We start from the raw sequence: 55,548 nt of genomic DNA, 5'->3' as shown, positions 1-55,548 counted from the left end.
TCGCCGACCGGCCAGGTCGGCTGCGCGGCGGGCGACTCGCCCACGGTCCGCGCCAGCGCTTTCTCGCTGTTGAACGTCGTGCGCACCGCGGCGGGACTGCCAGGTTTCGTCCGCATGTCTGCGCTGGACGGCACCGCCCAGGCGCATGCCCAGTACGTGGCGGCCAACGGCAGCGGCGGCTCCGAGGAGATCCCTGGCCAGCCCTGCTACACCGGTGCGGACTACGCCGCCCGCCTGGCGTCGGCCGGCGTCGCGACGGTCGACGTCTCGGGTGCGCGCTCCCGCAGCGAGAGCGTGCTGTCCTATGTGATGTCCGGCTCCGGCGACCCGGCGTCCTGGGACATGGTCAATGATCTGCTCAACAACCTCTACGGGCGCCTGCTGCTGCTGGACCCGCACACCCAGCAGCTGGGCATCGGCTTTTCGGCCCTGCCCGACGGGCCGCGCCGCGCCATGGTGGTGGACACCGCGCTCACGGCCGGCTCGGCCGGCGCGGGCAGCGGCGTCTGGGTCGTGTGGCCGCGCGATGGCGCCACCGGGCTGCCGGTGCAGATGCGCGCCTCCAACCTCAAGCCGCTGCCCGATGGCGTGACCGAAGGTTTTCCGGTGTCCCTGCATGCAGGGGACGAGGTCCAGATCAGCCGCTTCGTCATGGCCGATGCCGCCACGGGCACGCCGGTGCAGGCCACGCTGGTGACGGCGGCCAACGACCGCAACCTGCTGATGGGCCGCGGCGAGGCCGCCCTCGTGCCCGAGGCGCCCCTGGCCCCCGGCACCACCTACCGCGTCGAGCTGGACGGCCTGGTGGCCTCGCAGCCCATGCACCTGACCTGGTCCTTCGCCACCGCGCCCTGAGCCGGGCCAGGCCCGCGCCGATGAGGCACACTGCCTGCCCCGATGGCATGGAGGGCAGCGGATGGGCCTGGAGATCGAACGCAAATTCCTCGTCGTGGGCGAGGGCTGGCGCCAGCCGGCCGAGCGCCAGACGCGCTTCGTCCAGGGCTACCTGAACCGCGACCCCGCACGCACGGTACGGGTCCGCCTGGCCGGCGAACGGGGCTTCCTCACCATCAAGGGCGCCACCCGCGGCGCCACGCGCGCCGAGTTCGAGTACGAGGTGCCCGCCGCCGAGGCCCGCGAGCTCCTCGCGATGAGCGACGGGCCGGTGGTGGACAAGATCCGCCACCTCTGCGAGCACGAGGGCGACGTCTGGGAGGTCGACGAGTTCCTCGGCGCCAACGCCGGCCTCGTCGTCGCCGAGATCGAACTGCGGTCCGAGGCCCAGGCCTTCGCGCGGCCGGCCTGGCTGGGCGAGGAGGTCACCGGCGACGCCCGCTACGTCAATGCCAACCTGGCGGTGAAGCCTTTCTCGCGCTGGTGAGGCCAAGGGCCGGAATCGCCGCCCGCGACGCCGCCTGCGCCGGTCGGCGCCGCGCAGGAACGACGTTCGGAATTTCATACGCAGGCCACCGTTTCCAGGGACGATGCGCCGCATGGACCTGCTAGCGATGCCGCGGACGGCGCTCCGATTCCTTGCCGCCGCGCTGGCGGCCTCATCGCTGGCCGCCCGCGCCGAGCCGGCCGTGCTGGAGAAGGTGGAGGTCAACGGCCGCCACTACGACAACGCGGTCGGCAGCACTGACGCCGCGTCCGAAGGCACCATCCGCGCGGAGCTGCTCAAGAGCCGGCCGGCGCTGCGGCCCGGCGAGGTGCTGGAGTTCGTGCCTGGCGTCATCGTCACCCAGCACTCCGGCGACGGCAAGGCCAACCAGTATTTCCTGCGCGGCTTCAACCTCGACCACGGCACCGACTTCGCCACCACGGTCAACGGCCTGCCGGTCAACATGCCCAGCCACGGCCATGGCCAGGGCTACTCGGACCTGAACTTCCTCATCCCCGAGCTGGTCGACCACATCGAATACCGCAAGGGGCCCTATTTCGCCCGCAACGGCGACTTTTCCGCTGCGGGCTCCGCGGACATCGCCTACCGCCACACGCTGGACGAGAACTTCGCCGCGCTGACCCTGGGCCAGCGGCAGTTCCAGCGCTTCGTCGGCGGCGGCTCGGCCGCGCTGGGCGGCGGGCTGAAGCTGCTGGGGGCCGTGGAGGTGCAGCACAACGACGGTCCCTGGACGCTGCCCGAGCGCCTGCGCAAGAACAACGGCGTGGCGACGCTTTCGGGCGGCAGCCGGGCCGAGGGCTGGAGCGCCTCGTTGATGGCCTACGACGCCTCCTGGCGTTCGACCGACCAGGTGCCCGAGCGCCTCGTCGATGCCGGCACCTATGCCGGTCGGCCCTTCGGACGCTTCGACGCCATCGACCCCAGCGATGGCGGCGAGACCGGCCGCACCAGCCTGTCGGGCGAGTGGCACCGGGCCACCGACGGCCAGGCCACGCGGGCCTCGGTCTATGCCATCCACTACCGCCTCCGGCTCTTCTCCAACTTCACCTACGCCCTGGAGCGCCCGCAGCAAGGCGACCAGTTCTCGCAGCAGGACCGCCGCGACGTCTACGGGCTGAACGCCAGCCACGCCGTCGAGCACCGCCTCGGCGCGCTGTCCGCCCGGTCGGAAGTGGGCGTGCAAATGCGCCAGGACCGCATCCGCGTGGGCCTGTTCGACACCGTCGAGCGCCGCGTCACCGCCACCACGCGTGACGACGAGGTGCGCGAGACGCTGGCCGGCGTCTACGGCCAGACCTCGGTGGAGCTGACGCCCTGGCTGCGCGCCATCGCCGGCTTGCGGGCCGACCAGGGGCGCTTCCGCGTCCACAGCCTCACCGAGGCCGCCAACTCCGGAACGGCGTCCGCCCACCTCGTGTCGCCCAAGCTCGCCCTCATTGCTGGCCCCTGGGCGCGGACGGAGTTCTTCTTCAACGCGGGCCGTGGCTTCCACAGCAACGACGCCCGCGGCACCACGGCGACGGTGGACCCGAAGACCGGTGAACCGGTGGCCAAGGTGCCTGGCCTCGTCGCGGCGCGCGGCCTGGAGGTCGGCGCCCGCACCGAATGGTGGCCGGGCCTGCAAAGCTCGCTGGCGCTGTGGAAGCTGGACTTCGACTCCGAGCTCGTCTACGTGGGCGATGCCGGTGCGACCGAGGCCAACCGCCCGAGCCGGCGCCGCGGCGTCGAATGGAACAACCGCTACGTGCCGGCGCCCTGGCTGCTGCTGGATGCCGACTTCGCCTGGACGCATGCGCGCTTCGCCGACGCTGCGGCGGCCGGCGACCGAATTCCCAACGCGGTCGATAAGGTCGCCTCCGTCGCCCTGACGGTGCGCGACCTGGGGCCCTGGTCGGCCAGCCTGCAGTGGCGCTACCTGGGTTCAGGAGCGTTGGTCGAGGACGACAGCGTGCGTTCGCGCGCGTCGCTGACGACCAATCTGCGCGTCAGCCGCCGGCTGTGGCCGCGGGCGGAGCTGACGCTGGACGTCTTCAACCTGCTGGACCGCCGCGTCAACGACATCGAGTACTTCTACGAGTCGCAGCTGCCGGGCGAGGCCGCGCCGGTGGCCGACCGGCACGTCCACCCCGCCGAGCCGCGCACCGTGCGGCTCACGTTCAAGCAGGGCTTTTGACGGCCGTCACCAGGGCGGCGATTCGCTGATGGCTTCTTCGACCGGGGCGGGGAGGGCGGCGGGCGCCGCAGCCGGTGCCGCCGCGCCGGCGGCGAAGTCGTGCTCGCCGCCCAGGCCCTCGATGAGTGCCGGGATCAGTCGCCCCAGCTCGCCGGTGGCCAGGGCCGCATCGGCGTCGAAAGCCTCGTCGCCGCTGGCCTCGGGCCGGCCCTCGAAGGCCAGGTCCAGGAAGCTGATCTTCTTGATCGCGAACCCCTCGGTCAGCGTGAAGGCGACACGCTCGTTCCAGCTCAGCGCCAGCCGGGTGGGCATCTTGCCGCTGGTCAGGTGGGCGCGGACCTCGTCGATGTCCAGCGGGTGCCGCGCGTAGCGCACCACGGGCTTCTGCTCGTCGCTGCCCTTGAGCTCGCACTCGCGTTCGATCTGGAAGCCCTCGGGCGTCACGCCGTCCAGCAGCCAGGCCGCCATGCAGGCCGCCGGGCTTTCGGCCGTCTGCACCAGCTGCAGGGACAGCCCGGGGCTGGCCTGGATCAGCAGGGTGACGACTTCGTCGGCGCGGCTGCTGCTGCCGGCGTCCACGAAGAGCAGGCGCTGCTGGGGGGCGATCCAGACACGCGTGGCCGAGGACTTGGTGAAGGCGCGCGGCAGCAGCTCGTGCGTGGCCTGCTCCTTCAAGTCCTTGCGCGCCTTCTTGCCGGGCTTGCGGCCGGTGGCCTCCTCGATCTGCTCGGCCAGTTCGTCGACGCGCTCCTGCACGACGGACGAGGGCAGCAGGCGCTGCTCGCGCCTGAGCTTGAGCAGCCAGTGGCCGTCGATGACCTCCACGAGGGGCGCGTGCTCGACGCCGCGCGGCGGCGCCCAGCCGACGGCCAGGGCCTGGGTGGGCGTGCAGGGCAGGAAGGGCTCCTTGGCGAGCTGCTCGGCGAGCTGGGCGGCGTCAGTCTGCCAGCCTTCGCCGATGCGGTAGGTGATCAGGTTCTTGAACATGGGCTCGATACAAACGAGAAGCCCGCCAGCGGCGGGCTTGGGACAGAGGAGGGGATTGTCTCAGGCCCGGGCGGTCATTTCTCGTCCATGACCTGCCGCAGCAGCTTCTCGAAGACGTCCACCGACTGCCCGCCCTGGATGAGGTGGCGCTGGTTGACGACGATGGCCGGCACCGCATGGATGCCCTGGGCCTGGATGGTGGCTTCGTCGGCCTGCACTTCGTCGGCATAGCGGTCGTCGGCCAGTAGCTCGCGCGCCTCGGCCTGCGGCAGGCCGCTGGCCGTGGCGACCTCCAGCAGGGCGGCGGGGTCGGACACGTTCCGGCCTTCAGTGAAATAGGCCGTCAGCAACGCGCCCTTGAGGCGGCGTTGTACCGCGGGGCCGTAGGTCTCGCCGGCCCAATGCAGCAGGCGGTGGGCGTCGCGGGTGTTGTAGATGCGGCTGCGCGCCTGCATGCGGAACTCGAAGCCCAGGGCCGCGCCGCGCTCGCGAATGGCCTCGCGGGTGCCGGCCAGGGCGGCGGGGCTGGCGCCGTATTTCTCGGCCAGGTGCTCCTCGATGTCCTGGCCCTCGGGCCCCATGCCGGGGTTGAGCTCGAAGGGGTGGAAGTGCAGGTCCAGGCTCAGGCCAGGGATGCGCGCCGCGGCCGCTTCGAGGGAATGCAGGCCGATGGCACACCAGGGGCAAACGATGTCGGAGACGAAGTCGATACGCATGCGTGGGATTTTCACGGGGAGCCAACGACCCCGTCGTGCACAAGGTCGGGGCGTTCGTGATGGGGTTGCCGTTGATTGCGCCAGCGCATGTTCTGCGTCAGTCCCGTCGCCTGATAATCGTCCGGCAGCAGTTTCCGTGCCATGTCCTACAGCCTTTCCAAGAGATTCCGTCCGCCCCTGAGCGGCCTGTGCGCAGGCCTGTTGTCCGTCGTCTTGTCGACGGCGGCCCTGGGCGAGGAGGGGAGCGATCCCGCCGCCGCCAGCCTCAGGCTCAGCGGCTTCGGCAGCGTCGGCCTGAGCCATGTCGAGGCGCCGGCCGGCTGGGGCTATCGGCGGGAGATGACCCAGGGCGGCAGCGATGCGCGCTGGCGTGCCGACATCGACAGCCGGCTCGGCGCACAGGTGAACTACAGCGCCGGCCACCACGTGGAGCTGGTGGCCCAGGCCATCGCGAAGAAGCGCGGGCGCTACGCCGGCGACCTCGACGCCCTCGAATGGGCCTATGTCGCCTACCGTCCCGACGCGGACTGGACGCTGCGGGCCGGCCGCGTCAATCTCGATGCCTTCCTGATGGCCGACTACCGCAACGTGGGCTATGGCTTCACGGCTGCGCGTCCGCCGATCGAGCTCTACGGCATGCTGCCCACGACCCTCGATGGCGCCGACGCCGCACGCAGCTGGCTTCAGGGCGACACGCAATGGCGGGCCAAGCTGATGCTGGGCAGCGCCCATATCGGCGCCCCGCAACTGACCGTGCCGGGCCGCGTCCGGCATGTCGTCGGCGGCATGCTGTCGCGGGAGGAGAGCGGCCTGCTGGTGCGCGCCAGCGCGGCCCGCACGCGCATCGACTTCGATCTCGGCGCCGCGCAGCCGGCCCTCGACGCGCTGGCCCAGCTGCGCGCCCTGCCGCTGCCGGCCGTCGCCGAGCAGGCCCGCGCGCTGGGCGAGCGCCTGGGGTCTACCGGCTTCTGGGCCACTTTCCTCGAACTCGGCCTGCGGCACGAGTTGGCCGACTGGCAATGGAGCGCCGAGTTCGTGCGCATCTCGGCGGCGCCGATGATCAAGCTGTCGTCAGCCTACGCCACCATCGGCCGACGCGTGGGCGACTGGACGCCCTATGCCGGCTACGGCCGAACCCGCGATGCCATGCCGGCGCTGGCCGTGCCGAGTTGGCAGGCGGCGCTGGCCCCGGTCCTCGGGTTGCCTGCCGCTGGGCAGGCCCAGGCGCTCGCAACGGCCGTGGCGGCCAACGTCAACAGCTCGCGCCAGCAGCAGTCGGGCTGGTCGCTGGGCGCACGCTGGGACTTCCATCCCCAGGCCGCGTTGAAGCTGCAATGGGACCGCGTGCACGTGGAAGCGGCAGGCTCAGGTCTGTGGACCGGCGCCGATGGCAGGCCGGCGCATGCCAATGTCGCCACGGCGGTGGTGGACTTCATCTTCTGATGGTCGCCATGTTCCGCCGTCTCCTTCGCGTGGTCTGGCCGCTGCTGCTGCTGGCCACCGCCCTGCCGGCGCGCGCCGACTTCTACGTCGTCGTGCACACCTCCAATCCGCAGCGCAGCCTGACGCAGAAGGAAGCCGTCGACCTCTTCATGGGCCGCAGCCGTGCCTTCGCGAATGGCGATTTCGCGCTGATCTTCGATCTCCCGCGCGACCACCCCCGCCGCGCCGCCTTCTACCAGGCGCTCACCGGCCTGAGCGTGGCCCAGGTCAACAGCTACTGGTCGCGGCTGATGTTCTCCGGCCAGAGCGTGCCGCCGCAGTCGCTGCCCGACGAGGCGGCCATGGCGAGCATCCTGCGCCGCAATCCCAGCGCCCTCGGCTGGCTGAGCCGCGAACCCACCGAGCCCGGGCTGCGCGTGGTGCTGGTCCTCAAGGAATCCCCCGCCAAATGACGTCGATCGGCACGCCCCGCGTGCGCGGCACCCACAGCCTGCAGCTGCGCTTCATGCTGTGGGTGTTCGCCAGCGCCGCCCTGATCGCCGTCGTCGCGGCCACCGTCGCCTACCAGCTCGCCCAGGCGCGAGCCCTCGCCAGCGGACGCAGCAGCGTGGAGGCGCTGGCCACGGCCGTCGAGAAGACCCTGGCCATCGGTGCCTACGCGCAGGACGCCGTCCTGCTGCAGGAGGTGGCCGGCGGCCTGGCCCGCAACGAACTGGTCAACCGCGTGGAAGTGCTGGCCGCCGACGGCCGGGCGCTGGCCCAGGCACGGCGCCCGGGCGCCCCGGGCGACGCCCACGGCACGCTGCTGGCGCGGCCCCTGGTCTCGCCCTTCGATGCCAGGGAATCCCTCGGCCAACTGCGCGTCCACCTGAACGATGCCAAGGTGCAGGCCGACGCCGACCGCGAGGCCTACACGCTGGCGGCGGCCATGGCCGGCCAGGCGGCGCTGCTCGCCCTCATCCTCTACCTGCTCGCCGCGCGCATGGTGTCCCGGCCCATCGTGCGGCTGGCCAGCGCGATGCGGCGCACCGCGCCTGGCACCGGGGCCCACCTGGAGACCCCGGCCGCGCATGCGAACGACGAGATTGGCGTGCTGATCGCCGGAGCCAACACCCTGCTCGAAGCCAACGAGCGCCAGCTGCAGACCGAGCGGCGCCTGCGCGCCGAGGTCGAGGCCATGGAGGCGCAGTACCGCCAGATCTTCGACTCCAGCAGCGCCGGCATCTTCGTCATCGACGAGCGCGGCCGTCTCATCAACGGCAACCCGACGGTCTCGCGCGTCGTGGGCCTGAGCATGGACGCGCTGCGCAGCCTCAGCGAGGACGACTTCATCAGCCGCGTCTTCCACCGGCCCGACCTCGTGCGCCAGATGATCGACGAGGCGGTACGGCGCGGCGAGACGGTCTCGGCCGACCTGGAGCTCGTGCAGCACGGGGAATCGCGGCGCTGGGTGCATTGCCTGATCTCGGTGCAGCGAGCCGATGGCCAGACCGTGGAAGGGGTGATCTACGACATCACCGAACGCAAGAGCGACGAAAACGCCGTGCGCTACCGCGCCGAGCACGACGCCCTGACCGAGCTGAAGAACCGGGCGGCCGCCGAGGCGACGCTGGAGCGCTTCGTCAAAGAGGCGCGGGGGCGCAACGCGCCCCTGGCGGTGGCTTGCCTGGACCTCGACGGCTTCAAGCAGATCAACGACACCCACGGCCACCAGGCCGGCGACGAGGTGCTGGTGGCCTGCGCCGAGCGCATGCGGGCCGCGGTGAGGCGCTCGTCCGACCTGGTCGCCCGGCTCGGTGGCGACGAGTTCCTCATCGCGCTGCGCGACGTCGGGCCGGGCGATGCCGTGCTGGCGCAGGTGATGCAGGAGCTGGTGGCGACCCTGTCCCAACCCGTCCGCCTGTCCACGGGCCAGGAGGTCAGCGTCGGCGTCAGCATCGGCATCGCCTGCCTGCCCACGCACGGTGCCGACCCGCCCGGCCTCGTGCGCGCCGCCGACGAGGCGCTGTACCACGTCAAGCGCCATGGCAAGCAGGCGTTCGCGATCGCGCTGGCGAGCTGAAACCCGTGTGACGTGCGTGGCTTGGCGAGGCGGTTACCGTCGAGGCTTCGACAGCTTCAACGGACCATCCCGTGACCGAATCCTCCGCCTACACCCCGCCGAGCGTCTGGACCTGGACCCAGGCCAGTGGCGGCCAGTTCGCCAACATCAACCGCCCCGTCGCCGGAGCGACGCACGAGCGTGAACTGCCGGTCGGCCGCCACCCGCTGCAGCTCTATTCGCTCGGCACGCCCAACGGCATCAAGGTCACGGTCATGCTGGAGGAACTGTTGGCCCTGGGCCATGCAGGCGCCGAGTACGACGCCTGGCTGATCCGCATCCATGAGGGCGACCAGTTCGGCAGCGGCTTCGTGGCCGCCAACCCCAACTCCAAGATCCCCGCCCTGGTGGACCGCAGCGGGCCCGAGCCGGTGCGGGTGTTCGAGTCGGGCGCCATCCTGCTCTACCTGGCGGAGAAGTTCGGCGGCGCCTTCCTGCCGGCGGCGGGCGCGGCGCGTGCCGAGACGCTGAGCTGGCTGTTCTGGCAGATGGGCAGCGCGCCCTTCCTCGGCGGCGGCTTCGGCCATTTCTACGCCTACGCACCCGAGAAGCTGGAATACCCCATCAACCGCTATGCCATGGAGGTCAAGCGCCAGATGGACGTGCTCGACCGGCTGCTGGCCGAGCGGCGCTACATGGCCGGCGACGACTACACCGTCGCCGACATCGCCACCTGGCCCTGGTATGGCGCGCTCGCCAAGGGCCAGCTCTACGGGGCGGGTGAGTTCCTGTCGGTGCACGAGTACCGCCACGTCATCCGCTGGGCCGACGAGATCGCCAAGCGCCCGGCCGTGCAGCGGGGCCGCAAGGTCAACCGCACCTGGGGCGATCCGGCCAGCCAGCTGCACGAGCGCCACGAGGCCAGCGACTTCGACACCCGCACCCAGGACAAGCTCGCGCCATGATCACCCTCTACGACTGCGCCACCGCACCCAGCCCGCGCCGCGCGCGCATCTTCCTGGCGGAGAAGGGCGTGCCGCATGAGACCGTGCCCGTCGACCTGCGCAGCGGCGAGCAGCTGGGCGAGGACTTCCGCCGCATCAACCCGCAATGCACCGTGCCTGCGCTGGTGACGGAGGAGGGCGCAGTGCTGACCGACAACGCCGGCATCGCGGCCTACCTGGAGGCGCGCTACCCCGAGCCGCCGCTGCTGGGCCGCACGCCGCTGGAGCGGGCGGAGATCGCCAGCTGGCAATGGCGGGTGGAGTTCGAGGGGCTGATGGCCGTTGCCGAGGCGCTGCGCAACGGCAGCCCGGCGATGGCGGGCCGGGCGCTGCCGGGGCCGGTGGACTACGCCCAGATCCCGGCGCTCGCCGAGCGCGGCCTGGCGCGGCTGCAGCACTTCCTGGCCGTGCTGAACGCCCATCTCGAAGGCCGGGACTTCATCGCCGCGGGCCAGTTCAGCGTGGCCGACATCACCGCGGTCGTGGCCGTCGATTTCGCGCGCGTCGTGAAGGTCAGGCCGGGCGAGGCCCATCCGCACCTGCGGCGCTGGCGCGAGGCCATGGAGGCCCGCGGCACGATGCGCTGAGCCCGCCGCCGGCCCCTGGAGCCACGGCGGCTGGGGCACACTGTCGAGGTGAACTTCGTCTACCTGAAGATCCCCATGCCGCCCAAGGCCGGGCGGCATGAGCGCGAGGTGCATGCCGCGCTGGACCAGGCCCTCGACCAGGCGCTGGCGCAGGCCGGGCTGGGCTCCCTGCTGGGCTGGGGCCCTTCGCTGGCGCGCGACGCCGTCAGCGGCGGCCTCGAGCCGGCCTTCCACCGCGTCGACATCGAGGTCACGGACCTGTCGCCGGCGCTCGCGCTGCTGCGTGCCGAGCTGCTTCGGCTGCAGGCGCCGGCGCACACCGAACTGCACTACACCGTGGACGGCGAGGCGCTGCAGCAGGAGCTGGAGCCGCAGGGCTGGAGCGCGAGCCATCCAACCACGGCGGCGACGGCGCGCCGGCACCACGGCGGCTCTGCCGCACGGTGACCGCCGGCCCGGCGAGGCTCAGCCCAACTGCCGGTCGCTCGGCCGGGCCAGGTAGAACCACTCCGTCCCGGGCTGGGACTTCACGTTCGGGAAGACGATGCGGCCTTCGCTGGGCGCCAGCACGGCCTCGCCGCTGGCGCGGGTGCCGATGCGCTGGCCCTTCTCGATGGGATCGAAGCTCGCCCATTCACGCTCGAAGCGGTCGCCCATGTCCTCGCGGTCGATGACGTCGTAGAGCTGCAGCACCTCGGGGGGCTGGGCGGGGCGGTGGGGCTCGACGGCGCCCTCGTCCAGCATGCCGAGGAAGACCAGGGTGCGCAGGATGGCCAACCGGGCGACTTCGGGGCCGTTCGGGTCGAGGTGCTGGCCGCATTCCAGCGTGATCGCCCAGCCGCCGGTGGAGCGCATGTATTCGGTCGTGCCCACGCCGTAGTGGGGGTCGGAGATGAGCAGGGCGCGGCGCGAGCCGTCGTGCTCGCGCTGCTGGCGGCGCTGCAGGCCCAGGGCGTAGGTGGACAGCCAGCCTTCCACGATGCGCCCCACGCCCAGGCGCGCGGCCAGGGCCGATTCGGTGGCCTGCTGCGAGAAGGGCTCGAGCTCGCCGGTGTTGTCGCGCGGGCCGATCATCGCGAAGGCCGGGCCGTTGCCCTGGAAGCTGTGCAGGTCGAGGATGCCGTCGTGCTGGGCGATCAGCGGGCAGAGCACGCGGGCGATGCGGTCCTCGAAGTCATGGGCGATGACGGGCGGGCGCAGGTTGCGGTTGAGGTTGCGGTCGCCCTCGCGGCGGTTCAGCTGGTGGGCCAACGGGTTGACGATGGGCGTCAGGGTCAGGCTGCCGCGCAGCAGCGTCAGTTCGCCCGAGTCGAGCTGCCGGATGATTTCGGCCATCGCCTTCGTGCCATGCACTTCGTTGCCGTGCACGGCGCCGGTGACGAGCAGGCGCGGGCCGGGCCGCAGGCCGGCGAACTGATGGATGCGGAGGTGGGTCGGCTGGCTGGACATGGGGGTCAGGGCAGGAGCAGGGCGGAGGTGAGCGCCTGGTCGGCGGGGAAGACGCGGCGGGGCAGGTCGCCCGCGAGGCGGCCACCGTGGCAGGCGACCAGGCGGTAGAGGGTGGCGAAAGCGAAATCCGGCGGCGCCTCGCCGGCGCCCAGCACCAGCTCGCCGCCGCGGCGCACGGCATCGGCCAGGAAGGCCGGCAGGCGCAGGTGGTAGGGGTTGCGCTCGATCTCGCCGGCATGGCGTTCCAGGGCGGCGATGAGACGGGCCGTGTCGGCGATGCCGGTCTGCACCAGGGCGTTGGGCGCCTCCTGGGTGGACCAGAACTCCGTCAGCGCCAGCACCGTGTTGCTGCGCGCGGCGGCCAGGGCCTCGACGACGAGGTGGTGCACGCCGATGTGGCTGGGGTTGTCGTCGCGCGCGTGCGGCGCCAGCACGAGGGCCGGGCGGTGCTCGGCCAGCAGGGCGGCGATGGCCTGGACGTGCGAGCGCCACAGCGCCGGCTCACGCTCGGCAGTGTCGGGCCGCACGTCGGTCAGGCCGTCGGCGCCCGGCCGCAGGCACTCGAAGCCGAGCACGCCGCAGGCGTCGCGCAGCTCGGCCCAGCGCGCCGCGCGCCGCTCGGGGTTGCTGCCCAGGGTCACGGCGACGTTGGCGACCCGCCAGCCGGCCTCCTGCTTCAGGCGCAGGGGCAGGGCGCCGACGATGCATTCGTCGTCGGGGTGGGGGGCGAACACGAGGCAGCGCTGCGGCTGCGGTTCACGGCCCGGCGGGGCCTGGCGGTCGGGCGGCGGGCCGAGCAGGTCGGCAAAGCGGGTCAGGTGCTCGCGCCAGCGGGCGAGGTCGGCTTCCGGGGACATCCGGGCATCCTAACCAGCCCGGGTGCGTGCAGGCCATGTCGCCAGCAGCACGCCCGATAAGGCCAGGCCATAGGCCAGGGCCTGGGCGGCTGACAGGCTCTCGCCCAGGGCCAGGCCGATCAAGGCCGTGCTGATGGGCAGGAAGACCATGAAGACGCCCGCCTGGGCCGCCGGCAGGCCGCGCAGCCCGGCCATCCACAGCCACACGGTGACGACGCTGGCCGTGGCGGCGTAGTAGGCGAGCAGGGCCCAGTCGAGGGCGCGCGGCGAGGCGAAATCGAAGCTCAGGGCCTGCCACGCGGCCAGCGGCGACACCAGCACCAGCCCCCAGAGGTTGATCAGCGCGCTGATGCGCTTGGGGCCAAGGCCGGCCGTCAGCTTCTTGCCGATGACGACGTAGCAGGCCTCGCAGAACACGGCGGCCACGAGGAGCAGGGCACCGAGGGGCGTCGTTTCGGCGCCGCCCTGGCGGCTGGTGGCGACGAGGGCGATGCCGGCCACGGCGCAGGCGATGCCGGCCAGCGTGCGCCGGTTCAGGCGTTCGCCCAGCACGGCCCGGCTGAGCAGGGCGACGGCGGCCGGGATGCCGGCCATGATGACGCCGGCGACGACGGCCGAGCTCTGCCGCAGGCCGAAGAGCATGCAGATGGAGAACAGGAAGTTGCCGAGGAAGGACTCGAGGAAGAGCAGCCCGCGTGAGCGGGCATCCAGCGGCGCCTCGCCGGCCGGCTTCTTCAGCCAGGGCAGCATCAGCACCGCCGCGAAGCCGAAGCGCAGGCCGGCCAGCAGGAAGACCGGGAAGGCCGCGACGAGCAGCTTGGACAGGCCCACGTAGCTGCCCACGAGGCTGGTGCTGGCCGCGAGCAGCAGGTAGGCGCGCCAGGGAACGGCGTGGGGATGACGATGCAAGACCGGTCCAGGGCTCAATCGATCCGCAATGCGATGAACTGCGTGAACTGGGCCGGATTGAAGTTGTTGTCGGAGACGAGGATGAGCGTGCGCTTGCCGTCGACCATGGGGCCGAAGCTGATGCCTTCGATGTTGTCCAGGGCCAGCACGCTGCCGTCGTCGTTCTTCAGCGAGGACAGGTCGAGCAGCATGGTGCGCTTCACCGGCACGACCTCGCGGCCCTTGATGCTGGCCCAGCCGGACACGTCGGTGGCGCCGCGGGTGTCGATGCGGTAGAGCTTGATGGTGTTGCCGGTGGGCTGGCGGGTGAGGGCCGCGACGCCCGGCGTCATGGCGCCGACGGCGAAGGCGCGCTCGATGACGATGAACTCGTGCGCCGACAGGGCCAGCATGTCGGGTACGCCGTTGGTGGCGAAATCACCCGCGCGGGCCGGTGCGAAGGGCAGGGCGCCGACCTCGTAGACGTACTCGGCGCCGGCCTTGCCGGTGTCGAGGTCGAAGGACAGCATGCGGGCCCGGCTGCCGCGTCCCACGGCCGTGGGCAGGCTGTCCTGGGTCAGGCCGTTCTCGGACATGGTCCATACCGTCTTGCCGTCGGGCGTGATGGCGATGCTCTCGAAGGCGAGGTTGTTGTAGACGCCCATGTCGCCCGCTGCCAGGCCGCCCGCGCTGCCCATGGGGTGGTAGTAGGCGGGAACGGGGAATTCGCCGGCCGGCCGTCCGTCCGGGTGCATGCGGCGCACGGTGGGGTTCTGCATCGCGCCCGACACGCGCTGGCCCTCGTTGGACCAGTAGATGAGGTTGCGCCGGGTGTCCAGCCGCAGGCTTTCGGGGTCGACCTTGTTGCGGCCGAAGGGCTGCCCGTCGAGGTCGAGGATGGTGGTCATGTCGACCACCGTGACGCCGGCCCCGCCAGGGTCGGCGCTGCGGCGGAACTTGGCGAGATCCAGCGTCAGCTCGTAGAAGCGGGCCGGGCCGCGGTCGCTGCGGTCATCGGAGATGGCCAGGTAGCGGCCGGTGTCGGGCACGTAGTCGATGCTCGACAGGCCGCCCATGGGCCGGCCGCGGAAGCTCGCGCTCGTCGGCACGATCTGCTGACCGAGGTAGGTCAGCGTCTGCGCCAGGGCGGGCAGGGCGGCCAGCAGGCCGGCAACGAGGGCCGCGGAGCGGGCGGCGCGGCGGGCGAACGACGTCATCGAGCGGTGCGGCCTTGCCTCATGCCGCCCGGCGCAGGGCGCCGCGCAGGGTGTCGATGATGCGCTCGATGTGGCTGCTCTCGATGATCAGCGGCGGCGACAGGGCGATGGTGTCGCCGGTGGTGCGGATGAGCAGGCCCTTGTCCCAGCAGTCCAGGAAGACGTTGAAGGCGCGCTTGGCCGGCTCGCCGGGCAGGGGCTTGAGCTCGATGCCGCCGACCAGGCCGATGTTGCGCACGTCGATGACGTTGGGCTCGTCGCGCAGCGAGTGCAGGGCCTTCGCGAACTCGTCCTCCATGCGGGCGGCGCTGGTGAGCAGCTCGCCGTCGGCGTAGGTGTCCAGCGTGGCGATGCCGGCGGCGCAGGCCAGCGGGTGGGCCGAGTAGGTGTAGCCGTGGAAGAACTCGATCAGGTGCTCGGGCCCGGTCATGAAGGCGTCGTGGATCTTCTGCTGGGCGAACACCGCGCCCATGGGCACGCAGCCGTTGGTGATGCCCTTGGCCACGGTCATCAGGTCGGGCGTGACGCCGAAGGTCTGGGCCGCGAAGGGGCTGCCGGTGCGGCCGAAGCCGGTGATGACCTCGTCGAAGATCAGCAGGATGCCGTGCTTGTCGCAGATCTCGCGTAGGCGTTGCAGATAGCCCTGGGGCGGCAGCAGCACGCCGGTGGAGCCGGCCACCGGCTCGACGATGACGGCGGCGATGGTGGAGGCGTCGTGCAGCTGCACCAGGCGCTCCAGGTCGTCGGCGAACTCGGCGCCGTGCGCAGGGATGCCCACCGAGAAGGCGTTGCGCGCCGGGTCGTGGGTGTGGCGGATGTGGTCGACGCCGGCCAGCAGGCTGCCGAACATCTTGCGGTTGGCCACCATGCCGCCGACCGAGATGCCGCCGAAGTTGACGCCGTGGTAGCCGCGCTCGCGGCCGATGAGGCGGGTGCGTGCGCCCTCGCCGCGCACGCGGTGGTAGGCGATGGCCATCTTCAGCGCCGTCTCGACGGACTCGGAGCCGGAGTTGGTGAAGAAGACGCGGTTGAGCCCGGCAGGCGTGATGCGGGCCAGGCGGTCGGCCAGCTCGAAGGCCTTGGGGTGGCCCATCTGGAAGGGCGGCGCGAAGTCCAGTTCGGCGGCCTGCTCCTGGATGGCCTTGACGATGCGCGGCCGGTTGTGGCCGGCGTTGACGCACCACAGGCCGGCGATGCCGTCCAGCACCTCGCGGCCCTTGTCGTCGCGGAAGAACATGCCGTCGGCCTGGGTCAGGAGGCGCGGCGCCTGCTTGAACTGCCGGTTGGCAGTGAAGGGCATCCAGTAGGCGTCAAGCTGGGAAACATCTGCGCTCATGCGGGGCTCCTCGAAAGGGGACGGGGGGACGGTGGCCCCAAAGTCTAGAGGGATTCTGACTGACTGGTCAGAATGCGCGCCCGCTTGGCCCTCAGGGTTCCCACCAGAGGGAGCAGCTGCACGAGGAGGATGCAGGCCAGCATGAGGCTGCAGCCGAGCAGGCCGGCCGGCGTGAGCCGCTCGCCGAGCAGCAGGGCGCCGAAGGCCGCGGCGAACAGGGTTTCGGCCGACAGGATGATGGCCGCGTCGGCCGCCTGGGCGTAGCGCTGGGCCACCACCTGGGCCGTGAAGGCCACGCCCACGGAGAGCACGCCCGTGTAGGCGATGGGCCAGGCGGCGGCCTGCAGGCTGGCCCAGCGCACGGGTTCGGCGAGGCCGGCGGCCAGCAGCGACAGCAGGCCGCAGACGGCGAACTGGCCGCAGGCGACGAGGAAGGGCGCGGCCATGCGGTCGGCCCAGCGGCCGACCATCAGCACGTGCACGGCCCAGGGGATGGCCGAGCCGGCCACCCAGAGGTCGCCCAGGCCGATGCGCAGCTCGTGGGCGCCTGACAGCAGGAAGGCTCCGGCCAGGCAGCCCAGGGCCGCCGGCCAGGCCGCCCAGTGGGCGACGTGGCCCAGCAGCAGCCAGCCCAGCACGGGCACCAGGGGCACGTAAAGCGCGGTGAGGAAGCCGGCGTTGGTCACGCTGGTGAACTGGATGCCGACCTGCTGCATGACGGCCCCCAGGGTCATCAGCAGGCCCAGGCCGAGGATGTGCATGCCGTCGCGGCGCACCAGCGGCCGGCCGTCGCGGCGCAGGCGCCGCCACTCCAGCACGGCCAGCGGCAGCACCACCAGGGCGCCGACGAGGAAGCGCACGCCCGTGAAGAGCAGGGGCCCGACGTCGGCCATGCCGCGGCTCTGGGCGACGAAGGCCGAGCCCCAGATCAGGGCCACGGCGGTGAGCAGCAGGTTGGCCTGGACGCGGTTCATCGTTGGCTCGCCAGGGCGGCCAGCTCGGCCTCGTCGAAGCCGGCGGCGCGGCGGGCTTCGAGGTTGAAGGGGGCCCGCAGCCGCGGCGCCTGGTGGCGCCTGGCGAGGTCGGCGTAGGTGGCGACGGGGTCGAGCCCGCGCTGCTCGCACAGGAAGCGGTACCAGCGGTTGCCGGCGGCCACGTGGCCGATCTCGTCGCGCAGGATGACGTCGAGGATGGCGCCGGCCTGACGGTCGCCCGCGCCCACCAGCTTGGCGCGCACGCCGGGCGAGGCGTCCAGGCCGCGCGCCTCCAGCGTGCGCGGCACCAGGGCGATGCGGGCCAGCAGGTCGTGCTTCGTGCGCTCGGCCATGTCCCACAGGGCGTTGTGGGCGTCGAAGTCGCCGTAGTCGAAGCCCAGCGTCAGCAGGTGGTCGCGCAGCAGCGTGAAGTGGGTCGCCTCCTCCTGGGCGATGCGCAGCCAGTCGCGGTAGAAGGCCTCGGGCATGCCGGGGAAGCGCCAGCAGATGTCCAGGGCCAGGTCGATGGCATTGAGCTCGATGTGGGCGATGGCATGCACCAGGGCGGCCACGCCGGCCGGGGTGTTCAGCGGCGGCGGCTTGAGGCTGGTGTGGGCGACGAGGCGGGGCCGCTGCGGCCGGCCGGGGATGCCGGCGGGCTCGTCGATGACGGCGGCGGCATCGACCGGCAGCGCGGCGTCGAGGGCGAGGGTGGCGGCAGCCTTGGCGGGCGCGTCGGCGATCAACAGGGGGCCGAGCGTGGCCAGGCGGAGGTCGGACATCGGCGGAATTTTAGAATCGGCGGTTTTCACGGGAGGGCCGCGATGGCGATCTACCAGCTCGACGAGCACATCCCCGACGTGGCCGAGACGGCCTTCGTCGCCGACAGCGCCGAGGTCATCGGCCGCGTGACGCTCGGTGAGAACGTCAGCGTCTGGTTCAACGCCGTGCTGCGCGGCGACAGCGACACCCTCACCATCGGTGCCGGCAGCAACATCCAGGACGGCTCGGTGCTGCATGCGGACACCGGCTTCCCCCTCGTCCTGGGCGAGAACGTGACGGTGGGCCACCAGGTCATGCTGCACGGCTGCACGATTGGTGACGAAAGCCTCGTCGGCATCGGGGCCGTGGTCTTGAATGGCGCCCGCATCGGCCGCAACTGCATCGTCGGCGCCGGCGCGCTGGTGACCGAGGGCAAGGAATTCCCCGACGGCTCGCTCATCGTCGGCGCGCCCGCCAAGGTGGTGCGTCAGCTCACCGAGGCCCAGGTCGCCGGCCTCAAGGCCAGCGCCGCCCACTACGTCAACAACGGCCGCCGCTACACGAGCGGCCTGAAAAGAATCCGATGAGCGAACTGCACAAATTCCTGTTCGACGGCCTGCCGGTGCGCGGCATGCTGGTGCGCCTGACCGGTGCCTGGCGCGAGCTGCTCGCCCGGCGCGAGCCCGGCGAGGCCTACCCGCCCGAGCTGCGCGACCTGCTCGGCCAGATGAGCGCCGCGGCCGTGCTGATGCAGTCCAACATCAAGTTCAACGGTGCCCTGGTGCTGCAGGTCTTCGGCGACGGGCCGGTCAAGCTCGCGGTCGCCGAGGCCCAGCACGACCTGAGCTTCCGGGCCACGGCCAAGTGCGTCGGCGAGGTGGCGCCCGGCGCCGACCTGCCGGCCATGGTCAACCTGCATGGCCAGGGGCGCTGCGCCATCACCCTCGACCCCAAGGACCGCCAGCCGGGGCAGCAGCCCTACCAGGGCGTCGTGCCCCTGCATGGCGACCAGCGCGAGCCGCTGCACAAGCTCTCGGAGGTGCTGGAGCACTACATGCTGCAGTCCGAGCAGCTGGACACGCGGCTGGTGCTCGCGGCCAACGGCGACATCGCCGCGGGGCTGCTGATCCAGCGCATGCCCGTCGAAGGCGAAGGCAACCTCGAAGGGCGGCGCAACGAAGACGACATCGGCCTGTCCGAGGACTACAGCCGCATCGCCATGCTGGCCGCGACCCTGACCGCGGACGAACTGCTGACCCTGGACGCCGACACCATCCTGAGGCGCCTGTTCTGGGAGGAACGGGTGACGCGCTTCGAGCCGCAGCAGCCGCGCTTCGCCTGCACCTGCTCGCGCGAGCGCGTGGGCAACATGCTGCGCGGCCTCGGCCGAGAGGAGGCCGACAGCGTGCTGGCCGAGCGCGGCGAGATCGAGATCGGCTGCGACTTCTGCGGCCGGCACTACCGCTTCGATGCGGTGGACGTGGGCTCGCTCTTCGCCACCGGCTGCGACCAGCGCGGCGCCGGCGCCACGCTGCAGTAGCGCCGCAGGCGGGCCGCATCCCGACTTGTGAGGATGATCGGCACCCTAGTGATTGACGGCCGCCCGCCGAGCTGAGACTTTCGCGCCCTGGCCTCCAAAGGCATGGGCAGGAGGGATCGATGGCGGACTCCAAGGGCGGCGTCTTCGGCAGCTTTCCGTGGGCGAGCCTGGCGGTGCTCATGGCCTTCGTCGCGAGCACTCAGCTCGTGCCGCATGCCTTCGACGCCCTGCGCCCTGCCGAGAAGGCGCGCGCCCAGGCGCCGCTGGACCCGGACCTGGAGATCAACGCCCGGCTCTGGGAGGACCCCTTCTCCGCGCTGCGCCGTTACGAGCTGGAGCGCTCCGAACGCTGCGAGCGCCAGCGCAAGGCCGGGCAGGCACCCGACGGCGACTGCGGCAAGGACATGCCCAAGCTGCGCGACCCGCACGGCCTGCTGGCCCGGCTGGACGCCGACCACAACCAGCGCATCGACGACACCCTGGTCATCCTGGCGCTGATGCCGGGCGCCGATTTCGTCGGCGCCGAGGAGGCGCGGCGGCGCATTCGCTACGCGACCCTCGCCGGCCTGCTGGCCCAGGACTACGTGCCCGACAACGCCGAGCGGCTCAGCCTGCTGGAGTTCAAGCTCATCGACGGCGGCGCCGATGCCGCCAGCGGCGGCTACATGGTGCCCTACGAGCTGCTGTCGCTGCGCCGGCCCGTCGCCGACGACCCGCCGTCGCGCTACGCCCAGATCGCGTTGCTGTGGGTGGACGAGACCGCGCTGCCGCTGCGCAAGCTCGACGCCGTCGCCCGGTTGACCGAACAGCTGATGGGCCGGCAGGCCCGCGAGCGCGCGCAGCTGCGCTTCAAGCTCGGCGATGGCGAAGCCCTGCCGCGGCTGGCCGTCATCGGCCCGTCGTCGACCGACGCCCTGCGCACGGCGCTGCGCGACCTGCGCTGCGCAGCCGAGTTGAACAACACCGCGGGCATCCGGGTCAGTTCGCTGGCCCACGGCGACGCCGTGCGTTGCGCACGCCGCGGCGAGGACGTGACGGCCGGGCTGCCGCCCGACGTGCTCGCCGGCTACCGGCTGCTCGCCCAGGCGGAGTTCTACAACCCCTCGTCGACGGCGCCCGAGCGCATGTTGCCCGAGCTGGAGCGCTACACGCGCACCGTGACCGGCCTCGGCGACAGCCTGGATGCCTTCCTGACCCAGCATTTCAGCCGCCTGACGGGGGCCCCGCCGGCCTCGGCGCCGGTCCACATGGTGCGCACGGTGGGCAGCGATGCCGACCTCATCGACAACCTCGTCACCGAGCTGCGCCTGCGCCTGCCGCGCAAGCACCGCCGCGTCGTCGTCGTGGCGGAGCGCGACTCCATCTATGCCCAGGCCCTGGTGGAGCAGCTGCGCGACTGCCTGCCGCCGGGGCTGAAGGACACGCTGCAGGTCATCTACTTCTTCCGCGGCATCGACGGCGCGACCACCAAGGAGGCCAGCGCCGCCGCGGCCCTGGCCACCGCCGCCGCCAAGGCGCCGCCGCTGGAGTGGCCCGAGAGCCGCGACCAGCTCGACTACCTGCGCCGCCTGGGCACCCAGCTCAAGCTCAGCGAAAGCGCGCGGGACGAGCTGCCCATCGGCGCCATCGGCATCTTCGCCAACGACGTGCACGACAAGCTGCTGGTGCTGCAGGCCCTGCACGAGAACTTCCCCGACCGCATGTTCTTCACGACGGACATGGACGCGCGCTACCTGCACCCTCGCACGCAGGCCTTCACGCGCAACCTCGTCGTGGCCAGCAGCCTGCCCCTGGCCTTCTACCCCGTGCCGCCTGGCCAGGCGTCCAGCGCCGTGGACCTGCAGGCCGGCACGCCGCCGCTGCGCGACATCTACCAGACCAGCACCTATGCCGCCGCCCGCCGCGCCGGCTGCCGTAGCGCCCTCTGCAAGCAGCGGGAGGCCGAGGCCCTCGACAGCGTGCTCAAGAACACCTCGGTCTATGAGATCGGGCGGTCCAACATGGTGCCGCTGGCCGGCTATGCGCTGGAGAAGCGGCCGCCGCAGACGTCGGCGGGGCGCATCTTCGTCGCCCTGCTGCTGGCCACCGTCTTCGGCGGCATGCTGTTCGCCTGGCCGTCCACGCCGTCGATGCGGCAGGCGCGCCGCGTGCTGCTGCCGCCGGGTGGCAGCGCGAGGCGGCTGACCATGGAGCCGACGGCCATGGTCCTCGTCACCCTGCATGCGGTGCTGTTGTCCTACGGCATGGCCAGCCTCATCGAGTTCGTGCTGCCGGGGCGGTTGAACTTCAGCCACGCCCGGCTGCTGGCCGCCCTGGCCGGCTGCGGAGCGCTGCTCGTCGGCCTGACGGCGTGGAAGGCCGGCGAGCGCCGCCGCCTGGCCGGCCTGCTGGCCGCAGCCCTGCTGGCGCTGGCCGCCACCTGGGTGGCGCTGGCCTGGCCGTCGGGCGGCTGGCTGCCGGGGGGCGTCTGCCGCACCTGCGAGCCCACCGTCTGGCTGGAGGGCGTCAGCGCCTGGCCCTCCCACCTCATCCACCTGCTGGCGCTGTTCATGCTGTTGTGGACCCTGGACTGGGCCTGGGCCGATACGCAGGAGGAGCTGCGCGGCGACTCCGACTGGCTGCACCTGCCGCGCCCGCCCAAGCATCCCAGCCTGCGGCAACTGCTGCGCCACTGGTTCGAGACGGCCAGCGTGATGTTCTGGAAGCCCGGTGTGGGCTACAGCTGCGACTTCCGCCAGCTGTGGATCGAATACGGCGAACGCGGCGAGGCCACGCCGCGGACGGTGCGCACCCTCTTCTGGTACGGACTGACGCTCTTCGTCGTCGGCCTGCTGTTCTTCGGGCTCAACGACGGCCAGATCCCCGAGGTGCCCGTGCGCGGGCGGGAGCACCGCAGCCTGGTGAGCGTCACCCTCTACGCCGCCATGCTGCTGCTGCCGCTGCTCATCGTCGCCGTGGCTGACGCGACGGTGCTGCTGACCCGCTTCGTGCGCCACCTCAACGTGGGACGCAGCTTCTATCCCGACGAGACCATCGAGGTCTTCGCCCGCGGCCTCGGTGCCGAGCAGAAGGCGCTGTGGGCGCAGCGCCTCAACGCCCGCCCCGAGGCGCGTGGCGAGGAGGGCGGCTTTCGCATGCACACGCTGCTGGACGACTGGATCGACGTGCAGGTCGTCGCGCGGCGCAGCGCGCCGGTCGCGCGGCTGGTCATCGGTCCCTTCGTCGTGCTGGCCCTGCTTGTCGTGGCCCGCAGCCGGCTGTTCGACAACTGGTCCCTCACCCCGGCCATCGCCGTCGGCGTGAGCTTCTACGTGGCGGTGCTGATCGGGCTGACCTTCCTGCTCAAGCAGGCCGCCGAGAACACCCGCCGCCGGGCCCTGGAGTCCATGCAGGCCGACCTGCGCTGGCTGGCCGGCAGCGGCAAGCCCCTGGCCGACCTGGTCGAGCCCTTCAAGCGGCTGATCGCCCAGGTCGAGAACGAGCAGCACGGTGCCTTCGCGCCGTTCTTCGACCAGCCGCTGCTCAAGGCCATCCTCGTGCCCCTCGGCGGCGCGGGTGGCTCGCAACTGTTCGACTACCTGTTGCTGGGGCGTTAGGCCACGGCGCCGAGCGGCCGGCTTTCAAGCCCTAGCTTGCGTGCCGGCGGAGCGGAGCGTCCCCCGTCCATACGATGGTCTTCGCCGGTGTAGCGACTAGGTTTTCAAGGAGCGGCCACTGCCTGCATTGGCGGACCCGCCAGGCGATTCCCGGCAGCGCCTTCCCCGTGTCGGACCTTGGAGTGACCATGAACCTCGATCAACGACTGCTCGCCCTCATCGGCCGGCGCCTGCCGGCCATCTTCGACGTCATCCCGCGCGGGCCGCAGGGCCTGGCCGGCCTGCAGGACCGCCTCTCCGCCGTGGCCCTGAACCCACAGCCCCTGCCGCCCGGCCCTCCTGAGCAACTGGGCGCGGCGCTGGCCCAGGAATTCGCCCACATGGCCTGGGTGGCAGACCGCCTCGGCCTGAACTGGAAGACCATGAACCAGGACCTCGACGACTGGTGCCCGACCCAGCCGCGCCGCATCAAGCTGCCCGTCGGCTGGCCGCCCATCCCCGAGCCCGATCCGCATCCGAACTGGCTGGCCGAGCTGCACCTCGGCTTCGCGGCCAAGCTGTCGGCCATCGCGGCCGACCATCCCGGCGGCGGGCTGGCGGCGACGCTGGACCGCGCGGTCAATCGTTCAGTGGACGCGCTGTCGCAGTTGCAGGCGCGATGAGGCGCTCCACCGCCTCGCGGGCCGTGCGCAGGCGCTCGCCGGCGTCGCCGCCGATGTCCGTCCACGGCAGGGCGTGGGCGCCCAGGGCGGCGCGCAGCCGGGCATCGAAGCGCGCCCGCACGGCCGGGCCGTCGCGCTGGATGCCATCGGGCTCCCAGGGCAGGTCCGGTGCGCACAGCAGCGTCAGGTCGCAGCGGCGCTGGAAGGCGACGGCGCCGGCCAGCAGCGAGTCGTCGTCGAAGTAATGCTGGCTGCACAAGGCGGTGATCAGCGGCGTCGTGTCGCAGAACACGAGGGCGTGCCGGCGGGCCGCCGCGGCGATGCGCGCGGCCTGCTCGGCGGCGATGTGGGACTGCTCGTGGCGCTCGGGCGTGCGGCCGTGGGCGACGCACCACTCGCGGAGGTATTCGGTCACCAGCCCGGCACCGAAGTGCGCCGCCAGCGCCTCGGCCAGCGTCGACTTGCCGGTGCACTCGGCACCCAGCAATGCGATCAGTCGCGTCGTCATGCCGCGGCCGCCGCCTGCCGCCAGGCGCGCCAGCCGACGACGCTCATGGGGATGAAGCCGGCGTACAGGACGACGGTCAGCCAGTAACCCTTGATGCCGAACAGCACGACGCTGACGGCGTTGACGACCACCCAGGTGGGCCAGTTCTCCTCGTACTTGCGCGCCAGCAGCCACTGGCCGAGCAGGCTGGCGACGGTGGGGAAGGCGTCCCAGTAGGGCAGGGGGCTGTCGGTGGCCCGGGACAGGAAGAGGCCGAGCAGCGGCCAGGCCGCCAGGGTCAGCAGTGCGGGCTTGATCAGGCCTCGCGCTCCCAGGCGCCGCACCTTCAGCGCCTCGCCCTCGCGGGTGCGGCCGAAGCGCCATTGCCACCAGCCCCACAGGGCGAGGGCGGCGAAGAGCAGCTGCAAGGCGGCCTCGCCGTAGAGCCTGCCGTCCCAGAAGAGGCCGAAGTACATCAGCGAGCTGATGAAGGCCAGCGGCCAGGCCAGCAGGTGCACGCGCATATTGCACACCACCATCCACACGGCCAGCACGAAGGCGACCAGCTCCAGCCAGGAGATGGGGCTGCCGAAGGCGGTGAAGGCCGGCGCCAGCAGCGCCGCCCAGGCGGAGGCCAGCATCAGCGCGAGGCTGCCGCCGACGCGGCAGCGGCCCTCGCGACGGGCACGAAGACCTCGTCGGACTTGATCATGCCCAGCTCGAAGCGGGCCTTCTCCTCGACCATCTCCAGGCCCTCGCGCAGGTCGCGCAGCTCGGCCTGCAGCTGGGCGTTGCGGGCGCGGGCCTGGTCGTTGTCGGCCTGGGCCTTGCGCAGCTCCTCCCGGAGCTGGGTCACATGGGGGATGCTGCCCCGGCCCACCCAGAGCTGGGCTTGGATGGCGATCAGAAAGAGCGCCAGGACCGCGGCAAGCACCTTCATGGAGCCCCTCGGCCAAACTCCCCGCGCTGAACGCGGGCGAGTCCAGCCGGTCCCCCCCGGGGACGGCGATGCTCGTGGCGTTGAGCCACGAGCACATCGCCAGCACGGGCCGGCTTGGGAGCGGCCCGGCGCCCGGCCCGCAGGGCGGGGACCGTCGTGGTCACTTCAGGTTATAGAAGGCAGCGCGGCCGGGGTAGGTGGCGACGTCGCCCAGGTCTTCCTCGATGCGCAGCAACTGGTTGTACTTGGCCATGCGGTCCGAGCGCGACAGCGAGCCAGTCTTGATCTGGCCGGCGTTGGTGCCCACGGCGATGTCGGCGATGGTGTTGTCCTCGGTCTCGCCCGAGCGGTGGGAGATGACGGCCGTGTAGCCGGCGCGCTTGGCCATCTCGATGGCGGCGAAGGTCTCGGTCAGCGTGCCGATCTGGTTGATCTTGATGAGGATGGAGTTGGCGATGCCCTTCTCGATGCCTTCCTTCAGGATCTTGGTGTTGGTGACGAAGAGGTCGTCGCCGACGAGCTGCACCTTCTCCGCGAGGCGGTCGGTCAGGATCTTCCAGCCCTCCCAGTCGCCTTCGGCCATGCCATCCTCGATGGAGATGATGGGGTACTTGTCGACCCAGGTGGCCAGCATGTCGGTCCATTCGGCCGAGGTCAGCTGGATGCCGCCTTCGCCTTCGAGCACGTACTTGCCGTCCTTGTAGAACTCGCTGGCGGCGCAGTCCAGGCCGAGGGCGATCTGCGAACCGGCCGCGTAGCCGGCCTTCTCGATGGCCTGCAGGATCAGCTGGATGGCCGCCTCGTGGCTCTCGACGCTGGGCGCGAAGCCGCCTTCGTCGCCGACGGCCGTGGAGATGCCCTTGTCATGCAGGATCTTCTTGAGCGCGTGGAAGACCTCGGCGCCCCAGCGCAGGGCCTCGCGGAAGCTCGGCGCGCCCACGGGGATGATCATCAGCTCCTGCAGGTCCAGCGAGTTGTTGGCGTGGGCGCCGCCGTTGACGACGTTCATCATCGGCACCGGCAGCTGCATGCCGCCCATGCCGCCGAAGTAACGGTACAGGGGCAGGCCGGATTCCTCGGCCGCGGCGCGGGCCACGGCCATGGAGACGGCCAGCATGGCGTTGGCGCCCAGGCGGCTCTTGTTCTCGGTGCCGTCCAGGTCGATCAGGGTCTTGTCGAGGAAGGCCTGCTCGGAGGCATCCAGGCCCAGCACGGCTTCGCTGATCTCGGTGTTGATGTGCTCGACGGCGCGCAGCACGCCCTTGCCGAGGTAGCGGCTCTTGTCGCCGTCGCGCAGCTCGATGGCCTCGCGCGAGCCGGTGGAAGCACCCGACGGCACGGCCGCACGGCCCATGACGCCCGACTCCAGCAGGACGTCGCATTCAACGGTGGGATTGCCGCGGCTGTCGAGGATTTCTCGGCCGACGATGTCAACGATGGCGCTCATTCGTGTGTCTCCAGGAAGTGAAAAAACTTGAGGCGGGCAGTGTGCCAAGCGGCCGTTACCGCGTCACATCAACCGGGGCTCAGACCCCGTCGATCAAGACCATGCGCATGATGGCGGCGCTTTCGCGTGCCTGCCGGGCCCGGCTGTACTCGGGCGAGTCGTAGAAGGACTGGGCGGCTTCGCGCGAGGGGAACTTCAGCAGCACCACGCGCTCGGGCGTCCAGTCGCCCTCCAGCACCGTGACGGCCCCGCCGCGCACGCAGACCTCGGCGCCATGCACTTGCATGGCGATGGAGGAGAACTTGCGGTAGTCCTCGTACTGCGCGGGGTTGGTGACGGTGACGTTGGCGAGGATGTAGGCAGAGGGCATGACGTGATCGGCGGTCGGGGGATGTGAGGTCAGCAGGAGAAGTCGTTCTCCAGGAGGGGCTGCTGCTTGACGACGCGGTCCAGCGCCACCAACTGCTCCAGCAGCGTGCGCATGTGCCGCAGGGGCACGGCGTTGGGCCCGTCGCTGAAGGCCTCGGCCGGGTTGGGGTGGGTCTCCATGAAGAGGCCCGCCACGCCGACGCCCACGCCGGCGCGGGCCAGCACGGGCACCATCTCGCGGGCGCCGCCGCTGGAGCCGCCGAGGCCGCCGGGCTTTTGCACGGAGTGGGTCACGTCGAACACCACGGGGGCGCCCGTGTCGCGCATGACGGCCAGGCTGGTCATGTCGGCCACGAGGTTGTTGTAGCCGAAGCTGACGCCGCGTTCGCAGGCCAGGAAGCGGTCTTCGGACAGGCCCACCTCACGCGCGGCGGCGCGGGCCTTGTCGATGACGTTCTTCATGTCCCAGGGCGCGAGGAACTGGCCCTTCTTGATGTTGACCGGCTTGCCGCTTTGCGCCACAGCGCGGATGAAGTCGGTCTGGCGGCACAGGAAGGCCGGCGTCTGCAGCACGTCGACGACGGCGGCGACCTCGGCGACCTGAGAGCTGTCGTGCACGTCAGTCAGCACCGGCAGGCCGGTCTGGCGGCGCACCTCCTCGAGGATCTTCAGGCCCGCCTCCATGCCGACACCGCGCTTGCTGGTGCCGGACGAGCGGTTGGCCTTGTCGAAGGAGCCCTTGTAGATCAGCGGGATGCCCAGCGAGGTGCAGGCTTCCTTCAGAAGGCCGGCGACGTCGAGCGACATCTGCAAGCTCTCGATGGAGCAGGTGCCGGCGATCAGGAAGAAGGGTTTGTCGAGGCCGACATCGAATCCGCACAGCTGCATGGTCAGGCCGCCTTGTGTTTATGGTCCAGCGCCGCCTTGATGAAGGCCGTGAACAGCGGGTGGCCGCCCCAGGGCGTCGACTTGAACTCGGGGTGGAACTGCACGCCGACGAACCACGGGTGCACCTCGCGCGGCAGCTCGACCATCTCGGTCAGCTTCTCGCGCTGGGTGATGGCCGAGATGACGAGGCCGGCCTTCTGCAGGCGGTCGAGGTAGTGCTCGTTGGCCTCGTAGCGGTGGCGGTGGCGCTCGGTGACGACCGGGCCGTAGATGTCGCGCGCCAGCGTGCCTTCCTTGACGTCGGAGCTCTGCGCCCCGAGGCGCATGGTGCCGCCGAGGTCGGAGTTGGCGTCGCGCTTCTGGATGCTGCCGTCGCGGTCCTGCCATTCGTCGATGAGGGCGATGACGGGGTGGGGCGTGGCGGGGTCGAACTCGGTGGAATTGGCGTTCTCGAGGCCGGCCATGTGGCGCGCGTACTCGATGGTGGCGACCTGCATGCCCAGGCAGATGCCGAGGTAGGGCAGCTTGTGCTCGCGGGCGTACTGGGCGGCCAGGATCTTGCCTTCCACGCCACGCTTGCCGAAGCCGCCGGGCACGAGGATGGCGTCGAACTTGCCGAGCTCGCCCACGGTCTCGGGCGTCAGCGTCTCGCTGTCGACGTATTCGATCTTGACGCCGGCATGGTTGTGGATGCCGGCGTGGCGCAGCGCCTCGTTGAGCGACTTGTACGAGTCCGACAGGTCGGTGTACTTGCCGCACATGGCGATGGTGACCTGCTCCTTGGGGTTCTCGACTTCGAAGACGAGGTTGTCCCAGCGCTTGAGGTCGGTGCTCTTGGTGTTGAGCTGGAGCTTGGTGCAGATGAGCTGGTCCAGCCCCTGCTCGTGCAGCACGCGCGGCACCTTGTAGATGGTGTTGACGTCCCACATCGAGATCACGCCGTATTCGGGCACGTTCGTGAAGAGGGAGATCTTCTCGCGCTCGTCGTCGGGGATGCGGCGGTCGGCGCGGCACAGCAGCGCGTCGGGCTGGATGCCGATCTCGCGCAGCTTCTGCACCGTGTGTTGCGTGGGTTTGGTCTTGAGCTCGCCGGCGGCGGCGATCCAGGGCACGTAGGTCAGGTGCACGAACGCCGTGTTCGTGGGACCGGCGCGCAGGCTCATCTGGCGCACGGCCTCCAGGAAGGGCAGGGACTCGATGTCGCCCACCGTGCCGCCGATCTCGACGATGGCCACGTCGACGCCCTCGGCGCCACGCTTGATGTATTCCTGGATCTCGTTGGTGATGTGGGGGATGACCTGCACCGTCTTGCCGAGATAGTCGCCGCGGCGTTCCTTCTCGAGCACCGACTTGTAGATCTGGCCGGTCGTGAAGTTGTTGGCCTTCTTCATCCGCGTCGTGATGAAGCGTTCGTAGTGGCCGAGGTCCAGGTCGGTCTCGGCGCCGTCGTCGGTGACGAAGACCTCGCCGTGCTGGAAGGGCGACATCGTGCCGGGGTCGACGTTGATGTACGGGTCCAGCTTGATGAGGGTGACTTTGAGGCCGCGCGATTCGAGGATGGCAGCCAGGGAGGCCGACGCGATGCCCTTGCCCAAGGAGGACACCACACCGCCGGTGACGAAGACGTATTTGGTCATGTCTTGCAGCACGCCAGAACAGCATGCTGTGGTGGGAAATTGCGATTGTAAGAGAGCTGACAACAACTGTTCCCGAGGTCGGTAACAGCTCTTGGCTTCACATGGCCAGTCCGCGGCACCGTGACACCGAAGACAAGACCCGAAATGCAACCACAGAGGCACGGAGACACAGAGTGAAAGGTCTTCTCCGTGGCGGCTCTGTGCCTCTGTGTCTCTGTGGTCGTCTTTGAGTTCTGTCTCAGCCGAGCAGCTCCAGCACGAGGTCGGCCGTTTCCTCGGGCTTCTCGAACGGGAAGAGGTGGCTTCCCTCCATCCAGCGCCAGTTCTCCCCGGCCAGCTTGCGCGACGCGGCGGCCCCGGCCTGTCGCAGCTCGTTGGAGCGCGTGCCGCCGACGAAGGCCACCGGGCATTGCGGCGGACGCAGGCGCAGCAGCAGCGGCAGGTGGTGGGGCAGGGTGCGGTAGATGTGGGCCTCGACCTCGCGCCGGAAGCGCAGCCTGACCTGTCCGTCCTCGGCGCTCTCGAAGCCGGCGTCCACGTAGTCGGCCAGTACGCGCGGGTCCCAGCGGGCGAAGGCCTTCTTGGCGGCGAAATGCGCGTGCACCGCCTCGCGGCTGGGCCAGGCATGGCGGCGTTCGCGGGCGATCTTGGAAGGCCCGTAGCGGTGGATCAGGCCCGTGGTCTTGGCCGCCGCGACGAAGGCTGCCTTCCAGCCCGCGACAACGGGCGAATCCAGCATGACGAGGCGGCTGACCAGCTCCGGGCGTCGGCACGCGGCCAGCAGGCTGACCATGCCACCGAGCGAATGCCCCACCAGCGCGACCTGGCCTTCGGGCTTCACCTCGGTGTCGATGAAGTGCAGCAGCTGGTCGCGCAGGCGGCGCCAGTCGCCCGTGACCGGAAAGCGCGGGTCGTGGCCGAAACGGTCCAGCGCCTCGACGCGCCAGCCCGCTGCCCGCCAGCGTTCGAAGAGCACGCGGTAGCAGCCGGCGGGGTAGCTGTTGGCGTGGCTGAAGACCAGGGTTTTCTGCGTCATGCCTTGGCCAGTGCCTTGAGTTGGTAAAGCGCCTCGAGGGCTTCGCGGGGCGACAGTGCGTCGGGGTCGACCCTCTCCAGCGCCTGCAGCAGCGCGCTCGGTTCGGGCGCGGCCGGGGGGGCGGGTGGCGCGGCGAAGAGATCGAACTGGTCGTCGGCGGCGCTGGAGCGCGCCTCCAGCGCCTCCAGCGTGGCGCGGGCCTGGCGCACCAGGCTGGCGGGCATGCCGGCCAGCCGGGCCACCTGCACGCCGTAGCTGCGGCTGGCCGGACCGGGCTGCAGCTCGTGCAGGAAGACGATGTCCTCGCCGCTTTCCACGGCCGAGACGTGCCAGTTCTGCGCCATCGGGTGCTTGGCCGGGAATTCGGTCAGCTCGAAGTAGTGGGTCGCGAACAGCGTGAAGGCGCGGGTCTTGTCGTGCAGGTGGCTGGCGATGGCCGAGGCCAGCGCCAGGCCGTCGAAGGTGGACGTGCCGCGGCCGATCTCGTCCATCAGTACCAGAGACTGGTCGGTGGCCGCATGCAGGATGGCCGCGCCCTCGGTCATCTCCAGCATGAAGGTGGACTGGGCGTTGGCCAGGTCGTCGGCCGCGCCGATGCGGGTGTGGATGGCGTCCATGGGACCGAGGCGGCAGCTCGTGGCGGGCACGTAGCTGCCGATGGCCGCCAGCAGCGCGATCAGCGCCACCTGGCGCATGAAGGTGCTCTTGCCGCCCATGTTGGGGCCGGTGATGACGAGCATGCGGGTGCGGGCATCCAGCCGGCAGTCGTTGGGCATGAACTCCGCCCCGCCCGTCTCGGCCAGCCGCGCCTGCACGACGGGATGGCGGCCGGCCTCGATCTCCAGGCAGGGGTGGGGCACGAACTCCGGCCGGCACCAGTTCAGCGTGGCGGCTCGCTCGGACAGGGCCGCCAGCGCGTCCAGCGCGGCCAGCGCCCGGCCGAGGGCCGTCAGCGGCTCGAGCCGGCCGATAAGGGCGTCGATGACCTGCTCGTACAGCAGCTTCTCGCGCGCCAGGGCGCGTTCCTGCGCGGACAGGGCCTTGTCCTCGAAGGCCTTGAGCTCGGGGGTGATGAAGCGCTCGGCGTTCTTCAGCGTCTGGCGGCGCTGGTAGTCCAGCGGCACCTTGTCGAGCTGGCCCTGGGTCACCTCGATGTAGAAGCCATGCACCCGGTTGAATTGCACGCGCAGGTTGGCGATGCCCGTGCGGGCGCGCTCGCGGGTCTCCAGGTCGAGCAGGAAGCCGTCGCAGTTCTGCTGGATGCCGCGCAGCTCGTCCAGCTCCGCGTCGAAGCCGTCGGCCATGACGCCACCGTCGCGCGGCAGCAGGGCCGGCTCCGCGGCGATGGCCCGCTCCAACAGCTCCAGCACGTCGGCCGGCGGCGTCAGCGCCGCGTCGCGCAGGGCGGCCGGCGTGGCGGCGCGCAGCGTGGGCAGCGCCTGAAGCGTCGCGCGCAGGCCGGTCAGCTCGCGCGGGCGGACCTGGCGCAAGGCGATGCGGGCGGCGATGCGCTCCACGTCGCTGACCGCCTTCAGCGCGTCGCGCAGCGGCTCGAAACCCTCGGCCTGCAGGGCCGCGATGGCCTCGTGCCGCGCGACGGCCTCGCCGCGGTCGCGCCGGGGGTGCAGCAGCCACTGGCGCAAGGTGCGGCTGCCCATGCCGGTCCGGCAGGTGTCGATCAGCGAGAACAGCGTGGGGCTGGCCTCGCCGCGCAGGGTCTGCGTCAGCTCCAGGTTGCGCTGGGTGGCGGGCGGCAGGTCCAGCAGGTCGCTCGCTCGCTGCACGCGCAGCGAGCGCACGTGGGCGAGGGCCCGGCCCTGGGTGTGTTCGGCAAAGGCCAGCAAGGCGCTCGCGGCGGCGTGCGCCAGTGCCAGTTCATGGGCGTTGAACCCCTGCAGGTTGGCCACGCGGAGCTGCTCGCACAGCTTGCGCTGACCCAGGGCGCCGTCGAACTGCCAGCCCGGCCGGTTCGTCACTGGGAAGCGCGCGCGCATGACGCCTGCGGGCTGCTGCTCGCGGTTGACGAGCACCTCGGCCGGCATCAGCCGCGCCAGCCAGCCGGGCAGCTCGGCGTCGCTGCACTCGGCCAGGCCGATCTCGCCCTGGGTGAGTGAGAGCCAGGCCAGGCCGTGGCGCCACCCTTGGCCCGAGACCGCGAGCAGCACGGCGTCCTGCTTGTCGGCCAGCAGCTCGGTGTCGGTGATGGTGCCGGGCGTGACCACGCGCACCACCTTGCGCTCCACCGGCCCCTTGCCGGCGCCCACCTCGCCCACCTGCTCGGCGATGGCCACCGCCTCGCCGAGCTTGATCAGCTTGGCGAGATAACTCTCCAGCGCATGCACCGGCACCCCGGCCATGACGACCGGCTGGCCGGCGCTCTGGCCGCGCGTGGTGAGGGTGATGTCCAGCAGGGCGTTGCACTTGCGAGCGTCGTCGTAGAAGACCTCGTAGAAGTCGCCCATCCGGTACAGCAGCAGGGTGTCCGGGAAGTCGGCCTTCAGGCCCAGGTACTGGGCCATCATGGGAGTGTGGGCGCTGAAGTCAGCGGGCTGGGTCATCGGCGTCGTCAGGAATAGCAAAGCCCTCGGCGGAGGGCTTGAGAATGCGCGGCAGTTTACGCGGCGGCCCGGTGGAGCCGCCTTGCCAAGGGGAGAAGATGATGAAGATGCTTTCGTGGGCCGTGCCGGGCCTGGTGGTCTTGGCCAGCGGGGCGGCGCCTGCCGCCGAGCCCTCGCTGTGTGCGAGGCTCGCGGACGAGGCCCGCCGGGCGCCAGCAGCCTCTTGGGCCCAGGCCGATCCGCTGTCCGCCTGGATGAAGCCCGTCGAGGCGAGCCCGCCTTCGCCGACGACTGCGGCGCTGGAGTTCGACCCTCGCTGGCGCGAGGCCGTCGGCGCCATGCACGATCGGCCGTTGGAGGTACAGCAGCTGGCCGGCTCGCCGGTCTACATGGCCAGTGAATACGGCGGCACGGCGAACTGCCAGGTGCTGGTGCTGGTGGAAGCGAAGCCTGGGCAGCCTTCGCGTCAATTGCAACCGCCCTTCGACCTCGAGCCCTTGGAGCTGTGCGTGACCCAGTCGGCCAGCTTCGCGCGTGTGCTCGGCCAGCCGGCCCTCGTCGTGGGTGGCGCGCCCTCCATGACCAGCCCCGACATCGCCTACCGCATCGCCACGTGGAACGGCCAGGGCTGGGCCGGCCGCTGCAGCATCACGCTGAAGCGGCGGACGGCGATGTCCTTCGTGCAGCGCTTCTGCCCGCCAGGCAGCAAGGCCTGCGACGCGGGGCAGCCGGTGGCCCAGCGCCTCGCGCAGGCTTACGAGGCCGCACGTGCCGCGAATCAGCCGCTGGACCCTGTGGCGTTCAACGGCGGGCGCCGGCCGGACGGCGTGGCCGCCGCCGCCCTGAATGCACCGGCCGGGGCAGGCAACGTGGGAGACGTGAACCCGCCATTCCCTCTCTTCGGTGCGGACGAGAAGTCGCTGGACCCGATGTCGACCGTCTTCTCCAACGCCGACCCGCGGCGGCTGCCGGTCTTCGTCGACGGCCGCTGGTGGATGGCCGTCGTGGGCCGCGCCGGCGTGGGTTGGCGCGAAGGCGATGCCGTGCTGGTCGCGCTGTTCGCGCCGCCGGGCCGGGCCGTCGACGGCGTGGCGTCCTACCAGTTCCGCGTCGGCCCGACGGGGCTGGCGGAGGCGGTGGCCCGGGACGAAAAGCCCTAGAAATGCAAAAGGCCCGCGATGCGGGCCTTGATTGCTGACTCGTGCCAAGCGGCCTGATGCCGCTTGTCCTCGGTCCGATTTCAGTCTTCCGACTTGAAGACCAGCTTGACTTCGTGGGTCTGCGGGGCGCCGGTGCCTTCGAACTTCCACTGGCTCAGGGCGTCGACGGCGGCGCGGTCGAAGACGCGCTTGGGTTCGGCCTCGACCACCTCGACGTTGGAGACCTTGCCGTCGCCGGCGATGGCGATCTTGGCGCGGACGCTGCCGGCGGTGATGTTCTTCTTGATCGCCTCGCCGGGGTACTCGGGGGCCACCTTCTTCAGGACCTTGGCATCGGCATGGGCCAGGGAGGCTGCGGCGGTCAGGGCGAGGGCAATGACAAAGCGGGCGGACATTCGGTTCTCTGCGTGGGAAGGTTGAAGACGCTGCGGTCGATGACCGCGTGACGGGGGCGGATTCTGGCGGCGCGGCCCCCCACGGTTAAGGGGGAGGGCCGTGCAGATGTCACGCCCGCCCGCAGGCCGCCCGATGGCGGCGCGGACCGTGCGAACTCCTTCACGCGTGGACCGTCAGCGGGACGCTGCGCTCGCCGGTGCCGCGGCCGGCTCGGCGTCCAGGCCGTCCATCCCGTAGCGGTTGGCCGCGTTCCACAGCATCCAGCCGTCGGTGCCCACGGCTTCGGCGGCGTCGATCTGGGCGCGGATCTCCTGCTCGCCGAAGGCGCGGCGGTCGAAAGCGTAGTCGCGGAAGGCCTGCAGCCAGGGCCGAAAGCGCAGGCCCGGCAGGCCGGTGCGGGCCAGGGCCTTCTCCAGGCTGCGCTTGACGATGTCGTCCGGCGCGGCGACCGGGTTGCGCGTGCCGGGGATGCCGAAGCTGAAGCCCGAGGGGTAGAGCATGGGTGAGAGATAGTCCAGGTGGGGCATCAGGGCTTCGAGCTGCTGGCCGATGTGGGTGTCGTCGCGGTTCCAGGTGACATAACCGAACACGTCGGCGGCAACGAAGACGTTGTGGCGCGCCAGCCGCCGGCCGGCGGCATCGAGGAAGCCGTTGATGGCCGCCACGCGCCGGGCCTCAGTGTCGGCCTCGGAGAACACCAGGCCCACCGCGTCGGGAAAGCGCAGGTAGTCGAACTGGATTTCATCGAAGCCAAGCCGCGCCGCTTCCTCCGCCAGCGCCAGGTTGCGTTCCCAGGCCTCGCGGCGGAAGGGGTCGATCCAGGACAGGCCCTCGCGGTCCTTCCAGACGCGGCCCTGGGCGTCGCGCACCGCCCATTCGGGATGGAGGGCGGCCAAGGGGTCGTCCTTGAAGGTCACGATGCGGGCGATGAGGTAGAGGCCGCGTTCACGCAGGCCGGCGAGCAGGGCGGGCATGTCGGCCACCAGCGGCCGGCCCTGGGCCAGGCCGGCAGCCTCCAGCGCGGCGCTGCGGTAGGGCACCAGGCCGCGGTCGCCCTTGATGTCGATGACGAGGGCGTTCAGCTCGGTCTGGTCGATGAGCTTCAGTGCCGCATCGCGCAGCAGCGGGCTGGCCACGCCGTAGGGCGACAGGTAGAGGGCCTTGGGCCGCAAGGGCTGCAAGGCGACGACGGCCGGCATGGCGGCCGGCACGCCGCCGAGGTGGCAGGCATAGCCGACCGCCCGGGCCTGCAGCGTCTCGGCGCGCAGGTCGGGCCCGAAGTCGAAGCGGCCCAGCTCGTCGCTGCGGCGAAGCTCGCCGCCGGCCAGGACGACGGCATCGGCAATGGGCTGGCGGGTGCGGGCGTCGATGACCTGGCCGTCCAGTGCGTGGACCGGCCCCGCCGCGCCGATGGCGGCCAGCAGCAGGGCGACGAGGCCGGCGCGCTTCACGAGGCCGCTCCCGTGCCGAAGGCCGCGAGCAGCCGGGATTCCAGCTGGCGGGCGCTGACGCTGTCGACGATGAGGTGGCGCGGCAGGTCGAACAGGGAGTCGGCGGCCGTCGCCGATCGGTTGCCGAGGGAGACGGCGGCCGTGTAGCCGACCTCGGCCGCCAGGGCCTGCAGCCCGGCGTCGCTGAGTCCGAAGGGCCAGGCCAGGTGCTCGACCGGGCGGGCGAGCCGCCTTTGCAGCACCTCGCGGGATTGGCGCAATTGCGTCAGCGCGAAGCGCTGGAAGGCCTCGGGCGTCTGGCTGCGCCGCTCGCGCAGCAGGTTGGGGTGCCAGAGGGTGTGCGACTGGACGGCGACGCCCTCCTGCCCCGCCAGCTCGGTCAATTGGGCCCAGGTCATGGCATAGCTGGCATTGGAGATGGCGGAAGGGTAGATGAAGAGGCTGACCGGCCAGCCGCGCTCGCGCAGCCGTGGCGCCAGTTGCTCGAACTGCGAGCGGTGGCCGTCGTCGGCCGTCAGCACGACGGCCCGCTCGGGCAGGGTGGCGAGCCGCCCCTGCCGCCAGGCCACCCAGTCGGCCAGCGGCACGATGTGGCAGGCGAGGCGTTCGAGCACGCTCAGTTGGGCGTCCAGCAGCTCCAGCCGCACCGTCATGCTGTCGACGGCCGTGGGAGCGAAGCGGTGGTAGGCCAGGATGGGCACCGCCGAGGGCATGGCCCGAGCCGCCAACGGGGCCAGCAGGGCGGCGGCGCACAAGGCGCGGCGGCGGTGGTCGAGGGCAGGGCGTCGGGGCGGACGGAGGATGTCGGGCAAGGGCGGCGAGGTGTGGCGTGGCGCGGGTGTCGACCGCAGGGTAGCCAGGGCCGTGGCGCGGGGCTTGCGCTGGGTCAAGCCCGCGGCCCGGCGCGCCGCCTTCTAATGGCCGCCATGCCGCAAGCCCCCATACCCGAACCTCCGTCCCGCTCTCCGCTGCGCTGGGGGCCCGCCCAGGTCTGGCCGTTGTTGCTGGCCCTGGTGGCGCTGTTCTGGCTGCGCGACCTGTGGGTCACGTCGACCCAGGTCCAGCCCATCCCCTACAGCGAGTTCCTGCAGTACCTCAAGGCCGAAAAGCTGGAGTCCATCCGCATCGGCAGCCAGTTCATCGAGGGCCAGCTCAAGGTGGCGGCGCCGGACGGCCGCACCCGCATCGTCACCACGCGCGTGGCCCCGGACCTGGCCCGGGACCTGGCGCCCTACAACGTGCGCTTCGAGGGCGTGGTGGAGAACACGCTGCTGCGCGACCTGCTGTCCTGGGTGGTGCCCGCACTGGTGCTGTTCGGCCTGTGGAGCTTCATGGGCAAGCGCATGGCCGGGCAGGGCGGACTGGGCGGCTTGCTCTCGGTCGGCAAGAGCCGCGCGAAGCTGCATTCGGAAACCGACGTGCGCGTGAGCTTCGACGACGTGGCCGGCGTGGACGAGGCCAAGGCCGAACTGCGCGAGTCGGTGGAGTTCCTGAAGAACCCGGCGGCCTACGGACGGCTCGGTGCCCACATGCCCAAGGGCATCCTGCTCGTCGGGCCTCCCGGCACGGGCAAGACTCTGCTGGCCCGCGCGATGGCCGGCGAGGCCGGCGTGCCCTTCTTCAGCATCACGGGCTCGGAGTTCGTGGAGATGTTCGTCGGCGTGGGCGCGGCGCGCGTGCGCGACCTCTTCGAGCAGGCTCGGGCCTCGGCGCCCTGCATCATCTTCATCGACGAGCTCGATGCCCTTGGCCGCGCGCGCGGCGTCGGCCCGCTGTCGGGTGGCCACGACGAGAAGGAGCAGACGCTCAACCAGCTGCTGGCCGAGATGGACGGCTTCGACGCCAGCGCCGGTGTCGTCATCCTCGCGGCCACCAACCGGCCCGAGATCCTCGACCCGGCCCTGCTGCGCGCCGGCCGCTTCGACCGCCAGGTGCTGGTGGACCGCCCGGACCGGCGCGGCCGTGCCGACGTGCTGCGCGTGCACCTGAAGAAGGTCAAGCTGGCGGCCGACGTCGACGCTGATGCCGTGGCGGCGCTGACGCCGGGGTTCGCCGGAGCCGACCTGGCCAACCTGGTCAACGAGGCGGCGCTGCTGGCGACGCGGCGCAGCGCCGAGGCGGTGCAGATGGGCGACTTCACGGCGGCCGTCGAGCGCATCGTCGCCGGCCTGGAGCGCCACCAGCGCGTGCTGGGCGCCGACGAGCGCCGCACCGTCGCCCTGCATGAGATGGGCCATGCCCTGGTGGCGATGACCCTGCCCGGCGCCGACCCGGTGCACAAGATCTCCATCGTGCCGCGCGGCATCGGGGCCCTGGGCTACACGATGCAGCGGCCGGGCGAGGACCGCTACCTCGCCAGCCGTGCGGAGCTGCGCAACCGCCTGGCCGTGCTGCTGGGCGGGCGCGCGGCCGAGGCCCTCGTCATCGGCGAAATCTCGACCGGCGCGGCCGACGACCTGGCCAAGGCGACCGACATCGCCCACGACATGGTGGCGCGCTACGGCATGTCGGCCGAGGTGGGGCAGGTGGTGTACGACCGGCCGCCGTCGCGCTTCCTCGAGCTGCCCGAAGGCCTGGGCGGCGCCGGCCTGGAGCGCGGTCTGTCGGAGGACACCGCACGGCGCATCGACGCGGCCGTGCGGGCCCTGGTGGACGAGGCCTTCGGGCGGGCGACCGCCGTGCTGCAGGCCCGGCGCGCCCTGCTGGAGGACGGCGCCGCACGGCTGCTGGCGCAGGAAACGCTGTCGGAGGCCGAGCTGGCGCCGCTGGCGACCGCCGCCCGGGAGCTGCCGGCGCCGGCCTGAGCGGCGTGGCCCGCTTCAGACGGGAGCGTCGTCGCCGTCCGTCTTCTTGATGCGCACGGGGCCGCGCTTGCGGGGCGCCGCGGGAGCGGGCTCGGCGGCGGGCGCTGCCGGCGCCGCGGCCGGTGCGGCGGCCACGTCTTCTTCCTTGATGACGCGGCTGTAGGGCGCCAGCATGGTGACGAGCTGGCCGTAGATCTTGGGGTTGCCGGCGACGACCTCGCGCTGGTGCAGGAAGTCCGCCTCGCCGGTGAAGTTGCCGATCAGGCCGCCGGCCTCCGAGACGATGAGGGAGCCGGCCGCCACGTCCCAGGGCTGCAGGCCGGTCTCGAAGAAGGCGTCGTAGTAGCCCGCGGCCACGTAGCAGAGGTCCAGGGCCGCGGCACCGGGCCGGCGCAGGCCGGCGCAGTGCTGCATGACCTCCTCGAACATCTTCACGTAGCGCTTGAAGTTGTCGCCGCGGCGGAAGGGGAAGCCGGTGCCGATGAGGGCATCGCTCATGCGGGTGCGCTTGGACACGCGCAGGCGGCGGTCGTTCAGGAAGGCGCCGCGGCCCTTGGTGGCGTAGAAGAGGTCGTTGCGGGTGGGGTCGTAGACGACGGCCTGCTGCACGACGCCGCGGTGGGCCAGCGCGATGGACACGCAGTACACCGGCAGGCCGTGGATGAAGTTGGTGGTGCCGTCCAGCGGGTCGATGATCCAGACGAACTCGGAGTGCTTGGCGCCGCGGCTGCGGCCCGACTCCTCGGCCAGGATGCCGTGGTCGGGGTAGGCGCCGAGCAGGGTCTCGATGATCACCCCTTCCGCCGCGTGGTCGACCTCGGTCACGAAGTCGTTCGGGCTCTTGGTGTTGATGCGCAGGGCCTCGAGGTCCAGCGAGGCGCGGTTGATGAGGGCGCCGGCTGCACGCGCCGCCTTGATGGCGACATTGAGCATGGGATGAAGAGACGTTTGCTGCATGCGTGCACTCGCTGGGAAGAAGGGGCTGACGGAAGGAAAGAGCGGCAGGGCGGCCGTGGGCGGCCCGGATAATCGCGCGATTCTAGCCGTCAGCTTGGTAGTTACCCGTGGAATCCACACGCTTCATCCTCGTCAACACCAGCCATGCCGGCAACGTCGGCGCGACGGCGCGGGCGATGAAGGTCATGGGTTTTCGCGACCTCGTGCTGGTGGCACCGCGCTTCGCCGACGTGCTCTGCCACGAGGAGGCCGTCGCCATGGCCAGCGGGGCCGCGGACATCCTGGCGCGGGCCCGGGTCGTGCCGACGCTGGCCGAGGCGCTGGACGGCGTGGACTTCCTCTGCGCGACCGCGATGACGCCGCGCGACTTCGGCCCGCCGACGCACGAGCCGCGGGCCCTGTTCGCCGAGCTGGCCGCTCGCGACCCGGCGCCACGCCTGGCCCTGGTCTTCGGCTCGGAGCGCTACGGCATGAGTAACGAGGACGTCTACCGCTGCCATGCCGTGCTGAGCATCCCGACCGACCCGGCTTACGGCTCGCTCAACCTCGCCCAGGCGGTGCAGCTGCTGGCCTACGACCTGCGCCAGGCCCTGGGCGGCTTCGCCGTGCAGCCGCGCACGCCCGACCCCGAGCGCGCCGACGCCCGCGCGGTGCAGGGCCTGCTCGACCACCTGCAGACGGCCCTCGTCGACATCGGCTACCTCGACCCTGCGGCGCCGAAGAAGCTGATGCCGCGGCTGAACCAGCTCTTCAACCGCGCCGCCCTCACGAACGAGGAAGTCCACATCCTGCGCGGCGTCGCGCGGGCCATGGGCCGGCCGCGCGGCTGATCAGCGCAGGCCGAGTCTCTCCAGCAGGGCCAGGCCGGCGGCGCCGCGTGTGAGCGAGGCGGGCAGCAGGATGATTTCGCCACCCGTCGCCGTGTTGACCAGGCGCGCGGCGCAGGGATAGCGCTCGGTCAGCGCGGGATGCAGCAGCCGGCGTTCCGTCTGCGTGTAGGCCAGCGGCTGGAAGAGCCAGGGCTTGCGGACGGCGAAGTCGGTGAAGGCCTCCTGCACGGCCGTGCGGGCGGGCGGCAGGGCGGCCAGCGGGCCGGCGAACTCGGCGCCATGGCCGTCGACGCGGAAGCCGAAGGCGCCGAGCGCCGTCTCCCAGCCGTTGAAGAAATCGCCCCCGGGTCCCCAGGACACCACCGCATGCCGCACGGGCCGCTCGCTCGGCTGGCCGTTGAAGGGGTTCATGGCCTGCCAGCCGCCCCCGTCGGCCGGGCGGTACCAGTCGACCACGCCGCCGTGCTCGCCCATGCCGCCGCGGTCCTGCATGGTGGCGCCGAAGAAGACGAGGGCGCCGCCCCGTTCGAGGTAGCGGGCCAGGGCAGCCCTCACGTCGCCGCCGCTGCGGGTGCTCAGGGGCAGGGCATTGCCGGCGACGATCAGGGCCGGGGTGCGGGCCGCGTCGAGGCTGAGCAGCTGCTCGGCATCGACGCGGGCGGCCGGCAGGCCGGCGAGCACGCCGCCGCTCAGGCCCGGCTCCTGGAACACCGCGGCCTGCCGCGGGCGCGGAGCCGGTGGCACCAGGGGCTGCGGCGCCGCGAGGCGGTCGGCGGCGGCCGGCGCGATGGGCTTGATCGCCACCGCCCGGGCGCCATGCACCTCCACGCCTTCGGGCACCTCGACCTCGCGCACGCGCGGGTCGCTGATGGTCAGCGACAACCGTCCGGCGCGGGCGCGCAACTGCAGGCTGCCCTGGGCCAGCGGCACGTCGGCCTGCCAGTCGGTCCAGGCGGCGGGCACGTTCGGGCTCACGCGCAGCCGGGCGGCGCCGGGCTCCAGCACATCGATGCCGAGCAGGCCTTCCCAGACCGCGTCGAGGTAGGAGCCCGCGGCGGTCAGGAAGGCATGGCCGCCTTCGGTCAGGCCCTCGGTGGACACCAGTTCCTCGATCAGGCCGGGGTCGTGCGCATCCTCGAGCGTGGCGGCGCTGCGCTCGAGCAGGTACAGGGCGCCGGCCACGTCGCCATGGCGGAAGCGCGCCCGCGCCTCGACGGCGTTCCACCAGGGCCAGACCTTGTAGTTGTGGTCGTTGGCGGCGTCGACATGGCTCATCGGCGGCGTGATGGTGACCGAGCCGGCCGCGCGCCAGCCGCGCTCCCGCAGGGTCGCCAGCGCACGCCCGGCGCGCTCGGGCGAAGCGACGCCGGCCAGCACGGCCAGCACGTTGCCGTCGGAGGACAGGCGCAGGTCGCGCTGGCCCCACAGCGAGAGGTTGGCATAGGCGCCCAGGCCATCGTCCCAGAGCGCCGCGTTGATGCCGGCGATGAAGCGCTCGCGCACGCGGCTCCAGCGCGCCGCCGCCTCGGGCTGGCCGAGGGCCGTCTCGATGGCGGCGAAGCTGCGCAGCAGGTCGGCCATCAGGGCGTTGGAGTAGAGGATGCGGGCGCCGTCGGGGAAGAGGAAGAAGCGCGAGTGGTCCATCCAGTCGGTGGTGTCGATGAGCAGGCCGCGCTCGTCGGCGTCGCGGTCCGCCCAGGCTTGCACCCAGGGGCGCAGCACGGCGGCGGCGCGTTGCAGGAAGGCGCGGTCGCCGCTTTGGAGGTAGTCGCGCCAGACGGCGCGCGTCAGCCAGGCCGTGCCTTCGGCGGAGCCGCCCTGGGACGGGTCCTCGGTGACGCGCAGGCCGGTCGGGCGGTGCGAGGCGTAGCGGGCGAGGTCGTAGTCGATGGTGGCGCGGGCGTCGGCGAAGCGGCCGCTGGCCAAGGCCCCGGGCGCCAGGCCCGAGCCGAGGTCGCGCGACCAGACGTCGCGCCAGCGGAACAGCTCGCAGACGTGCAGCTTGCCGTCGAAGCCCAGGTCGAGCAGATAGCGGTTGAAGGCCACGGCGCGGTTCAGCGACGCGTCGGGCGTCTGCAGCACCAGGCCCTGGCGGTAGGGCGCCTGCATGCGCGCGAGCAGGGCGTCGAAGCCTTCGGCTCCCGGCGCGCCGCCGGCCGCCCAGACGGCCTCGGCACGCCCCTGGGCATCGAGGGCCAGGGCGCGCCGCCCGGCCGGGGCGAGCGCCGGCGTGCCGCGGTCGGCCACCTCGACCTCGATGCGATGACGGGTGGACGGCTCCGCCTGCACCTGAACGGCCAGCACATAGGGCCGGTCGGGCAGGGCGCCATGCAGCCACTGGATGCGCAGGCCGGCGGCGAGCTGCCGGTGAATGACCGCGCCCGGGACGAAGACGGCTTCGGTGCGGCCGGCATCGGGCGCCAGCGGAACGCCATCGACGATGAGTTGGGCCTGGCCGCTGGCGTCGCCGCCCCAGTGGAAGCTGTGCTGGCCGGGGCGGACGATGACGAGGGAGCGGCCATTGCCGACCAGGCCCTGCGGCGCCGGGCCGGCCTGGACGATCTCCCAGGCGCTGACCTGCGGCCAGGCAGCCTGCGCCGCGGCCATGCAGGAGAACAGGAACAGGACGCAGGCCCAGGCGCCGGATCGGAACCCGGCGCCCGCCCGGCGCTGGATGGAGGGAATGCTCACGTGGCTTGTCTCCGTGTAAACGTTTACATCGACATTGGGCCAGCGAGAGCGCCCGTGCGGCAACAAGGTCTTCCCTAGGCGGCCCCGAGCGCCGAAGCAGGGGCGCCGCTAGACTGCCCAACCGTCCACCCCCGGCTTGCACCATGTTCCAGCGCCTGCGCGAAGACATCGCCCTGATCCTCGAACGCGACCCGGCCGCCCGCTCGGCCTGGGAGGTGCTGACCTGCTACCCGGGCCTGCATGCGCTGTGGATGCACCGCCGCGCCCACTGGTTCTGGGCACGCGGCTGGAAGTGGCTGGCTCGCTGGATCTCGCACTGGAGCCGCTTCCTGACCGGCATCGAGATCCATCCCGGCGCCAAGATCGGCCGCAAGGTCTTCATCGACCACGGCATGGGCATCGTCATCGGCGAGATGGCCGAGGTCGGCGAGGGCTGCACCATCTACCAGGGTGTCACCCTGGGCGGCACCTCCCTCGTCAAGGGCGCCAAGCGGCACCCGACGCTGGGCCCGGGCGTGATCGTGGGTGCCAACGCCTGCGTGCTGGGCGGCTTCACGGTGGGCGCAGGCGCGCGCATCGGCTCGGGCGCGGTCGTCACCAAGCCGGTGCCGGCCGGCGCCACGGCGGTGGGCAACCCGGCCCGCATCATCGAGGCGGCCAGCGAACAGGCGCGCGAGGAGGCGGCGGCGCGCATGGGCTTCTCGGCCTATGGCGTGACGCAGGGCGACGACCCTGTGGCCCTGGCCATGCGCGGCCTCATCGACAGCGCCTCCGGCCACGAGCACCAGATCGCCCTGCTGTGGGCGGCGGTGTGCAAGCTCTCGGCCCAGACGGGGCGGCCCGTCGGCGACTGCGTGCCGGCCGACGCCCAGCGCGACGAGGCTTTCGACGCCGCGGAGATGAATCGGCTCGTCAAATAGCCGCCGGACTGCAGCAGAATCGCGGCTTCCGGGCCAGGACGGCCCGCCACCACGGCCTGCTGTGTTCCTGCGCGAGTCTCGATTGCGGCTTTCCGCCTGGCGCCTGGCCTTCGGCGCGCTGCTGGCCGCGGGCCTGCACGCCATGGCCTCGGCGGCCCCCGAGCCGCGACACGAGCGGCTGGCGGACATCGCCTTCCAGCACGTCTCCCAGGAGCAAGGCCTGCCCAACGCCATCGCGACGTCCCTGGCCGAGGACGGCCAGGGATTCCTGTGGATAGGTAGCCCGGGCGGCCTCTCGCGCTGGGACGGCTACCGCTTCCGCGTCTACCAGGCCGATCCCCAGCGCGAGGGCGCGCTGCCGGACAACTACATCCAGGCCCTCCACGGCGACACCCGCGGCCGGCTCTGGGTGGGGACGACGTCGGCCGGCCTGCTGCGCCACGATCCGTCCACCGACCGCTTCGTTCGCTACCCGGTGGGCGGCGAGCGCGGCCTCAGCCACGTCAGCGTCCGGCAGGTGGTGGACGACGGCGAAGGCGGCCTCTGGATCGTCACCGACGGCGGCCTGGACCGGCTCAATCCCGTCAGTGGCCGCATCGAGCACGCCAGCCTGGGCTGGGCCGCCGCAGCCGGACCCGAGGTGAGGGTGCTGCTGCGCGACCGCCGCGGCGCCCTCTGGCTGGGCAGCACCGCCGGCCTGTTCCGGCGCGAGCCGGGCGCCGCCCGGCTGGAGCCCGTGCCGCTGCGCCCCGGCGCGGGCGTGCAGCCCGAGGTGCTCGCGCAGGATGCGGCCGGGCGGATCTGGGTGGGCAGCCTTCAGCACGGCGTCTTCGTGTTGCCCGACGAGGGCCGCGCCCCCGCCGCGCCCGTGCGCGAGCAGGCGACGCCCGACGGCCTGGACCTCCTCGGCGGCAGCCAGATTGCCGGCCTGGCCGAGGTGCAGCCGGGCGAGATGTGGGTGGCGACCCTGGCCCAGGGCCTGGTGGCCGTGGACTATGCCGAGGGCCGCACGCGTCGCATCCGCCATGTGCCGGCCTGGCCCATGAGCCTGGCCGACAACGCCTTGCGCGCCCTCTATCGCGACCGGGCGGGCCTGGTCTGGGTCGCCACCAACCGCGGCTTGAGCCGCTGCGACCCGCGCCAGACGGCCGTGCTGACGCGCTTCGGCGTGACGCCCGACGGCGGCGACGCCCTGGACGGCCGCTTCGTCAGCACCGAGATCAGCTGGATACAGCCCATGCCCGACGGCCGGCTGTGGCTGGGGACGCACAAGAACGGCATCGACATCCTCGACGCCGGCGGCGTGCGCGTCGGCGCCCTGCGTCCGGACGGTGCCCAGCCGGCCACCGCGCTGCCGCCCGACATCGTGCTGGCCATGGCGCCGGCGCCGGACGGCGGCCTCTTCGTCGGCACCAAGCGTGGGCTCTACCGCGCCGACGCGGCCGGGCAGCACGTGGTGCGAGTCGAGATCCCGGGTCGCGAACCGACCGCCTCGGTCTGGGCACTGCTGGCCGATGGCGATGACCTGTGGATAGGCGGGCAGACCGACGGGCTGTGGCGCCTGGATTTCAGGCACGGCCGGGGCGAGGCCTTTGCCCTGGCGGTGCCCGGCCTGAGCGACCAGCGCATCACCGTGCTGGCGCGGGATCGACGCGAAGCGGGCGTGCTGTGGGTGGGAACGCGCCATGGCCTGAACCGTGTGGAGCTGGCCCACCGCGCTGTGACGCGCTGGCTGCCGGGCCCGACCGGGGACCGCGCCTTGTCGGCCGGCTTCGTCACGGCCCTGCTGACCGACGAGCACGGCCGGCTCTGGGTTGGCAGCTACGGCGGCGGCGTGGACGTGCTGCCGCCGCCCGGCCAGGCCGGTGCCGTGCCGCAGCGCCTGGGCATGGCGCAGGGCCTGCCGGACAGCACCGTGAATGCGCTGCTGGAAGATTTTCAAGGGCGCATCTGGGCCAGCACCGACAACGGCCTGGCCCGCATCGACCCGCAGACGCTGGCGGTGCTGGCGCTGCGCAGGGCGGAGGGGGTGGTCTTTCCCACCTACTGGACGGGCTCGGCCGCGCGCACGGACCGCGGCGAACTGCTGTTCGGCGGCGCGGGCGGAATGACCGTGGTGAGGCCGGAGCGGCTGCAGCCCTGGAACTACCGCCCGGGCGTGCTGGTCACCGACGTCAAGCTGGGGGGCAAGAGCGTGCCGGCCTTGCCCGACGCTGCGCCGCTGACCCTGGAGCCTGAGGCCAACAGCCTGGCCGTGGAGTTTTCGTCCACCGATTTCTCGGCGCCGGAGCGCAACCGCTACGCCTTCCAGCTGGAGGGCTATGACGCCGGCTGGGTGGACAGCGAGGCGGGCCGCCGCCTGGCCGCCTACGCCAACCTGCCCCCGGGCGACTACCGGCTGCGGCTGCGCGCCTCCAACCGTGATGGCCAATGGAGCGAGCGGGAGGTGGCCCTGCCCGTGCGCGTGCTGCCGGCCTGGCACCAGACCTGGTGGTTCCGCGTTGCCGTGGCGCTGGCGCTGGCCCTGCTGATGCTCGCCGCCGTGCGCACGCGCACCCAGCTGCTGCGGCGCCGCCAGCGCGACCTGGAGGACAAGGTCCGCCAGCGCACCGCGGAGCTGGAGGCCGTCCATCGCCGGCTGGAGGAAAAGTCGGCTCTCCTCGAGATGAGCAGCGTGACCGATCCGCTGACCGGCCTGCACAACCGCCGCTTCCTGAGCGAACACATCGATCACGACCTCGCTGCCAGCCTGCGCCGGGCCCAGGAGACGCTGGCGGCCGGTGGCCAGCCGCTGGACACCGACAGCGTCTTCCTGCTGCTGGACGTCGATGCCTTCAAGCGCATCAACGACCGCCATGGCCACGCGGCCGGCGATGCGGTCCTGGTGCAATTCGGCGCGCGGCTGCGCTCGGTGATGCGCGAGTCCGACTACCTCGTGCGCTGGGGCGGTGAGGAATTCCTAGCCGTGGCTCGGGACACCGACCGCCTGCAGGCCGAGGAACTGGCCGAGCGCATGCGCGCCGTCATCGCGGCTTCGCCCTTCGTCCTCGAGGACGGCAGCGAGATCGCGGTGAGCTGCTCCATCGGCTTTGCCTGCATGCCCTTCGAGCTGGAGCGGCCGCTGGCGCGCGGCTGGCAGCAGGTCGTCAACCTGGCCGACCTCGGCCTCTACGCCGCCAAGCGCTCGGGCCGCAATGCCTGGGTGGGCGTGCACACGGCCTCGGGGCGCGGGGCCATCGGCCAGCGCGTCGCGGGCGGGTTCGGGCTCAGCAGCAACCGCGACCTCGACGAAGTGGCCGCCGCCATCGCGTCGCCGGCCGAGCCCGATGCGGTGGTAGGTTAGGACCGGGGCCGCTGCGCGCTCTTGGGCCTGAAGGCCTTGCAGACTTCGTCGCGCGTTTCGAGGTAGGGCCCGCCGATCAGGTCGATGCAATAGGGCACGGCGGCGAAGATGCCGCTGGCCTTCTCGTGGCCGGCCAGCGTCTCGGCGATGGCCTTGGGCTGGCCGGGCAGGTTGATGATCAGCGCCTTGCCGCGGATGACGGCCACCTGGCGGGACAGGATGGCCGTCGGCACGAAGTGCAGCGAGATCTGGCGCATCTGCTCGCCGAAGCCCGGCATCACGCGGTCGGCCACGGCGAGCGTCGCCTCGGGCGTCACGTCGCGCGGCGCCGGGCCGGTGCCGCCGGTGGTGAGCACCAGGTCGCAGCCTTCGGTGTCCACCAGCTCGACGAGGGCGGCCGAGATGCCGGCCTGTTCGTCGGGGATGAGCCGGGGCACGAACTCGATGGGGTTGAGCAGGGCGCTGCCCAGCCAGTCCTTGAGCGCGGGCAGGCCCTTGTCTTCGTAGACGCCGCTGGAGGCGCGGTCGCTGATCGAGACGATGCCGATGCGGACGGTGTCACTCATCGCCAGCCGCCTCGTTGGCCTGGCTGGCCTTGATGAACTGGAAGAGCTCGCGGTAGGCCCGGCCGCTGCGTTTCTCGGGCGCGTTGGAGGCGTCCTTGCGGGCGGCGCGCACGAGGTTGCGCAGCTGCTGGATGTCGACGTCGGCATGGGCGCCGATGAAGGCCTGCAGGGCCTCGTCGTCGGCCAGCAGGCGCTCGCGCCAGCGCTCGGACTCGTGCAGCTTCAAACTGTCCTGGGCATGGCCGAGCTTGAACGCGGCCACGGCCTCGCGCACCGGCTCGGGGTCGATCTTGCGCATCAGCTTGCCGATGTACTGCATCTGGCGGCGCCGGCCCTCGAAGTTGGTGATCTTCTTGGCGGCCTTCAGTGCGTCGTGCAGGATCTCCGGCAGGGCCAGCGGCTCCCAGCGCGACTCAGGCAGGGCCAGCAGGTCCTCGCCGAGCTTTTGCAGCGCGGTCATGTCGCGCTTCATCTGCGACTTGCTGGGGCGGTCGAAGCCGTCGTCGTCTTCGAATTCAGGGGTGTTTTCTTGCATCTGGGGCGTCGTTCGCACGAGTTCTATGATTGTCGCCCACCTCGATTCAGCGCCTTTCATGTCCCAAGCCCAAGACGGTTTCGCCTACAGCCCCGAACAGTTCCAGCAGTGGATCGAGGACGCCCTGGCCGAGGCGAAGAAGCTCGGCGCCAGCGACGCCGGGGCCGAGGTGTCGGAGGGCTGCGGCCTGTCGGTCTCGGCGCGGCTGGGCAAGCTGGAGAACGTGGAGCGCAACCGCGACAAGTCGCTCGGCATCTCGGTCTACCTCGGCCAGCGCCGCGGCAATGCCAGCACCTCCGACTTCTCGCCCCAGGCCATCCGTGACACGGTGCGTGCCGCCTACGACATCGCCCGCTTCACGGCCGAGGACGAGTTCGCCGGCCTGCCCGACGAGGCCGACCTGGCCCTCGACCCGGCTGCCCGGCCGGAGCTGGACCTCTTCCACCCTTGGGCCATCGACGCCGCGCAGGCCGCCGACATCGCCCTGCGCTGCGAGGCCGCGGCCCTGGCCGTGGACAAGCGCATCACCAACAGCGAGGGCGCGGCCGTGTCGGCCCAGCAGTCGCATTTCTGGATGGGCAACACGCGGGGCTTCAGAGGCGGCTACGCCAGCTCGCGGCATTCGCTGTCTGTCGCGCCCATCGCCGGCCGCGGCGCGGACATGCAGCGCGACGCCTGGTACACCTCCATGCGCGACGCCGCCGAGCTCGCCACTGCCGAGGCGGTGGGCCGTTATGCCGCCGAACGCGCCCTGTCCCGGCTGAAGGCCCGCAAGGCCGCCACGGCCGAGGTGCCGGTTCTGTTCGAGAGCACGGTGGCCATCGGACTGCTCGGCGCCCTGGTGCAGGCGACGAGCGGCGGCGCCCTCTACCGGCGCACCAGCTTCCTGCTCGACAGCCTGGGCCAGCCGGTGATGGCGCCCCACATCGACATCGCCGAGGATCCGCACGTGGCCAAGGGCAAGGGCAGCTCGCCCTTCGACGACGAGGGCGTCGTCACCCGGCCACGTTCCGTCGTGGAGGGCGGGACGCTGCAGGGCTACTTCCTGTCCAGCTACTCGGCGCGCAAGCTGGGCATGAAGACGACGGGCCATGCCGGCGGCTCGCACAACCTGCGCATGACGAGCCGCGCCACCGCACCGGGCGACGACCTCGCGACCATGATCCGCCGCATGGGCCGGGGCCTGCTCGTCACGGAGCTGATGGGGCAGGGCGTCAACTACGTGACCGGCGACTACTCCCGTGGCGCCAGCGGCTACTGGGTCGAGAACGGCGAGATCGCCTACCCGGTCCATGAAGTGACCATTGCCGGCAACCTGCGCGACATGTTCAGGAACATCGTCGGCATCGGCGCCGACGAATACACCATGGGCACCAAGACCGTGGGCTCGGTGCTCGTGACGGGCATGAAGCTGGCCGGCAACTGAGCTTGCCGCCGCTATCATCGAAAACCGACCCCGCCCACAAGAACAGGAGCCTCCGGAGATGACCACTCGCACCCTCAAGCCGCTCGCCGCCGCGCTGTTCGTCCTCGCCGGTGCGGCGCAGGCCGCCGACATCAAGCTCGGCGTGGCCGAGGCCCTGTCCGGTGGCGCGGCCCAGTACGGGCAGAGCATCCGCAACGGCTTCCAGCTCGCGGCCGACGAGATCAACGCCGCGGGCGGCGTCAACGGCAACAAGCTGGTGCTCGTCGTCGAGGACGAGCAGGGCAAGAAGGAAGAGGCGATCAACGCCTTCAAGAAGCTGATCTTCCAGGACAAGGTGCTGATGCTCTTCGGCCCCACGCTGTCCAACTCGGCCCAGGCGGCCGACCCCATCGCGCAGGCGTCCAAGACCGTCGTCTTCGGCACCTCCAACACGGCCGACGGCATCACCTCCATCGGCGACCACGTCTTCCGCAACTCGGTCACCGAGGCCGACGTGCTGCCGGTCACGCTGTCCACCGCCGTCAAGAGGCTGGGCATCAAGAAGGTGGCCGTGCTCTACGGCAACGACGACGTCTTCACCAAGAGCGGCTACGACAACTTCAAGAAGGCGCTGGAGGCGCAGAAGATCGCCGTCACGACGACCGAGACCTTTGCCAAGGGCGACGTCGACTTCAAGGCCCAGCTCACCAAGATCAAGGCCAGCAACCCCGACGCCCTGGTGCTGTCCGCCCTCATCGCTGAAGGCGCGCCCATCATGGTTCAGGCCCGCCAGCTCGGCTTGAACGTGCCGGTCATCGGCGGCAACGGCATGAATTCGGTCAAGGTCTTCGACCTCGCCAAGGGCGCGTCCGACGGCCTGTGGATCGGCAGCCCCTGGTCCATCGAGAACCAGACGAAGGAGAACGGCGCTTTCATCGTCGCCTACACCAAGCAGCACAAGTCCGCGCCCGACCAGTTCGCGGCCCAGGCCTACGACGCGATGTACATCACCGCCCAGGCGCTCAAGAAGATCAAGCTCAGCGGCGACCTGGCCAAGGACCGCGCGGCCCTGCGCAACGCCCTGCCGGACGTGAAGTGGACGGGCGCCACCGGCGCCTTCTCTTTCCGCCGCGCCGTCGACAAGGCCGGCAGGCCTGCCGGCTACGACGCCGAGCAGACCGCCATCGTCAGCGCGACCAAGAACGGCCGCTACGCCATCCAGAAGTAAGCCGCCTCGCCCGGCCAGAGCAGCCCGCGGCCGCCCCGCGGGCTTCGTCTTTCACCCCGCCTTCCACGTGCTCGAACAGCAGCTTTTCAACGCCCTGTCCCTGGGCAGCGTCTATGCGCTGTTCGCCCTCGGCTTCACCCTCGTCTTCGGCGTGCTGGGGGTGGTGAACCTGTCGCACGGGGCGGTCTTCATGGTCGGGGCCTATGCAGCGCTGCAGGCCGTGACTCGGCTGGGCCTGCCGCTGGCCGGCGCGCTGGCGGTGGCCTTCGGGGCCTCGGGGCTGCTGGGCCTCGTCATCGACCTGCTGGTGCTGCGCCCGCTGCGGGCACGCAATGCGCCTCACCTCATCCCGATGATCGCCACCATCGGCCTGGCCATCGCCCTCAACAGCCTCGCCCAGGGCCTCTTCGGTGCCGAGAACCTGCGCTTTCCCGCCGAGGTGCTGCCGCAGCAGACGCTCAACGTGGCCGGCCTGCACGTGACGGTGCTGGAGCTGGGCATCATCGGCCTGGCCTTCGGCCTGATGGCCGTGCTGCTGCTGGTGCTGCGCGGCACCCAACTCGGCCGGGCGCTGCGGGCCATCGCGGAGTCGCCCAAGGCGGCGGCGCTGCTGGGCATCAACGTCGGCGGCCTCTTCATGCTGACCAGCTTCGCCGCGGCGGGGCTGGGCGGCGTGGCCGGCGTGCTGATCGGCCTGTACTCCAACGCGCTCTTCCCGCTGATGGGCCAGCCCATCCTGCACAAGGGCATCGCCGTCATCATCCTCGGCGGCATGGGCGACATCCGCGGCGCCATGCTGGCGGGGCTGTTCCTGGGCTTCGCCGAGGTGCTGTCCGTGGCCTACATCGGCTCGACGATGCGCGACGCGGTCGCCTTCGGCCTGCTGTTCGCGGTGCTGCTGCTGCGGCCCAAGGGCCTGTTCGGCACCGTGAACGAGCGCAAGGTGTGACGATGCCCGACAGCTTCGAGAGTTTCTGGGCCGTCTACAGCAACCTGGTGCTCACGCTGGGTACCAACTCGCTGCTGGCCCTCTCCATCTACCTGACGCTGTCCTGCGGCATGCTGGCCATGGCCAACGCGGCCTTCATGGGCATCGGCGCCTACACGGCGGCGCTGCTGACGATGAACGCCGGCGTGCCCTTCCCGGTGGCCCTGGCCGGCGGCATGGCGGCGCCGGCCGTCGTGGCCCTGGCGATCGGCGGGCCGACGCTGCGGCTGTCGGGCGTCTATCTCGCGATGGCGACGCTGGCCTTCGGCGAGGTGGTGCGCATCTTCATCCTCAACACCGAGGACTGGACGGGCGGCGCGCTGGGCCTGAACGGCATCCCGCCGCAGACCGAGTGGTGGCACGTGGCCCTCGCGCTCGGCCTGGCCTGCTTCGTGCTCGCGCTGCTGCGGCGCTCCAAGGTGGGCCGCGCCTTCGAGGCCATCAAGCTCGACGAGACGGCGGCCGGCCTGATGGGCATCGACGTGAACGCCCACAAGATGCTGGCCTTCGTGCTAGGCGCCATGCTGGCCGGCCTGGCCGGCGCGCTCAACGCCCACCTGACCTTCTTCATCGGCCCCAGCGAGTACGGCTTCGACCGGGGCGTGGAGATCCTCACCATGACCATCCTCGGCGGCATCAACGGCCTGATGGGACCCATCTCCGGCGCCGTCATCCTGACCCTGCTGCCCGAACTGCTGCGCAGCCTGGCCGACTTCCGCAACGTGGTGAACGGCCTCATCCTCGTGGTCATCGTGCTCTTCCTGCCGCGTGGCCTCTGGGACCCGGCGCGCGTGCGTGCCCTCCTGGGCCGGGGGAGGGCCTGATGCTGAAGCTGCAATCGGTGTCCCGCCATTTCGGCGGCCTCAAGGTGCTGCAGGACGTGAGCTTCGAGGTGCCGGCCGGCGGCATCTTCGGGCTCATCGGCCCCAACGGCGCCGGCAAGACCACGGTCGTCAACCTCGTCACCGGGCTGTTGCCGCCCACCTCGGGCGACATCCTCTTCGATGGCGTGAGCCTCGTCGGCCGCAAGCCGCACCAGATCACCACCGGCGGCATCGCCCGCACCTTCCAGAACATCCGCGTGTTCAAGGAGATGACGCTGCTGGAGAACGTCATCGTCGGCATGCACGGGCGGTTGGGTTATGGCCCTGCCGGCCTGCTCCTGCGGCTGCCGGCCTTCCGCGCGGCCGAGCGTGCCGCGCGTGACCGCGCCCGCGAGCTGCTGTCGTGGATGAAGCTGGACCACAAGGCCGACGACATCGCCGACAACCTCAGCTACGGCGAGCAGCGCAAGCTGGAGCTCGCCCGCGCGCTGGCCACCGAGCCCCGGCTGTTGCTGCTGGACGAACCTGTCGCCGGCATGAACGGGGCCGAGAAGACCGAGCTGATGGACGAGATCCGCAACATCCAGGCGCGTGGCTACACCATCTTCATGATCGAGCACGACATGCGCTTCGTGATGGGGCTGTGCGAGCACATCGCCGTGCTCAACTTCGGCCGCATCATTGCCGAGGGCGGGCCGGACGCCGTGCGCAACGACCCGCAGGTCATCGAGGCCTACCTCGGCCGCGACGAGGACGAGGGGGTGGCTGCATGAGCCTGCTCAGCGTGCGCGGCCTGGCCGTCAACTACGGGCACGTCGAGGCGGTGCGGGGCATCGACTTCGACCTCGCCGCGGGCGAGATCACCACCCTGGTCGGCGCCAACGGCGCGGGCAAGTCGACGACGCTGATGGCCCTGTCGGGCCTCGTGAAGAAGGCGGCGGGCCAGGTGATGTTCGATGGGCAGGACATCTCCGCCATCCCGCCGCACCGCATCGTCGCCGGCGGCCTGGTGCAGGTGGCCGAGGGGCGGGCGACGCTGACCACGCTCACGGTGCGGGAGAACCTGGAGCTGGGCGCCTACACCCGTCGCGACGGCGCCGCTGCCCGCAGCCGTGACATCGACCATGTGTTTTCGCTCTTCCCACGGCTGGCGGAGCGCGCGGCGCAACTGGCCGGCAGCCTCTCGGGGGGCGAGCAGCAGATGCTGGCCATCGGCCGCGCGCTGATGGCGAAACCCCGGCTGCTGCTGCTGGACGAGCCGTCCATGGGCCTGGCCCCCATCGTCGTGCAGGACATCTTCCGCACGCTCAAGACCATCAACGCCGAGGGGCTGACCCTCTTCCTGGTCGAGCAGAACGTGAAGCAGGCGCTCAAGCTGGCCCAGCGCGCCTATGTGCTGGAGAACGGCCGCATCGTGCTGCAGGGCAGCGGCGCCGAGCTGCTGGGCGACCCGCGGGTGCAGGCCGCCTACCTCGGTCACTGACCGAGCTGCTGCGCCTGGACGAAGAGGCGCGTGGAGCGGGCGCCGGAGCGGCAGAAGGCCAGCAAGGGACGCGGCAGCTCCGCCAGGAGGCGCGCGAAGGCGGCGATCTCCTCGGGCGACTGGTAGCCGCCGGCCACGGGCAGGTGGCGGTATTCCAGCCCGGCCGAGCGAGCGGCGGCTTCGATCTCGGCCGAGGTCGGCTGGCCGGGGCCGTGCTCGAAGTCGGGCCGGTTGTTGACGACGCTCTTGAAACCCAGGGCCGCGGCCTCGGCCATGGCTTCGGGCGTCAGTTGCGGGGCGACGCAGACGTCGGGCGTCAGGGCTTGCAGGGGCAGGCTCATGGCGGTTTTCCTTACTTGGGGGCCAGGGCGGCCTTGACGGCCGCGGACACGGTGCTCATCTCGGCCACGCCACCGAGCTGGGCCTTGGCGGCAGCCATGACCTTGCCCATGTCGCCCGGGCCACTGGCGCCGAGCTCGGCCACGATGGCCGCGACCTTTTCGGCCACCGCCTCGGCGCTCAGCCGCTCGGGCAGGTAGGCCTGCAGCACCTGGAGTTCGGCGGTTTCCTTGGCGACGAGGTCGTCGCGGCCGGCGGCGGCGAACTGGCTGATGGAGTCCTTGCGTTGCTTGATCAGCTTGTCGACGATGGCCACCAGGGTGGTGTCGTCGACGGTGATGCGCTCGTCGACCTCCTTCTGCTTGACGGCGGCCAGCAGGCTGCGAATGGTCAGCAGGCGATCGGCTTCCTTGGCGCGCATCGCGGCCTTCATGTCTTCGGTGATGCGGTCTTTGAGGCTCATGGCAGGGCGGGGGTTTGGAGAAAAACGAAGGCCCGCGACAGCGTCCTGTGGCGGGCCTTGGATTCAACCGGGGCGTCGGGCGCTCCGGGTCGCGTCAGAGACGTTCAGTACAGCTTCTTGGGCAGCTGCATGCTGCGCACGCGCTTGTAGTGGCGCTTGACGGCGGCGG

General features: G+C 71.3%; 52 protein-coding genes (2 of these 52 only partly in view). 24 read left to right on the top strand and 28 right to left on the bottom strand.

Annotated features, from left to right (window positions below; genetic code table 11):
- From LXT12_RS22090 to LXT12_RS22080, 3 genes are all read left to right on the top strand, one after another.
- Window positions 1–855, top strand: the 3' portion of a protein-coding gene (locus LXT12_RS22090) for a CAP domain-containing protein (protein WP_233394461.1). 192 nt of this gene lie to the left of the window's left edge; the window shows 855 of its 1,047 coding nt (coding positions 193–1,047); its start codon lies off the left edge, out of view; the stop codon is at window positions 853–855.
- A 61-nt stretch (window positions 856–916) separates the two neighbouring features.
- Window positions 917–1,381 (top strand): CYTH domain-containing protein, encoded by a 465-nt coding sequence (locus tag LXT12_RS22085; protein WP_233394460.1) that lies wholly within the window; start codon window positions 917–919, stop codon window positions 1,379–1,381.
- A 112-nt stretch (window positions 1,382–1,493) separates the two neighbouring features.
- Window positions 1,494–3,575: a TonB-dependent receptor gene (locus LXT12_RS22080; RefSeq protein ID WP_233394459.1), complete on the top strand. Its 2,082-nt coding sequence runs from the start codon at window positions 1,494–1,496 to the stop codon at window positions 3,573–3,575.
- Window positions 3,576–3,581: 6 nt separating this feature from the next.
- Here the strand turns inward: LXT12_RS22080 and LXT12_RS22075 are convergent, their stop codons facing one another.
- Both LXT12_RS22075 and LXT12_RS22070 read right to left on the bottom strand, forming a co-directional pair.
- Window positions 3,582–4,562 carry a recombination-associated protein RdgC gene (locus tag LXT12_RS22075; RefSeq protein ID WP_233394458.1) on the bottom strand — a complete coding sequence of 327 codons (981 nt, stop codon included), beginning with the start codon at window positions 4,560–4,562 and terminating at the stop codon, window positions 3,582–3,584.
- A gap of 74 nt (window positions 4,563–4,636) precedes the next feature.
- Window positions 4,637–5,278 (bottom strand): DsbA family oxidoreductase, encoded by a 642-nt coding sequence (locus LXT12_RS22070; protein ID WP_233394457.1) that lies wholly within the window; start codon window positions 5,276–5,278, stop codon window positions 4,637–4,639.
- Between the two features lie 201 nt (window positions 5,279–5,479).
- Between LXT12_RS22070 and LXT12_RS22065 the strand changes: the two genes are divergently transcribed.
- The 6 genes from LXT12_RS22065 to LXT12_RS22040 all read left to right on the top strand — a co-directional run bounded on the left by LXT12_RS22065 (window position 5,480) and on the right by LXT12_RS22040 (window position 10,800).
- A complete protein-coding gene (locus LXT12_RS22065) occupies window positions 5,480–6,721 on the top strand; it encodes a hypothetical protein (protein WP_233394456.1) in 1,242 nt (413 codons plus the stop codon).
- Between the two features lie 8 nt (window positions 6,722–6,729).
- Window positions 6,730–7,173 carry a hypothetical protein gene (locus LXT12_RS22060; RefSeq protein ID WP_233394455.1) on the top strand — a complete coding sequence of 148 codons (444 nt, stop codon included), beginning with the start codon at window positions 6,730–6,732 and terminating at the stop codon, window positions 7,171–7,173.
- Window positions 7,170–8,783, top strand: a complete 1,614-nt coding sequence (locus LXT12_RS22055) for a sensor domain-containing diguanylate cyclase (RefSeq protein ID WP_233394454.1) — start codon at window positions 7,170–7,172, stop codon at window positions 8,781–8,783. Before LXT12_RS22060 ends, LXT12_RS22055 begins: the two co-directional genes overlap by 4 nt.
- A 71-nt stretch (window positions 8,784–8,854) precedes the next feature.
- A complete protein-coding gene (gene yghU, locus LXT12_RS22050) occupies window positions 8,855–9,727 on the top strand; it encodes a glutathione-dependent disulfide-bond oxidoreductase (RefSeq protein WP_233394453.1) in 873 nt (290 codons plus the stop codon).
- Window positions 9,724–10,353 (top strand): glutathione S-transferase family protein, encoded by a 630-nt coding sequence (locus LXT12_RS22045; protein WP_233394452.1) that lies wholly within the window; start codon window positions 9,724–9,726, stop codon window positions 10,351–10,353. Before yghU ends, LXT12_RS22045 begins: the two co-directional genes overlap by 4 nt.
- Before the next feature lie 48 nt (window positions 10,354–10,401).
- On the top strand, window positions 10,402–10,800 hold the full coding sequence (locus tag LXT12_RS22040; RefSeq protein WP_233394451.1) for a hypothetical protein: 399 nt from the start codon (window positions 10,402–10,404) through the stop codon (window positions 10,798–10,800).
- A gap of 18 nt (window positions 10,801–10,818) precedes the next feature.
- Here LXT12_RS22040 and LXT12_RS22035 read toward each other — a convergent pair whose 3' ends face one another.
- The 7 genes from LXT12_RS22035 to LXT12_RS22005 are packed head-to-tail and all read right to left on the bottom strand — an operon-like array spanning window position 10,819 to window position 17,856.
- Window positions 10,819–11,802, bottom strand: coding sequence for a succinylglutamate desuccinylase/aspartoacylase family protein (locus LXT12_RS22035; protein ID WP_233394450.1), 984 nt, complete (start codon window positions 11,800–11,802; stop codon window positions 10,819–10,821).
- A 5-nt stretch (window positions 11,803–11,807) separates the two neighbouring features.
- Complete coding sequence (locus LXT12_RS22030) at window positions 11,808–12,659, bottom strand: PIG-L deacetylase family protein (protein ID WP_233394449.1); 852 nt, start codon at window positions 12,657–12,659, stop codon at window positions 11,808–11,810.
- 9 nt (window positions 12,660–12,668) lie between these two features.
- Window positions 12,669–13,568, bottom strand: a complete 900-nt coding sequence (locus LXT12_RS22025; protein ID WP_233394448.1) for a DMT family transporter — start codon at window positions 13,566–13,568, stop codon at window positions 12,669–12,671.
- A 14-nt stretch (window positions 13,569–13,582) separates the two neighbouring features.
- On the bottom strand, window positions 13,583–14,764 hold the full coding sequence (locus LXT12_RS22020; RefSeq protein WP_233394447.1) for an esterase-like activity of phytase family protein: 1,182 nt from the start codon (window positions 14,762–14,764) through the stop codon (window positions 13,583–13,585).
- Between the two features lie 19 nt (window positions 14,765–14,783).
- Window positions 14,784–16,100, bottom strand: coding sequence for an omega-aminotransferase AptA (aptA, locus tag LXT12_RS22015; RefSeq protein ID WP_233394446.1), 1,317 nt, complete (start codon window positions 16,098–16,100; stop codon window positions 14,784–14,786).
- 44 nt (window positions 16,101–16,144) lie between these two features.
- Complete coding sequence (locus LXT12_RS22010; RefSeq protein ID WP_233394445.1) at window positions 16,145–17,074, bottom strand: DMT family transporter; 930 nt, start codon at window positions 17,072–17,074, stop codon at window positions 16,145–16,147.
- Window positions 17,071–17,856, bottom strand: a complete 786-nt coding sequence (locus LXT12_RS22005; protein WP_233394444.1) for a ferritin-like domain-containing protein — start codon at window positions 17,854–17,856, stop codon at window positions 17,071–17,073. The genes LXT12_RS22010 and LXT12_RS22005 overlap by 4 nt, the downstream gene beginning before the upstream one ends.
- Window positions 17,857–17,898: 42 nt before the next feature.
- Between LXT12_RS22005 and LXT12_RS22000 the strand changes: the two genes are divergently transcribed.
- The 4 genes from LXT12_RS22000 (at window position 17,899) to LXT12_RS21985 (ending at window position 23,634) form a co-directional block, all read left to right on the top strand.
- The gene (locus tag LXT12_RS22000; protein WP_233394443.1) at window positions 17,899–18,423 is read left to right on the top strand and encodes a gamma carbonic anhydrase family protein; all 525 of its coding nucleotides are present in this window, start codon (window positions 17,899–17,901) and stop codon (window positions 18,421–18,423) included.
- Window positions 18,420–19,376 (top strand): Hsp33 family molecular chaperone HslO, encoded by a 957-nt coding sequence (gene hslO / locus LXT12_RS21995; protein WP_233394442.1) that lies wholly within the window; start codon window positions 18,420–18,422, stop codon window positions 19,374–19,376. Before LXT12_RS22000 ends, hslO begins: the two co-directional genes overlap by 4 nt.
- Window positions 19,377–19,495: 119 nt before the next feature.
- Window positions 19,496–22,972, top strand: coding sequence for a hypothetical protein (locus LXT12_RS21990; protein WP_233394441.1), 3,477 nt, complete (start codon window positions 19,496–19,498; stop codon window positions 22,970–22,972).
- Between the two features lie 188 nt (window positions 22,973–23,160).
- The gene (locus LXT12_RS21985; protein ID WP_233394440.1) at window positions 23,161–23,634 is read left to right on the top strand and encodes a hypothetical protein; all 474 of its coding nucleotides are present in this window, start codon (window positions 23,161–23,163) and stop codon (window positions 23,632–23,634) included.
- On the opposite strand, the gene LXT12_RS21980 is transcribed toward LXT12_RS21985, so the two are convergent.
- The 9 genes from LXT12_RS21980 to mutS all read right to left on the bottom strand — a co-directional run bounded on the left by LXT12_RS21980 (window position 23,591) and on the right by mutS (window position 32,996).
- Window positions 23,591–24,142, bottom strand: coding sequence for an AAA family ATPase (locus tag LXT12_RS21980; RefSeq protein ID WP_233394439.1), 552 nt, complete (start codon window positions 24,140–24,142; stop codon window positions 23,591–23,593). The two genes, LXT12_RS21985 and LXT12_RS21980, sit on opposite strands and share 44 nt — an antisense overlap.
- A complete protein-coding gene (gene pnuC, locus LXT12_RS21975; protein WP_233394438.1) occupies window positions 24,139–24,762 on the bottom strand; it encodes a nicotinamide riboside transporter PnuC in 624 nt (207 codons plus the stop codon). The genes LXT12_RS21980 and pnuC overlap by 4 nt, the downstream gene beginning before the upstream one ends.
- Window positions 24,762–25,061 (bottom strand): septum formation initiator family protein, encoded by a 300-nt coding sequence (locus LXT12_RS21970; protein ID WP_233394437.1) that lies wholly within the window; start codon window positions 25,059–25,061, stop codon window positions 24,762–24,764. Before LXT12_RS21970 ends, pnuC begins: the two co-directional genes overlap by 1 nt.
- A gap of 160 nt (window positions 25,062–25,221) precedes the next feature.
- The gene (eno, locus tag LXT12_RS21965) at window positions 25,222–26,508 is read right to left on the bottom strand and encodes a phosphopyruvate hydratase (protein WP_233394436.1); all 1,287 of its coding nucleotides are present in this window, start codon (window positions 26,506–26,508) and stop codon (window positions 25,222–25,224) included.
- A 79-nt stretch (window positions 26,509–26,587) separates the two neighbouring features.
- Entirely contained in the window at window positions 26,588–26,878 is a 291-nt protein-coding gene (locus LXT12_RS21960; protein WP_233394435.1) for a DUF1330 domain-containing protein, read from the bottom strand.
- Window positions 26,879–26,907: 29 nt separating this feature from the next.
- Window positions 26,908–27,765 carry a 3-deoxy-8-phosphooctulonate synthase gene (kdsA, locus tag LXT12_RS21955; protein WP_233394434.1) on the bottom strand — a complete coding sequence of 286 codons (858 nt, stop codon included), beginning with the start codon at window positions 27,763–27,765 and terminating at the stop codon, window positions 26,908–26,910.
- 2 nt (window positions 27,766–27,767) lie between these two features.
- Window positions 27,768–29,402 (bottom strand): CTP synthase, encoded by a 1,635-nt coding sequence (locus LXT12_RS21950; RefSeq protein WP_233394433.1) that lies wholly within the window; start codon window positions 29,400–29,402, stop codon window positions 27,768–27,770.
- A 238-nt stretch (window positions 29,403–29,640) separates the two neighbouring features.
- A complete protein-coding gene (locus LXT12_RS21945; RefSeq protein ID WP_233394432.1) occupies window positions 29,641–30,438 on the bottom strand; it encodes an alpha/beta fold hydrolase in 798 nt (265 codons plus the stop codon).
- Window positions 30,435–32,996 carry a DNA mismatch repair protein MutS gene (gene mutS, locus LXT12_RS21940; protein WP_233394431.1) on the bottom strand — a complete coding sequence of 854 codons (2,562 nt, stop codon included), beginning with the start codon at window positions 32,994–32,996 and terminating at the stop codon, window positions 30,435–30,437. The genes LXT12_RS21945 and mutS overlap by 4 nt, the downstream gene beginning before the upstream one ends.
- Before the next feature lie 101 nt (window positions 32,997–33,097).
- On the opposite strand from mutS, the gene LXT12_RS21935 reads away from it, so the two are divergent.
- Complete coding sequence (locus LXT12_RS21935) at window positions 33,098–34,156, top strand: hypothetical protein (protein ID WP_233394430.1); 1,059 nt, start codon at window positions 33,098–33,100, stop codon at window positions 34,154–34,156.
- An 80-nt stretch (window positions 34,157–34,236) separates the two neighbouring features.
- On the opposite strand, the gene LXT12_RS21930 is transcribed toward LXT12_RS21935, so the two are convergent.
- The 3 genes from LXT12_RS21930 to LXT12_RS21920 all read right to left on the bottom strand — a co-directional run bounded on the left by LXT12_RS21930 (window position 34,237) and on the right by LXT12_RS21920 (window position 36,815).
- Complete coding sequence (locus LXT12_RS21930) at window positions 34,237–34,551, bottom strand: energy transducer TonB (RefSeq protein ID WP_233394429.1); 315 nt, start codon at window positions 34,549–34,551, stop codon at window positions 34,237–34,239.
- A 174-nt stretch (window positions 34,552–34,725) separates the two neighbouring features.
- Window positions 34,726–35,979 (bottom strand): putative glycoside hydrolase, encoded by a 1,254-nt coding sequence (locus LXT12_RS21925; protein ID WP_233394486.1) that lies wholly within the window; start codon window positions 35,977–35,979, stop codon window positions 34,726–34,728.
- A gap of 20 nt (window positions 35,980–35,999) precedes the next feature.
- Entirely contained in the window at window positions 36,000–36,815 is an 816-nt protein-coding gene (locus LXT12_RS21920) for a polysaccharide deacetylase family protein (RefSeq protein ID WP_233394428.1), read from the bottom strand.
- 114 nt (window positions 36,816–36,929) lie between these two features.
- Between LXT12_RS21920 and ftsH the strand changes: the two genes are divergently transcribed.
- The gene (ftsH, locus tag LXT12_RS21915; protein WP_233394427.1) at window positions 36,930–38,807 is read left to right on the top strand and encodes an ATP-dependent zinc metalloprotease FtsH; all 1,878 of its coding nucleotides are present in this window, start codon (window positions 36,930–36,932) and stop codon (window positions 38,805–38,807) included.
- Between the two features lie 15 nt (window positions 38,808–38,822).
- Here ftsH and LXT12_RS21910 read toward each other — a convergent pair whose 3' ends face one another.
- Window positions 38,823–39,764: an inositol monophosphatase family protein gene (locus tag LXT12_RS21910; RefSeq protein WP_233394426.1), complete on the bottom strand. Its 942-nt coding sequence runs from the start codon at window positions 39,762–39,764 to the stop codon at window positions 38,823–38,825.
- A 107-nt stretch (window positions 39,765–39,871) separates the two neighbouring features.
- On the opposite strand from LXT12_RS21910, the gene LXT12_RS21905 reads away from it, so the two are divergent.
- Window positions 39,872–40,594: an RNA methyltransferase gene (locus LXT12_RS21905; protein WP_233394425.1), complete on the top strand. Its 723-nt coding sequence runs from the start codon at window positions 39,872–39,874 to the stop codon at window positions 40,592–40,594.
- On the opposite strand, the gene LXT12_RS21900 is transcribed toward LXT12_RS21905, so the two are convergent.
- Window positions 40,595–43,285, bottom strand: a complete 2,691-nt coding sequence (locus LXT12_RS21900) for an MGH1-like glycoside hydrolase domain-containing protein (protein WP_233394424.1) — start codon at window positions 43,283–43,285, stop codon at window positions 40,595–40,597. It abuts the gene before it with no gap.
- A gap of 143 nt (window positions 43,286–43,428) precedes the next feature.
- On the opposite strand from LXT12_RS21900, the gene cysE reads away from it, so the two are divergent.
- Complete coding sequence (gene cysE, locus LXT12_RS21895; RefSeq protein ID WP_233394423.1) at window positions 43,429–44,205, top strand: serine O-acetyltransferase; 777 nt, start codon at window positions 43,429–43,431, stop codon at window positions 44,203–44,205.
- Window positions 44,206–44,287: 82 nt separating this feature from the next.
- Entirely contained in the window at window positions 44,288–47,548 is a 3,261-nt protein-coding gene (locus tag LXT12_RS21890; protein ID WP_233394422.1) for a ligand-binding sensor domain-containing protein, read from the top strand.
- Here LXT12_RS21890 and mog read toward each other — a convergent pair.
- Together mog and yjgA are read right to left on the bottom strand one after the other, a co-directional pair.
- Window positions 47,545–48,114 (bottom strand): molybdopterin adenylyltransferase, encoded by a 570-nt coding sequence (mog, locus tag LXT12_RS21885; protein WP_233394421.1) that lies wholly within the window; start codon window positions 48,112–48,114, stop codon window positions 47,545–47,547. The two genes, LXT12_RS21890 and mog, sit on opposite strands and share 4 nt — an antisense overlap.
- Window positions 48,107–48,649: a ribosome biogenesis factor YjgA gene (yjgA, locus tag LXT12_RS21880; RefSeq protein WP_233394420.1), complete on the bottom strand. Its 543-nt coding sequence runs from the start codon at window positions 48,647–48,649 to the stop codon at window positions 48,107–48,109. The genes mog and yjgA overlap by 8 nt, the downstream gene beginning before the upstream one ends.
- Before the next feature lie 58 nt (window positions 48,650–48,707).
- On the opposite strand from yjgA, the gene pmbA reads away from it, so the two are divergent.
- The 6 genes from pmbA (at window position 48,708) to LXT12_RS21850 (ending at window position 54,577) form a co-directional block, all read left to right on the top strand.
- A complete protein-coding gene (pmbA, locus tag LXT12_RS21875; protein ID WP_233394419.1) occupies window positions 48,708–50,075 on the top strand; it encodes a metalloprotease PmbA in 1,368 nt (455 codons plus the stop codon).
- 58 nt (window positions 50,076–50,133) lie between these two features.
- Complete coding sequence (locus tag LXT12_RS21870; RefSeq protein ID WP_233394418.1) at window positions 50,134–51,282, top strand: ABC transporter substrate-binding protein; 1,149 nt, start codon at window positions 50,134–50,136, stop codon at window positions 51,280–51,282.
- Between the two features lie 67 nt (window positions 51,283–51,349).
- Window positions 51,350–52,231, top strand: coding sequence for a branched-chain amino acid ABC transporter permease (locus LXT12_RS21865; RefSeq protein WP_233394417.1), 882 nt, complete (start codon window positions 51,350–51,352; stop codon window positions 52,229–52,231).
- Window positions 52,232–52,233: 2 nt separating this feature from the next.
- Window positions 52,234–53,094 carry a branched-chain amino acid ABC transporter permease gene (locus LXT12_RS21860; RefSeq protein ID WP_233394416.1) on the top strand — a complete coding sequence of 287 codons (861 nt, stop codon included), beginning with the start codon at window positions 52,234–52,236 and terminating at the stop codon, window positions 53,092–53,094.
- On the top strand, window positions 53,094–53,867 hold the full coding sequence (locus LXT12_RS21855) for an ABC transporter ATP-binding protein (RefSeq protein ID WP_233394415.1): 774 nt from the start codon (window positions 53,094–53,096) through the stop codon (window positions 53,865–53,867). Before LXT12_RS21860 ends, LXT12_RS21855 begins: the two co-directional genes overlap by 1 nt.
- Window positions 53,864–54,577: an ABC transporter ATP-binding protein gene (locus tag LXT12_RS21850; RefSeq protein WP_233394414.1), complete on the top strand. Its 714-nt coding sequence runs from the start codon at window positions 53,864–53,866 to the stop codon at window positions 54,575–54,577. The genes LXT12_RS21855 and LXT12_RS21850 overlap by 4 nt, the downstream gene beginning before the upstream one ends.
- Here the strand turns inward: LXT12_RS21850 and LXT12_RS21845 are convergent.
- From LXT12_RS21845 to rpsU, 3 genes are all read right to left on the bottom strand, one after another.
- On the bottom strand, window positions 54,571–54,918 hold the full coding sequence (locus LXT12_RS21845; RefSeq protein WP_233394413.1) for a protein tyrosine phosphatase family protein: 348 nt from the start codon (window positions 54,916–54,918) through the stop codon (window positions 54,571–54,573). The two genes, LXT12_RS21850 and LXT12_RS21845, sit on opposite strands and share 7 nt — an antisense overlap.
- An 11-nt stretch (window positions 54,919–54,929) precedes the next feature.
- The gene (locus LXT12_RS21840; RefSeq protein WP_233394412.1) at window positions 54,930–55,379 is read right to left on the bottom strand and encodes a GatB/YqeY domain-containing protein; all 450 of its coding nucleotides are present in this window, start codon (window positions 55,377–55,379) and stop codon (window positions 54,930–54,932) included.
- A 104-nt stretch (window positions 55,380–55,483) separates the two neighbouring features.
- Window positions 55,484–55,548: the end of a 30S ribosomal protein S21 gene (gene rpsU, locus LXT12_RS21835; RefSeq protein WP_012346814.1), read on the bottom strand. Its footprint extends 148 nt past the window's final position; 65 of the gene's 213 nt are visible here — the last part of the coding sequence; its start codon lies off the right edge, out of view; its stop codon occupies window positions 55,484–55,486.

The organism is Pelomonas caseinilytica (assembly GCF_021353235.1).
Lineage (GTDB): Bacteria > Pseudomonadota > Gammaproteobacteria > Burkholderiales > Burkholderiaceae_C > Pelomonas > Pelomonas caseinilytica.
This window is presented reverse-complemented; position numbering and strand designations above follow the sequence as displayed.

Excerpts from the sequence above, each read along its gene's own strand:
- LXT12_RS22085 (WP_233394460.1), top strand. The coding sequence starts at position 917 with ATGGGCCTGGAGATCGAACGCAAATTCCTCGTCGTGGGCGAGGGCTGG.
- LXT12_RS22080 (WP_233394459.1), top strand. The coding sequence starts at position 1,494 with ATGGACCTGCTAGCGATGCCGCGGACGGCGCTCCGATTCCTTGCCGCC.
- LXT12_RS22075 (WP_233394458.1), bottom strand. The coding sequence starts at position 4,562 with ATGTTCAAGAACCTGATCACCTACCGCATCGGCGAAGGCTGGCAGACT.
- LXT12_RS22070 (WP_233394457.1), bottom strand. The coding sequence starts at position 5,278 with ATGCGTATCGACTTCGTCTCCGACATCGTTTGCCCCTGGTGTGCCATC.
- LXT12_RS22060 (WP_233394455.1), top strand. The coding sequence starts at position 6,730 with ATGTTCCGCCGTCTCCTTCGCGTGGTCTGGCCGCTGCTGCTGCTGGCC.
- LXT12_RS22055 (WP_233394454.1), top strand. The coding sequence starts at position 7,170 with ATGACGTCGATCGGCACGCCCCGCGTGCGCGGCACCCACAGCCTGCAG.
- LXT12_RS22045 (WP_233394452.1), top strand. The coding sequence starts at position 9,724 with ATGATCACCCTCTACGACTGCGCCACCGCACCCAGCCCGCGCCGCGCG.
- LXT12_RS22035 (WP_233394450.1), bottom strand. The coding sequence starts at position 11,802 with ATGTCCAGCCAGCCGACCCACCTCCGCATCCATCAGTTCGCCGGCCTG.
- LXT12_RS22030 (WP_233394449.1), bottom strand. The coding sequence starts at position 12,659 with ATGTCCCCGGAAGCCGACCTCGCCCGCTGGCGCGAGCACCTGACCCGC.
- LXT12_RS22020 (WP_233394447.1), bottom strand. The coding sequence starts at position 14,764 with ATGACGTCGTTCGCCCGCCGCGCCGCCCGCTCCGCGGCCCTCGTTGCC.
- aptA (WP_233394446.1), bottom strand. The coding sequence starts at position 16,100 with ATGAGCGCAGATGTTTCCCAGCTTGACGCCTACTGGATGCCCTTCACT.
- LXT12_RS22010 (WP_233394445.1), bottom strand. The coding sequence starts at position 17,074 with ATGAACCGCGTCCAGGCCAACCTGCTGCTCACCGCCGTGGCCCTGATC.
- LXT12_RS22005 (WP_233394444.1), bottom strand. The coding sequence starts at position 17,856 with ATGTCCGACCTCCGCCTGGCCACGCTCGGCCCCCTGTTGATCGCCGAC.
- LXT12_RS22000 (WP_233394443.1), top strand. The coding sequence starts at position 17,899 with ATGGCGATCTACCAGCTCGACGAGCACATCCCCGACGTGGCCGAGACG.
- hslO (WP_233394442.1), top strand. The coding sequence starts at position 18,420 with ATGAGCGAACTGCACAAATTCCTGTTCGACGGCCTGCCGGTGCGCGGC.
- LXT12_RS21990 (WP_233394441.1), top strand. The coding sequence starts at position 19,496 with ATGGCGGACTCCAAGGGCGGCGTCTTCGGCAGCTTTCCGTGGGCGAGC.
- LXT12_RS21985 (WP_233394440.1), top strand. The coding sequence starts at position 23,161 with ATGAACCTCGATCAACGACTGCTCGCCCTCATCGGCCGGCGCCTGCCG.
- LXT12_RS21980 (WP_233394439.1), bottom strand. The coding sequence starts at position 24,142 with ATGACGACGCGACTGATCGCATTGCTGGGTGCCGAGTGCACCGGCAAG.
- pnuC (WP_233394438.1), bottom strand. The coding sequence starts at position 24,762 with ATGCTGGCCTCCGCCTGGGCGGCGCTGCTGGCGCCGGCCTTCACCGCC.
- LXT12_RS21970 (WP_233394437.1), bottom strand. The coding sequence starts at position 25,061 with ATGAAGGTGCTTGCCGCGGTCCTGGCGCTCTTTCTGATCGCCATCCAA.
- eno (WP_233394436.1), bottom strand. The coding sequence starts at position 26,508 with ATGAGCGCCATCGTTGACATCGTCGGCCGAGAAATCCTCGACAGCCGC.
- LXT12_RS21960 (WP_233394435.1), bottom strand. The coding sequence starts at position 26,878 with ATGCCCTCTGCCTACATCCTCGCCAACGTCACCGTCACCAACCCCGCG.
- kdsA (WP_233394434.1), bottom strand. The coding sequence starts at position 27,765 with ATGCAGCTGTGCGGATTCGATGTCGGCCTCGACAAACCCTTCTTCCTG.
- LXT12_RS21950 (WP_233394433.1), bottom strand. The coding sequence starts at position 29,402 with ATGACCAAATACGTCTTCGTCACCGGCGGTGTGGTGTCCTCCTTGGGC.
- LXT12_RS21945 (WP_233394432.1), bottom strand. The coding sequence starts at position 30,438 with ATGACGCAGAAAACCCTGGTCTTCAGCCACGCCAACAGCTACCCCGCC.
- mutS (WP_233394431.1), bottom strand. The coding sequence starts at position 32,996 with ATGACCCAGCCCGCTGACTTCAGCGCCCACACTCCCATGATGGCCCAG.
- LXT12_RS21935 (WP_233394430.1), top strand. The coding sequence starts at position 33,098 with ATGAAGATGCTTTCGTGGGCCGTGCCGGGCCTGGTGGTCTTGGCCAGC.
- LXT12_RS21930 (WP_233394429.1), bottom strand. The coding sequence starts at position 34,551 with ATGTCCGCCCGCTTTGTCATTGCCCTCGCCCTGACCGCCGCAGCCTCC.
- ftsH (WP_233394427.1), top strand. The coding sequence starts at position 36,930 with ATGCCGCAAGCCCCCATACCCGAACCTCCGTCCCGCTCTCCGCTGCGC.
- LXT12_RS21910 (WP_233394426.1), bottom strand. The coding sequence starts at position 39,764 with ATGCAGCAAACGTCTCTTCATCCCATGCTCAATGTCGCCATCAAGGCG.
- cysE (WP_233394423.1), top strand. The coding sequence starts at position 43,429 with ATGTTCCAGCGCCTGCGCGAAGACATCGCCCTGATCCTCGAACGCGAC.
- mog (WP_233394421.1), bottom strand. The coding sequence starts at position 48,114 with ATGAGTGACACCGTCCGCATCGGCATCGTCTCGATCAGCGACCGCGCC.
- yjgA (WP_233394420.1), bottom strand. The coding sequence starts at position 48,649 with ATGCAAGAAAACACCCCTGAATTCGAAGACGACGACGGCTTCGACCGC.
- pmbA (WP_233394419.1), top strand. The coding sequence starts at position 48,708 with ATGTCCCAAGCCCAAGACGGTTTCGCCTACAGCCCCGAACAGTTCCAG.
- LXT12_RS21870 (WP_233394418.1), top strand. The coding sequence starts at position 50,134 with ATGACCACTCGCACCCTCAAGCCGCTCGCCGCCGCGCTGTTCGTCCTC.
- LXT12_RS21860 (WP_233394416.1), top strand. The coding sequence starts at position 52,234 with ATGCCCGACAGCTTCGAGAGTTTCTGGGCCGTCTACAGCAACCTGGTG.
- LXT12_RS21855 (WP_233394415.1), top strand. The coding sequence starts at position 53,094 with ATGCTGAAGCTGCAATCGGTGTCCCGCCATTTCGGCGGCCTCAAGGTG.
- LXT12_RS21850 (WP_233394414.1), top strand. The coding sequence starts at position 53,864 with ATGAGCCTGCTCAGCGTGCGCGGCCTGGCCGTCAACTACGGGCACGTC.
- LXT12_RS21845 (WP_233394413.1), bottom strand. The coding sequence starts at position 54,918 with ATGAGCCTGCCCCTGCAAGCCCTGACGCCCGACGTCTGCGTCGCCCCG.
- LXT12_RS21840 (WP_233394412.1), bottom strand. The coding sequence starts at position 55,379 with ATGAGCCTCAAAGACCGCATCACCGAAGACATGAAGGCCGCGATGCGC.